The sequence below is a fragment of the Mycobacterium sp. TH-M82 genome, from assembly GCF_057473605.1.
Window position 1 is genome coordinate 1 of record NZ_JBYCKY010000733.1, and the last position, 57,671, is coordinate 57,671.

General features: G+C 65.1%; 49 protein-coding genes (1 of these 49 running past the window's edge). 12 read left to right on the forward strand and 37 right to left on the reverse strand.

The window, feature by feature from the left end; genetic code table 11:
• Positions 1-395 precede the first annotated feature (395 nt).
• The 3 genes from AC2VON_RS21620 (at position 396) to AC2VON_RS21630 (ending at position 3,925) form a co-directional block, all read left to right on the forward strand.
• Positions 396-1,154, forward strand: coding sequence for a YfbU family protein (locus AC2VON_RS21620; protein WP_486954689.1), 759 nt, complete (start codon positions 396-398; stop codon positions 1,152-1,154).
• Between the two features lie 63 nt (positions 1,155-1,217).
• Positions 1,218-2,264: a virulence RhuM family protein gene (locus tag AC2VON_RS21625; RefSeq protein WP_486954690.1), complete on the forward strand. Its 1,047-nt coding sequence runs from the start codon at positions 1,218-1,220 to the stop codon at positions 2,262-2,264.
• 755 nt (positions 2,265-3,019) lie between these two features.
• A complete protein-coding gene (locus AC2VON_RS21630) occupies positions 3,020-3,925 on the forward strand; it encodes a MazG nucleotide pyrophosphohydrolase domain-containing protein (protein WP_486954691.1) in 906 nt (301 codons plus the stop codon).
• A 7-nt stretch (positions 3,926-3,932) separates the two neighbouring features.
• Here AC2VON_RS21630 and AC2VON_RS21635 read toward each other — a convergent pair whose 3' ends face one another.
• Genes AC2VON_RS21635 through AC2VON_RS21645 form a run of 3 tightly spaced genes read right to left on the reverse strand, consistent with a single transcriptional unit; the run spans position 3,933 to position 7,063 of the window.
• Complete coding sequence (locus AC2VON_RS21635) at positions 3,933-4,940, reverse strand: nucleotide kinase domain-containing protein (RefSeq protein WP_486954692.1); 1,008 nt, start codon at positions 4,938-4,940, stop codon at positions 3,933-3,935.
• A gap of 3 nt (positions 4,941-4,943) precedes the next feature.
• Positions 4,944-5,816, reverse strand: coding sequence for a hypothetical protein (locus tag AC2VON_RS21640; protein ID WP_486954693.1), 873 nt, complete (start codon positions 5,814-5,816; stop codon positions 4,944-4,946).
• Complete coding sequence (locus tag AC2VON_RS21645) at positions 5,813-7,063, reverse strand: toll/interleukin-1 receptor domain-containing protein (RefSeq protein WP_486954694.1); 1,251 nt, start codon at positions 7,061-7,063, stop codon at positions 5,813-5,815. The genes AC2VON_RS21640 and AC2VON_RS21645 overlap by 4 nt, the downstream gene beginning before the upstream one ends.
• Before the next feature lie 61 nt (positions 7,064-7,124).
• Between AC2VON_RS21645 and AC2VON_RS21650 the strand changes: the two genes are divergently transcribed.
• Both AC2VON_RS21650 and AC2VON_RS21655 read left to right on the forward strand, forming a co-directional pair.
• Complete coding sequence (locus AC2VON_RS21650) at positions 7,125-7,592, forward strand: TIR domain-containing protein (protein WP_486954695.1); 468 nt, start codon at positions 7,125-7,127, stop codon at positions 7,590-7,592.
• A gap of 6 nt (positions 7,593-7,598) precedes the next feature.
• On the forward strand, positions 7,599-8,213 hold the full coding sequence (locus tag AC2VON_RS21655) for an Nmad2 family putative nucleotide modification protein (protein WP_486954696.1): 615 nt from the start codon (positions 7,599-7,601) through the stop codon (positions 8,211-8,213).
• Positions 8,214-8,256: 43 nt separating this feature from the next.
• Here AC2VON_RS21655 and AC2VON_RS21660 read toward each other — a convergent pair whose 3' ends face one another.
• From AC2VON_RS21660 to AC2VON_RS21680, 5 genes are all read right to left on the reverse strand, one after another.
• Entirely contained in the window at positions 8,257-8,523 is a 267-nt protein-coding gene (locus AC2VON_RS21660) for a hypothetical protein (RefSeq protein WP_486954697.1), read from the reverse strand.
• A 138-nt stretch (positions 8,524-8,661) separates the two neighbouring features.
• A complete protein-coding gene (locus AC2VON_RS21665; protein ID WP_486954698.1) occupies positions 8,662-10,434 on the reverse strand; it encodes a TniQ family protein in 1,773 nt (590 codons plus the stop codon).
• On the reverse strand, positions 10,403-11,446 hold the full coding sequence (locus AC2VON_RS21670; protein WP_486954699.1) for an ATP-binding protein: 1,044 nt from the start codon (positions 11,444-11,446) through the stop codon (positions 10,403-10,405). The genes AC2VON_RS21665 and AC2VON_RS21670 overlap by 32 nt, the downstream gene beginning before the upstream one ends.
• A gap of 20 nt (positions 11,447-11,466) precedes the next feature.
• Positions 11,467-13,371: an integrase gene (locus AC2VON_RS21675; RefSeq protein WP_486954700.1), complete on the reverse strand. Its 1,905-nt coding sequence runs from the start codon at positions 13,369-13,371 to the stop codon at positions 11,467-11,469.
• A gap of 155 nt (positions 13,372-13,526) precedes the next feature.
• Entirely contained in the window at positions 13,527-14,273 is a 747-nt protein-coding gene (locus AC2VON_RS21680; protein ID WP_486954701.1) for a TnsA-like heteromeric transposase endonuclease subunit, read from the reverse strand.
• A 242-nt stretch (positions 14,274-14,515) separates the two neighbouring features.
• Between AC2VON_RS21680 and mobF the strand changes: the two genes are divergently transcribed.
• The gene (mobF, locus tag AC2VON_RS21685) at positions 14,516-20,386 is read left to right on the forward strand and encodes a MobF family relaxase (protein WP_486954702.1); all 5,871 of its coding nucleotides are present in this window, start codon (positions 14,516-14,518) and stop codon (positions 20,384-20,386) included.
• Positions 20,387-20,440: 54 nt separating this feature from the next.
• Positions 20,441-21,832: a type IV secretory system conjugative DNA transfer family protein gene (locus AC2VON_RS21690; RefSeq protein ID WP_486954703.1), complete on the forward strand. Its 1,392-nt coding sequence runs from the start codon at positions 20,441-20,443 to the stop codon at positions 21,830-21,832.
• A gap of 22 nt (positions 21,833-21,854) precedes the next feature.
• On the opposite strand, the gene AC2VON_RS21695 is transcribed toward AC2VON_RS21690, so the two are convergent.
• From AC2VON_RS21695 to AC2VON_RS21740, 10 genes are all read right to left on the reverse strand, one after another.
• Complete coding sequence (locus AC2VON_RS21695; RefSeq protein ID WP_486954704.1) at positions 21,855-22,700, reverse strand: hypothetical protein; 846 nt, start codon at positions 22,698-22,700, stop codon at positions 21,855-21,857.
• The gene (locus AC2VON_RS21700) at positions 22,697-23,686 is read right to left on the reverse strand and encodes a DNA adenine methylase (protein ID WP_486954705.1); all 990 of its coding nucleotides are present in this window, start codon (positions 23,684-23,686) and stop codon (positions 22,697-22,699) included. The genes AC2VON_RS21695 and AC2VON_RS21700 overlap by 4 nt, the downstream gene beginning before the upstream one ends.
• 390 nt (positions 23,687-24,076) lie before the next feature.
• Positions 24,077-25,873 carry an AAA family ATPase gene (locus AC2VON_RS21705; protein ID WP_486954706.1) on the reverse strand — a complete coding sequence of 599 codons (1,797 nt, stop codon included), beginning with the start codon at positions 25,871-25,873 and terminating at the stop codon, positions 24,077-24,079.
• Entirely contained in the window at positions 25,870-27,978 is a 2,109-nt protein-coding gene (locus AC2VON_RS21710; RefSeq protein ID WP_486954707.1) for a hypothetical protein, read from the reverse strand. The genes AC2VON_RS21705 and AC2VON_RS21710 overlap by 4 nt, the downstream gene beginning before the upstream one ends.
• A complete protein-coding gene (locus AC2VON_RS21715) occupies positions 27,975-30,509 on the reverse strand; it encodes an ATP-binding protein (protein ID WP_486954708.1) in 2,535 nt (844 codons plus the stop codon). Before AC2VON_RS21715 ends, AC2VON_RS21710 begins: the two co-directional genes overlap by 4 nt.
• Entirely contained in the window at positions 30,499-30,918 is a 420-nt protein-coding gene (locus AC2VON_RS21720; RefSeq protein ID WP_486954709.1) for a hypothetical protein, read from the reverse strand. Before AC2VON_RS21720 ends, AC2VON_RS21715 begins: the two co-directional genes overlap by 11 nt.
• Positions 30,915-31,202: a hypothetical protein gene (locus tag AC2VON_RS21725; RefSeq protein ID WP_486954710.1), complete on the reverse strand. Its 288-nt coding sequence runs from the start codon at positions 31,200-31,202 to the stop codon at positions 30,915-30,917. Before AC2VON_RS21725 ends, AC2VON_RS21720 begins: the two co-directional genes overlap by 4 nt.
• A gap of 22 nt (positions 31,203-31,224) precedes the next feature.
• On the reverse strand, positions 31,225-32,157 hold the full coding sequence (locus AC2VON_RS21730; protein ID WP_486954711.1) for a conjugal transfer protein: 933 nt from the start codon (positions 32,155-32,157) through the stop codon (positions 31,225-31,227).
• 1 nt (position 32,158) lies between these two features.
• Complete coding sequence (locus tag AC2VON_RS21735) at positions 32,159-33,199, reverse strand: hypothetical protein (protein WP_486954712.1); 1,041 nt, start codon at positions 33,197-33,199, stop codon at positions 32,159-32,161.
• A 3-nt stretch (positions 33,200-33,202) separates the two neighbouring features.
• On the reverse strand, positions 33,203-33,583 hold the full coding sequence (locus tag AC2VON_RS21740) for a hypothetical protein (RefSeq protein WP_486954713.1): 381 nt from the start codon (positions 33,581-33,583) through the stop codon (positions 33,203-33,205).
• Positions 33,584-33,792: 209 nt separating this feature from the next.
• Here AC2VON_RS21740 and AC2VON_RS21745 point away from each other — a divergent pair, with 209 nt between their 5' ends.
• From AC2VON_RS21745 to AC2VON_RS21755, 3 genes are all read left to right on the forward strand, one after another.
• A complete protein-coding gene (locus AC2VON_RS21745; protein ID WP_486954714.1) occupies positions 33,793-34,107 on the forward strand; it encodes a helix-turn-helix domain-containing protein in 315 nt (104 codons plus the stop codon).
• A complete protein-coding gene (locus AC2VON_RS21750; RefSeq protein ID WP_486954715.1) occupies positions 34,107-34,889 on the forward strand; it encodes a hypothetical protein in 783 nt (260 codons plus the stop codon). Before AC2VON_RS21745 ends, AC2VON_RS21750 begins: the two co-directional genes overlap by 1 nt.
• Before the next feature lie 107 nt (positions 34,890-34,996).
• Entirely contained in the window at positions 34,997-35,695 is a 699-nt protein-coding gene (locus tag AC2VON_RS21755; RefSeq protein ID WP_486954749.1) for a chymotrypsin family serine protease, read from the forward strand.
• On the opposite strand, the gene AC2VON_RS21760 is transcribed toward AC2VON_RS21755, so the two are convergent.
• The 6 genes from AC2VON_RS21760 to AC2VON_RS21785 all read right to left on the reverse strand — a co-directional run bounded on the left by AC2VON_RS21760 (position 35,673) and on the right by AC2VON_RS21785 (position 42,722).
• Complete coding sequence (locus AC2VON_RS21760; protein ID WP_486954716.1) at positions 35,673-36,113, reverse strand: NUDIX hydrolase; 441 nt, start codon at positions 36,111-36,113, stop codon at positions 35,673-35,675. The two genes, AC2VON_RS21755 and AC2VON_RS21760, sit on opposite strands and share 23 nt — an antisense overlap.
• A gap of 132 nt (positions 36,114-36,245) precedes the next feature.
• Positions 36,246-36,980 (reverse strand): DUF2637 domain-containing protein, encoded by a 735-nt coding sequence (locus tag AC2VON_RS21765; protein WP_486954717.1) that lies wholly within the window; start codon positions 36,978-36,980, stop codon positions 36,246-36,248.
• Positions 36,981-37,043: 63 nt separating this feature from the next.
• Positions 37,044-38,567 (reverse strand): type VII secretion protein EccE, encoded by a 1,524-nt coding sequence (gene eccE, locus AC2VON_RS21770; RefSeq protein ID WP_486954718.1) that lies wholly within the window; start codon positions 38,565-38,567, stop codon positions 37,044-37,046.
• 20 nt (positions 38,568-38,587) lie between these two features.
• Complete coding sequence (locus tag AC2VON_RS21775; RefSeq protein ID WP_486954719.1) at positions 38,588-40,243, reverse strand: S8 family serine peptidase; 1,656 nt, start codon at positions 40,241-40,243, stop codon at positions 38,588-38,590.
• A gap of 2 nt (positions 40,244-40,245) precedes the next feature.
• A complete protein-coding gene (gene eccD / locus AC2VON_RS21780; RefSeq protein WP_486954720.1) occupies positions 40,246-41,721 on the reverse strand; it encodes a type VII secretion integral membrane protein EccD in 1,476 nt (491 codons plus the stop codon).
• Positions 41,721-42,722: a MinD/ParA family ATP-binding protein gene (locus tag AC2VON_RS21785; RefSeq protein WP_486954721.1), complete on the reverse strand. Its 1,002-nt coding sequence runs from the start codon at positions 42,720-42,722 to the stop codon at positions 41,721-41,723. The genes eccD and AC2VON_RS21785 overlap by 1 nt, the downstream gene beginning before the upstream one ends.
• A 108-nt stretch (positions 42,723-42,830) precedes the next feature.
• Here AC2VON_RS21785 and AC2VON_RS21790 point away from each other — a divergent pair, with 108 nt between their 5' ends.
• Positions 42,831-43,088 carry a hypothetical protein gene (locus AC2VON_RS21790; protein WP_486954722.1) on the forward strand — a complete coding sequence of 86 codons (258 nt, stop codon included), beginning with the start codon at positions 42,831-42,833 and terminating at the stop codon, positions 43,086-43,088.
• Between the two features lie 136 nt (positions 43,089-43,224).
• On the opposite strand, the gene AC2VON_RS21795 is transcribed toward AC2VON_RS21790, so the two are convergent.
• The 13 genes from AC2VON_RS21795 to AC2VON_RS21855 form a co-directional block, all read right to left on the reverse strand.
• Positions 43,225-44,130, reverse strand: coding sequence for an ESX secretion-associated protein EspG (locus tag AC2VON_RS21795; protein ID WP_486954723.1), 906 nt, complete (start codon positions 44,128-44,130; stop codon positions 43,225-43,227).
• Between the two features lie 54 nt (positions 44,131-44,184).
• Positions 44,185-44,448, reverse strand: coding sequence for a hypothetical protein (locus AC2VON_RS21800; protein ID WP_486954724.1), 264 nt, complete (start codon positions 44,446-44,448; stop codon positions 44,185-44,187).
• Between the two features lie 69 nt (positions 44,449-44,517).
• Complete coding sequence (locus AC2VON_RS21805; RefSeq protein ID WP_486954725.1) at positions 44,518-44,820, reverse strand: hypothetical protein; 303 nt, start codon at positions 44,818-44,820, stop codon at positions 44,518-44,520.
• Positions 44,821-44,924: 104 nt separating this feature from the next.
• The gene (locus tag AC2VON_RS21810) at positions 44,925-46,451 is read right to left on the reverse strand and encodes a PPE domain-containing protein (protein ID WP_486954726.1); all 1,527 of its coding nucleotides are present in this window, start codon (positions 46,449-46,451) and stop codon (positions 44,925-44,927) included.
• A gap of 14 nt (positions 46,452-46,465) precedes the next feature.
• The gene (locus AC2VON_RS21815; protein ID WP_486954727.1) at positions 46,466-46,762 is read right to left on the reverse strand and encodes a PE domain-containing protein; all 297 of its coding nucleotides are present in this window, start codon (positions 46,760-46,762) and stop codon (positions 46,466-46,468) included.
• Positions 46,763-46,889: 127 nt separating this feature from the next.
• Positions 46,890-47,558: a helix-turn-helix domain-containing protein gene (locus tag AC2VON_RS21820; protein WP_486954728.1), complete on the reverse strand. Its 669-nt coding sequence runs from the start codon at positions 47,556-47,558 to the stop codon at positions 46,890-46,892.
• On the reverse strand, positions 47,555-51,397 hold the full coding sequence (locus AC2VON_RS21825; protein WP_486954729.1) for an FtsK/SpoIIIE domain-containing protein: 3,843 nt from the start codon (positions 51,395-51,397) through the stop codon (positions 47,555-47,557). The genes AC2VON_RS21820 and AC2VON_RS21825 overlap by 4 nt, the downstream gene beginning before the upstream one ends.
• Entirely contained in the window at positions 51,394-51,921 is a 528-nt protein-coding gene (locus AC2VON_RS21830) for a hypothetical protein (protein WP_486954730.1), read from the reverse strand. Before AC2VON_RS21830 ends, AC2VON_RS21825 begins: the two co-directional genes overlap by 4 nt.
• Before the next feature lie 2 nt (positions 51,922-51,923).
• A complete protein-coding gene (eccB, locus tag AC2VON_RS21835) occupies positions 51,924-53,504 on the reverse strand; it encodes a type VII secretion protein EccB (RefSeq protein ID WP_486954731.1) in 1,581 nt (526 codons plus the stop codon).
• Between the two features lie 69 nt (positions 53,505-53,573).
• Entirely contained in the window at positions 53,574-54,569 is a 996-nt protein-coding gene (locus AC2VON_RS21840) for a hypothetical protein (protein ID WP_486954732.1), read from the reverse strand.
• 1,386 nt (positions 54,570-55,955) lie between these two features.
• Positions 55,956-56,414 (reverse strand): hypothetical protein, encoded by a 459-nt coding sequence (locus tag AC2VON_RS21845; RefSeq protein ID WP_486954733.1) that lies wholly within the window; start codon positions 56,412-56,414, stop codon positions 55,956-55,958.
• A 116-nt stretch (positions 56,415-56,530) separates the two neighbouring features.
• Entirely contained in the window at positions 56,531-56,818 is a 288-nt protein-coding gene (locus AC2VON_RS21850; protein ID WP_486954734.1) for a hypothetical protein, read from the reverse strand.
• Between the two features lie 216 nt (positions 56,819-57,034).
• The gene (locus tag AC2VON_RS21855; RefSeq protein ID WP_486954735.1) at positions 57,035-57,337 is read right to left on the reverse strand and encodes a hypothetical protein; all 303 of its coding nucleotides are present in this window, start codon (positions 57,335-57,337) and stop codon (positions 57,035-57,037) included.
• Positions 57,338-57,633: 296 nt separating this feature from the next.
• On the opposite strand from AC2VON_RS21855, the gene AC2VON_RS21860 reads away from it, so the two are divergent.
• A protein-coding gene (locus AC2VON_RS21860; RefSeq protein WP_486954736.1) for a hypothetical protein crosses the window boundary here: on the forward strand, positions 57,634-57,671 show its 5' portion. It continues 343 nt past the right edge of the window; 38 of the gene's 381 nt are visible here — the first part of the coding sequence; the start codon lies at positions 57,634-57,636; its stop codon lies beyond the right edge, outside the window.

A 57,671-nucleotide genomic window follows, 5' to 3' on the forward strand; every position in this document is an offset into this window, starting at 1 on the left:
CCACAGCGCCAGTCTCAACCCGCCGACATCAGATTCGGAATTCCGACACGCCACCGACACGAACTTCGGAAACCGACACGATTCGCCGGAATCTACAGCCGCCTTGTAGGAAGTCGTTGATGTTGTCGGCGTTGAATACCGCTGAACTGGGGATTGCCACGATGGTGTCGTGCGACGGTTCTCGCCAAGGTGTCGAAATCCTCGGATAGCCGCGGTAGCGGCGCATTACTGCGAGGCGATCAGTTGTCTCTGCGTTGGGCGCACGGCCCGGACTGTCAAGTGTCTTGACCGCCGCTGGAGGGCGCCTCGAATCGCTGATGACTCGCCGCACCACAGCACCTATGCGTATGACGGTGCTACGATATTCGTCATACGCACCTACAAAAGGGGGTGGCATGGCTGTTCTGAACATTCGCGTGGAAGACCGGATCCGCGACCAGCTCAAGGAGATGGCCGACGCCGAAGGAGTCTCGCTCAGCGAGTACGTCCGCGACCTCCTCATGGCGGCAGTCGTGCCCGTATTCGAGCGGGAGGTCGAGCATGGCGACGAGCCGGCGCCGGAGACGATGCGGCTGACCGACCGGCAGATGCTCTCGATGCTCCACCGCATCCTGGCGCGTGTTCTGCCCGAGGGCGCTAACGGCGTGGACGGGGATGGGGATGACCAGCTGGAGCGTGCGCGAATAATCGAGGCAGGCTTCACCGGGGAATACTGGAGAGAAGTCGCCGGGTTCCGCACCGAGTTGTCCAAGCGTGACTGTGATCGCGTACTGGATATCCTCTCGATGTTCCGCGCGATCACCTTCAGCATCCAGCGCCTGGAAAAGCAGGGGGTGACCGTCAGCGACGAGTTGAGCAACCGGCTGGAATTCCGGGGCTTCGACCACAACGATGGGCTCGAAAGCCACATGGCCAGCTACGTCGAATTCCTGGTGGACGAGGATCACTGGACCGAGCTGCAGCCGCAGCTAGACCGCAACGACGGCGGAAACTCCCACCACCGCACACTCGACATCTACCTCCGGATGCTGGCCGCGTACCGCCGCATCATGGACAGCCGTGATCGCGGGTTCGATCCGGACGACTACCTGCTGTCCATGGACGAGTTGGAGCTAATCGCCGGTGCTCGGGTCCACCCCTCACGACGTGGGTAACTCGGCCCGAATCGTCTGAGACCGACACGGCCCGCCCGCTAGGCGCATAACCAGGAGGAATTAGTGACCGACGACGACAACGAACTCATCCCGGCCGATAGAGGCGAGTTCATCGTCTACGCAAGCGACGACGGCCGCTTCCGGGTCGAACTCCATCCGATCGACGGCACAATCTGGTTGACGCAGGCTCAGATGTCGGAGCTGTTCGACAAGAGCCAGGCGACCATCAGCGAGCACATCCGGAATGTCTACGACGACCAAGAGTGCACGTCAGAGGCAACTTATCGGAAATTCCGAAGGGTTCAACGCGAAGGCGGCCGTGAGGTCACGCGGTCGATCGACGCGTACAGCCTCGAACTCATCCTCGCAGTCGGATTCCGTGTCCGCTCCGCCCGGGCATCCCAGTTCCGGCGCTGGGCGAACACCGTGCTGCAGGAGTACCTGATCAAGGGCTTCGCCATCGATGACCGGCGCCTGAAGAACCCATGGGGCGTCGACTACTTCGACGAACTGCTTGAGCGCATCCGCGACATCCGCGCCTCGGAGAAGCGGTTCTACCAAAAGGTCAAGGACATCTTCACCACAGCCGTCGACTACGACAGCAGCTCACCGATCGCCCGAGAGTTCTTCGCCACCGTGCAGAACAAGATCACCTACGCAGTCACAGGGGCCACCGCCGCCGAGCTGGTGGTGGCACGGTCCGACGCGACCAAGGACAACATGGGACTCACGAGCTGGGATGGCCGACGGGTTAAGAAGGCCGACACCAAAGTGGCGAAGAACTACCTCAACCAGGACGAGATCAGCGAGCTCAACCGGCTGTCGACGATGTACCTCGACTTCGCGGAGGACCGCGCCGCGCGCCGGCAGCAGACGACGATGCAGGACTGGGTGAAGTACACCGACCAGTTCCTGACGTTCAGTGAGCGCACCGTTCTCAAGGGCCCTGGCACCGTCAGCCGTGCGACGGCCGAGGCGCATGCCGCGGGTGAGTATGCCAAGTTCGACGCCGCCCGTAGGGAGGCCGAGCGGATCGAGGCCGAGAACGAGCACCTCCGTGAGATTGAGCAGGCGACCCGCCAAGCGATCAATGAACGCCCCGAGGATTGAGGCAGCGGTTGGCGTGAGGAGTCGTCGATTTTGTCGGCGTTGAATACCGCTGAGCTGGGGATAACGGCAGTAAGAAGTCGCCGTCCCTGGCCCCGAACCGCGGCTACGCGGTGAGATTGTCGGCGGGCTTCACGGCCACCGCGGTGCTTCGAGCCTCGGACCGCTCTGCCCCACCGGTCGCCGTCTTGGCTATGCATGTGTCAGCAGCGACGAACAGGATGAGGCGCTTGATTCCCTCGGCTGCCCTGCAGCAATGTTACGACGAGGGGTCGACAGGAACGCTGTAGTACTGCTGTGCCCACTCTTCGAAGGCGCGATTGCCCTCTCTGAGCATGTAGAAGGACCGCAGCGTGCCGTCCTCGTCGAGCCACGGAGGGCGAGGAACGCCGAAGGCCTGCACCAGCGGCGGTGTGGGAAGTTGTCGAAGGTCCGGCTGAGTTCCGGCGGCGTTGGTTTCTCGGCAACGTGCCGGTCGGCGACTGTCGCTATGGTATCGGATTCCTCAGGGCGGCCACGCGGTCCTTAACTGCCCGATCCGGTAATTTGTCGGCAACCGGTCGTACTGGTTGCGACGGAAGTGCGCACGCATGTGAGACAAGATTTGACGCATTTGCCAGCACCGGTGAGCCAACTCTGGCAACAATGCATCGCCTATAGGGAGCGCTTCAACGGATGCAGCAGTGGGAGCGCTTCGTTACCCGTGTCTGCTGGAAGTATTGCTTTCGCACGGCGTGACAATCTGGAGAGGAGAGCTAATGGAGTTGCGCGAGTTTGCCACGAGGGCCAGTGAGACCGATCGTACGGCCGATTCTGATCGCGGACTGCAGATAGTGCTACACGGCCTCGCAGGCGAAGCGGGCTCGGTGGTGAGCGAGGCGAAGAAGTGGTTCCGGGAGGGGCATCCTCCGGCCGGGCTCGCTGGACGGGTCGCGGAAGAACTAGGCGACCTGTTGTGGTACGTAGCCGCCGCCGCGAACAGGCTTTCGCTAGACCTGGACGTGGTTGCCGAGCAGAGCCTGACCAAGGCGGCGCTCAATTTCGCGGCGGAGCTGCCACCGCCGAGTGAGTATGACACGGGCTGGCCGGATTCTCAGCGTCTACCGCGTCGAATGTCAGTGCGCTTTGTTGAAGATAATTCCGGGGCAGTGCCGATCGTTAGGATGGAGCCGCTCGGGGAATTGGCAGAACGCGTCGAAAAAAATCGCCAACGGAAGCAGCTAGGCGACCCATTGGACGATAATCTTGCCGTCGATGATGGCTATCGGTATCACGATGTTATACACCTCGCCCACGCTGCAGTGCTTGGGTGGTCGCCGGTATTGCGAGGGCTCATGGGAGCGAAACGCAAGGCAGGCGACGGCGAAACCGATAGGGTTCAGGACGGGGCCCGTGCGGTGGCGATCGAGGAGGGTCTCGCCGCATTTGTTTTTAATTTCGTCGAACCTGACGATTTCGAGGCGACTGACGATCTCCTGGGCTGGGATCTCATCAAACATGTGCGCAGAACTGTGCGTGGTCTCGAAGTTGAGGATCAACCTCCGGTGGCGTGGAAGCGCACCTACCGCCAGGCCTTCGATGTCTTCAGGTCGCTGCGTGCTTCGGGTGGCGGGGTTGTCGAATTGGATCTCGACGCAAGGGCGCTTAGGCTCGTGGGAAATTGATGGTCTATTAGTAGAGGTAGGTGGGTTCGGGACGCTGGTAGATCTCGGGAATTGCGTCGTTCACACCCCATTTTGGTGGGAACCAAGCAGTAAGTGGATCAGAAATTGGTGTGTACCTCTGCTTTATCCGTGACCCTGGCGCAAATTTGGATAGCTCAGGACTTGCTTGCCGTGTGTACTTGTCGACTTCGCAGAACAGATTCTGGGCGTCTATGAGTTGAAGTGAACGCCCCCACAGATCATGCCACTCGAGGTCGCGCTCATCAAAAGCGTTGGCCTGCTGGTCGGCGACCCAACGGATGATGTCTGACGGTGAATAGTCGCCGGGGTCACTCAGGCACTTACGAATTCCACGCAGCGCACCTGGGCCGGCGACGACGTATTCGTCCTCGGAAAATCCGAGATGTGGCGTGTAGTTGAGATCGATCAAGAACTGATACGCGAGGAATGGCCCAATCGAGTCATAGCTGGTGAGGATGTCGAATGCGACAGACATGGAGGGAGCCGTTGCGATCCGCTCGTGAGCGTGATCTCGGATCATCTGCCTAAGCAGGCTGAGATGTCGACGGAACTTTGAGCCGGTGCTATTCCGAGGTGGCGGCATGATGTAGGCGGCGTTGTAGATAGGTCCCTTGCGTGCGCGATGATCAATCGCGGTGTCGAGTTCCTCGCTGAGCAGAGTGTCCGCGTCGACTTCAGCTACACAGGATTGCAGATGCTGCCAAGTATCAATGCGATTGAAAACCTTGAAAACCAGGACCCGCGCGAAGGTGTCAGCCCAGTTTCTTTCCTTGTCGTAGATGACATCGGTGATGAGAAATTGACTAACCCTGTCGCTGGCGCGGTAAGCATTAGTAAACCGGTGTTGCCGCAGGACAATGTCGGAGGTGAGGGCTGACCCGGTCATGCCTTCGAGTCTCCGGCGGTATACCTTCTGACGCTCCGCCGCGAAACGCCAGTAGATGTCGAAGCCGGGTCCGGGTCGCGGCGGGGTGCGACGGTGGATATGCCGCATAGGTCAGTCTGCCTTCTGAGGACCAGCGCCAGTCTGAGCCGCGAGCCCCAGCACCGCGAGCGAGGCAACTTCGCCAGGCCGATGCGACGCCCAAAGCAATTTGCGGCGCTCAGAGGTCAGTCCGTCCGCACCAACAGTCCACCCCCGGGTGGTTGCGGCTGCGGCCAATTGGTCCAGGGCTTCCTGAACTAGTGCGTCCGTGGCGCCCGCGGGCAGCGCCTCGGGAAACCACTCGAACGAGCCCGCGTCGAGACGTCGTGCGATGGCAGCCGCAGCGCCGCCGAAGCCGCCGGCAAGATAGACGGGTTGATCCGACTCGATCGAGAACAGTACTTCTTCAATCACGCCCGGCATTGCTCCCTTGTAATTTCGGAGCTGGCCACCAATGACGATCCGTCCTGTCGTGGCGCCTGCCATGTATCGGCGTAGGCCGCTGTAGGCAGCAATCCGTTGTTCGTCTGTCAATGGATGCTGCGGCTGCGAACGTTCTTGCCAACGAATCGGGTTACCGTCGCCGTCAAGGGTGATGAGGCGTCCCGCTGTCCCGAGTGAAGCATCGATCTTCTGCAATTCGTGGTTGTCCATCTGAATGTGTTCGGGCAATGCGACGCATAGCGTGAGCGCATGCCGTGTGGTCGCAAACCGCTGGACCTCGTTCATGAGTTGCTGGGTGAATCCAGATGGTTGGAGACGTCCTCCGTACATCACCATGCCGCCGGCAATGAGCACGGCTCGGGTGATCTCTCCGACAGCAAGTTCGAGGTGGCGATCGGTGAGGCCCAGCCGATGGAGGTCGGCGCTGTCGGATACAGAGATGCCGACGGTGATGCCGTCCAGTGCGTCCTTGGGGATGAGGTGGGGGTCCGGGCGCGTCATCGCTGAACCTGTCCTCCACGATTCGCAAATGTCCTTGGCGTCAGAATTTCGAGCGCGCCTTCGATCATTCCGACGGCAAGTAGATCATTGATTGCCGAGATCTCCGGGCTACATAGGGGAGGGTCCGGATGGAGCACGAACAGCTTATCCTCCGGGGTTGGCTGTTTTTCTACGCTGCGCAACCAGTGAGCGAGCGTCGTTGGTTCTGGAGCGTTAGCCGGCAGCCAATCGAATCCATAGCTGCTAAGGCGGGACCGTTGCCGGCGCCAGAGCGCGCGCTTCAGGGCCTCGTCAACTAGCTTCGCGAGCGCTTCTTCGATCGAAGTACGCACGTGGTCGGCGTCGTCAGCGGACTGAATGGCCACTGACGGTACGTGATCCATGAGGAAGCAGCCGCGTTCCTCGCCTTGGTGCAGCGCTTGGAGGACGACGACCGGCATGTCCGCCTGTTTGGCCGCGAGGACTTCCCGCTGGCACCATTCGCGGCTTGCATAGAGGTCGGTGCGGACGACGAGTAATGCGCTTGATTCGGCCGCGCTCGTGAGTTCGGCTTCCCATTGCACACCCGGTTGAAGATCGGCCTCATCGAAAAAGGCCGACATATGTGTCTCGCCGATGATGTGACGTACGCGGCCGACGAGTTCACTGACACGATCTGGTTGCTCTGCCGGCGTGTATCGCTTCGTGTGGCTGATGAAAACCCGCAGGCGGCGATCGCCATCGCCGTCAACGAACCCGGTAACAGAGTGGCAGAGGTCCCGAGTGAGGACCTGGCTGTTGTTGGCGCCAGCCCGATCAAGGGTCTGTTCTGGCCCCAACAATCGCGACAAATGTCCATCGGGAGCCGTCGCGGCCGGATCGACGACAAGACCGAATAGCGCCACGTTCGGATTCTCGCGCCGCGCATTGACCATGTCCTCGAAGTAGCGGAGCCACTCGGAATCATCTTGGAGAGCGCGCGCGAGGTTGACTCCCATCACTGGGACTACCACCGTTACGGCTGCGGGGGCTAGACCGTTTGGCAATTGCTCCACGAATGGCAGAGGCCGGGGCGGCCCCTGACGTCCGTCCCACGCACTACTGCGTGTGTAAACCTCAACGGCACCCCCGACGAGGCCCGAAAACGCGGTCCCGTGGAAATGATCCAAGAGCGCGTCGGCGACCACCTGGCCGGCAATATCGTCCGGGTGCCAGAGGACGAAAATCTCGAGTATCGGAGGCAGCAGCATGACATCACCGCTTCTCATCCGGGCTACTTGTCACCCCCTGTTCGTACCATGATGGAGGCGAACAAGGAGGACGGGACACATGTCGGACATGCACAACGTGTTCATCAGCCACCGGCACGAAGACGACGCGCTGGTGGCTGAACTAAAGACACTTCTGGAGGGCCGAAATGTCGTAATCCGGGACTCATCGGTCACCAGTGATAACCCGAACGACGCGACCAGCGAGGCCTACATCAAGAGCGAGATTTTGGCCCCCAACATCAAGTGGGCGGGCAAGGTCATCGTCATCGTCACGCCGGATACCAAGAACCATCCATGGGTTGATTGGGAAATCGACTATGCGGAGAAGCAGGGCAAGGACATCATTGGCGTCTGGGCGCCCACTTCGCAGGGGTGCGAGGTCCCCGAATCGCTGGAACAGCATGCTGACTCAATGGTCTCCTGGGACGCAGACAAGATCGTGAACGCGCTCAACGGTGAGCGAGTTTGGGAGGAGTCGACTGGTACCCCGCGTCTACCACAGCCAGTCAGCCGGATCGGGTGTTAACCGCAGGTGCGACTCTTCAGCTACAAAGTCGTCTATGACATCGGATTCGCTCCGAACCCGTTCCATGGGGTCTGTACCCTGGCGACGTGTAAGCCGCGGGTTCGTAAGAAGGCGGAGCGCGGCGACTGGGTCGTAGGCGTTGGTTCTAAAGCGCAGGGAACGACGGGGCGGCTGGTCTTTGCCATGGAGGTCGAGGAGAAACTCACCTTCGACAAATACTGGAATGATGCCCGATTCCAACGCAAAAAGGCTGACCGGCGAGGAAGTCTGAAGTACAGATACGGCGACAACGTCTATCATCGCGCCGCCGACGGTCGATGGCTTCAGTCAGACTGCCGGCACAGCCTGGAGTCGGGAGAGGCGAACGAAAGCCACATAATTCGCGACACAAGCGCAGATGCTGTTCTCATTTCGTCACGGTTCACGTACTGGGGTGGACAGGGGCCAGACCTGCCCCGGGAGCTCGTCGACTGGAACGGGACTGATTTGAGTGAGCCAGGACGTGATCACACATACCAGCCCTATACGCCGGAGATGATCGCCGTATTCGTCGCTTGGATTAACGAACTACCCGTCGGATATCAAGCGCCGCCCGCTGACTGGCCAAAAACCAGGAGCTAGACTGCTTGCAGCTGAGTTGAATCGAGGCATTGCCCATCAGGATTCATCCGACTTGTGACAACATGTTCTTCCATACCGCGTGATCAGATCCGAGGGTGTGGTTTGCGCGTGCCGTGATTCGTCCGTCTCGGGATGGGTCTGCGGTTAGCGTTGTTTGGGTGCCGCCAACGACGTGGTTGTGGATATCGATGATGTCGCCCAGTCGGATCCCTCGGGTGCCGTCTTTGCGCAGCCGTTGCGCGGCGAGAATGAGCTTGGACGCGTCCCAGTAGTTGATCTCAGCTTGGATCTCACGGAATTGTGTCGCCAAGGACAGCGAACGTTGTTCTTGCGCCGGGAGTTTCAGCAGTGTTAGCGTCAGCAGGTCTTTAAGTCCGGCGCGACGGTAATCGGAAGAGGCGCTGGCACGGGCGTCGTGGACTTCCGGTGTGCCGTGCCCTTTGCCCCTTCAAGGGGGCTGCCACATCAGAGGACCGTCAGGCCGTAACGAATCCGATGTGGTCATCAGCTCGTAGGCAGCCCGAAATATCTCGCCGTGCTCGTCATCAATGTGCGAGCGCTTTTGCTGCCAGTCTGTTGGCTCCTCTGCCCGAAGCGCGTACGGGAACGGCGCATAGCGGATATCGCCTCCGGTGAAATGTTCCCAGTAGCGGCGAACAGCGTCGCCGAATTCCGCCCGGCTCGTGGTGCGGCTGCTGGCACCCGCTCGTTTCAAGGCTAGTACGAGTCGTCGTGGGTCGTCGGCGATGATGCGGCGTTGCTGGTAGTCGATCGGCGGTGGGTGGTGGCGGAGTTGTTCCTTCAGATTGGTCAGGGCGGCAAGCGCTTCGGGCCAGTGTCCATTGCGGACGACTTGGCGCCAGTATTGTGTGACCGGTGTGGCCATACCCTTCGGCAGGCCCAGGTCCAGGGCGATGATCGTCCACGGGCGGGTGTCGCCGATCTTGGTCAGTGCCATCGCTTGCGCTGCGGCAGCGAGTGTGGTGGTGTCTCCGGCGCCAGCCCACACAGTTCCCGGCCACAGTACCTGTGGGATCCGCGCCGGGTCGAGTTCGGGGAGCTCGTGATGGTGTTCGGGGAGTCGTTGCCAAGTGCGGTCAGTGTTTTCGCGAATTGGGTAGCGGGGATGGCGGTTACCGCAGTCGAACGTGAGCTGGGCAGCCGGGCTCAGCGTGGCGCGGACTGAGTCAAGGCGTATCGCAGCGAGCAGGGGATTGCGTTTCCTACGTAGCAGCACGTTGTCGGGACCGATGGGTGTAGTGGGGCCCGCGGGATTCAGAAGTCCAACAGCGTCGGCCTTGTCCGCGGCGGCCGACGCCGATTCCGAGGACAGGACCTCGCCTGCGTTGCGCAGCGCACGCACCAACGCCGTGCGATCGTAGTCGTCCTCGAAGAGGGTGAAGATCCTGATCGATTCGTCTACGAGCTGGCACAAGGAATCGAAGGCGATCGTCGCAGTGACTTCGATGTCGGTAACGCGTAACCGGCTGGCCGGGTCGTGTGCGTACTGCTGCCACAGCTGGAATGCCAGTCGGTGGGCGCCGACGGCGTCGGCGTCCATCTCGAAGGGTTCGATGGAGCGCAGATCGAAGTTGCAGCGCCGAGTTCGCCTCATGCGACCACTCGGGCGCCTCGGCCGGTTGGGGCACTGATAGATCGGAGTGTCAGGTTCCTGCGACAGCCACGACGATGTCGACCAGGGTTGTTCACTGCAGCGTGGGCAGATGCGCACCAGCAAACACCCATGAATGCCGCAGGTGATGGCGAAAACACTTGACCATTCGCGCTTCCAGTGCGGGTCGGGCTCCGACAGGCACTCAGGGCAGAACGCACTGCCCGCAGGTGTGGGCCGGGTGACCGCGTGGTAGCGGCAGAGGTATTCCACGACCGCACTGTTGGGCAGCATTTCCGCGGCGGCTGAATGTACGTCGGCTTGCGAGCAGCCCAACGTGCCTGCCAGCTGGGCGGCGTGTTGGCGCACCATCCGCGCCAACCGGCCTGGGCGCTCGATACGGTCGGTAATGCCAGCTTCGGCGAGCAACTCTCGTGGCGTGATACCGTACCGGTCGGCCGCTCGGGCCAACCAGGACTCGATAGTTTCGTCCGAGTGGATAGCGCACGCGATGGGCCAGCGATCGATGTCGTAGCCGCCGGGAATCGCCCGCAGCGAGCACCCCGGGTTTGTTGGCTCAGGCGGTTTGGCTGCTGACCTGAGCGGCATTGTCGATGGTGGTGTTCGCGATCAGGTCCTCGGTGATGGTTTCGACACCGGTGGTGATTGCCAGATAGCTGACGCGATCGAGGAGGTTGGTCAGCGAGGCGATTCTTCCTTGTGTTCGGCGGTGGAGCTCCTTGGCGTGATCGACCAGCATGCCGGGTGTGGCGTCCGCGAGTTTGAGGTGGCTTTCCATGACGCGAAGCAAACTGACCCAGCTGCGAAATCCCGCGTCGGTCTTGATCACGAACGGCGCGACCGGGCACCGTGTGGCACGGCGACTGGTTTGCGCGTACGCGGCCTGCTCGCCGATGAGGCCCTCGTCGAAGAACCGCTTCTCGCGCAACTTGACCCCGACGTAGACGAACGTCACCGCCATCTCATTCGCGAGGCCCTTGAGGTGGTTCGATACCTCCGCGCCGTGGCGATGCCGGAAGTCGATGAAGTGGAGATCGTCGATCACGATCAACCTGGTCTCACAACTGGTCACGCAATCGACCGCCAGTGCACCGAGCCGAGATGTGGACGCCCGATCCACGGCGGGATGACCGTAGAACCGCAGAATCTGCTGATTGAGACCCTTCAAGGTGATCCCAGCACTGAGCGGAACGAACGCGACCGGTAGGCGCTGATGGCCGTCGGGTGTGGTCGGCCCTTCGCGTCGATACGCCTTCTGGTGAAAGTCTCGCGCGTAGCGAGTCGCGATGGTCGTCTTGCCGAGGCCAGGCTCGGCATCGATCACGACCGAGCCACGCAACCGGTCCCCGTCACGCCTATTCGATGCCATGACCTGATCGATGACTCCGTAAGCGGTCTTGAGCTGTGCGGTCTTCACCGTCGGAAGGTTGGCGTTCCACACCATCCGCGCCTCGTCGTAGTCCTCCCGTTGATCGTCGGGCAGCGCGTCCATGTCGCGACGACTCAGCACTTCGAAGTCGTCGCGTGGGCCTGCGCACGCGAAGGCATCCCAGCCCTGTTTTCGGGACAGCTGGTAGCGGGCGCTACCGTTCGTCGCCAACCATCGGGCCCACCGGTTTCTCATTCGTGAAAGACCTCGAACGCATCCTCGTCGGGATGCTCGTCGTAATAGCGATCGAACACATCGAGATCGTCCACGACATCGCCCAAAGCTGTTGCTTTCGGCATCCGCGCGACCAGGTCGATGACTGCCGGCAGGGCCGCCTCCTCGCGATCCTCTTCTGGCGAGATCGGCTCTGCGGCCTTGCCTGCCACATCGACCAACCGCTGGCTGGACAAGCGGCGGGCAAGTGCTTTGTCCCGGCGACTGAGAACTTCGTCCCGGCCCCAACTACCGAGCAGATCGTGCACCGCGCTCGACGGATTCACGTGCCGATTGGTGCGGACGCTGACGCGCTTGGCGTAGTCGGCAGCTTCCTGACTGAACGGCGATGTCAAAGCGTGAGCGTGCTCCCACTCCAGCCGCGACCATTCACCGGTGTCGGGGTTGCGGAAGTACGCGAAGCGGACATCGTCAGAGTCGATCGAGATCGGCCACAACCCGGCGTGTGCGCCTTGGTAGGGCGACTTTCGGAGCCGAAACCCGTTGAGCCCTTCGCCGTCGTAGCGCTGCCCGTTGGCCTCGACACCGTAGTTCTGGATGGTCCTCCACTCGACGTCAAGAAACTCATAGACGAGTTCAGCGCGCGCCGGCAGGGACAACGATCCGCTGCGTGCGAGTCCGATCTCGTACATCTCGACCGGGGAGAAGCGTTCTCGCGGCAGGCTGGGGATACACAGGCCGTCGTGCTTGGTGCGGTGATAGACCGAGCCGATCCACTCGCGGATGATCTGTTCGAGTTCGGCGACATAGTAGAAGGCCTTGCCCTCTACGTCGGCGCCGCGAGAGTACACGTCGGGCCCCTTATAGGCCGGCAGGTGTTGCAGCAACGACTCCCGCAACGTGCGAAAGAACCGCTCGACCATCGGCTTGTCGGTGGGCTTTCGGGCGATCGCCGGCTGCACCGAAATCCCCAATCGTGCACACGCGCCGATCACGTGTTCCGACAGGTACTGCTTGCCGTGATCCACCACGATGGTCTCCGGCAAACAGCTCGTGACGGTGACATCGCGGTCGGGTGCGTCCTCCTCCGACAACTCGTACTCAGTCACCACGTTGAGGGGAACTCCGTGAAATGGCCACACCGCCACGTCCCCGGTCGTCGAAGTGCGGGGTGGCGTGACCGCCTGATAGAGCACGTTCGCCACATCGCGCGCCTTCGTCGACAACGGGGTGAGCTGCGCACCCAGGATGCAGCGCGTGTAGACATCCATGGCGATGGTCAACTCCACCGGCACCCACCGCAGCGTCACCGGCTCCATCGCAAACACATCCAGCGGCGTTGTGTCCAGCATCGCGAACTCGCCGGGTCGGGTCGCGCGCAGGCGGCCGTAAACCCCCGGTGGGAGGTTGGCAACGGATCGGCGGTTCTTGGCACTGCCGAAGGCGGACCGCCCCTTCGACAACGCGTCCAAGCGCCGCCGTGCCGTCGACGGCGATGGGACACACACCTCGCCAGCTCCGTACTCCGCGTCCACCCTGCGATTGACAGTGTCGATTACGACGTTCCTCGTCGGTGTGGAAGCTCCGACCAGTTCGTCTAGAACGCGGACGCACATCGCGTCCCATCGGACGTCGACGGTGGAACGGCGCTTCTGCAGCAGTCGGCTATCGGCAATCCCAGCCAAACCCGACATCCGATAACCGGCAACCCAGCGTTCGACGGTGCGATCGGATACCCCAAGTTCCGCGGCCTTCTCGCGGTACGCATCGCCAGCAGACTTCCCACCGACGGAGACGACTGCGATGACGTCACGGATATGGCCTGCCCGCGCCTCCAGTGCATCTCGTTGCCTACTGGTGAGTGACCCGAGGATGACCGGCACGAGCTCCTCGTCGGCGTCCCGAGACTCCACCTCATTCACCGGTCGTCCTTCGGCAAGGAGACGATCGAAGGGAACTCGCGTCGCGGTCCGATCTGAGAAGAGCTCAACCCCGCGACTATCGATGCGATGGACACGCCACAGCGCACCTGCAAACCACAGATCGGCTCCGACCGCCAGATCGAACCGTCCAGAACTCATGCGGCCGCACTACCGACCGTGATCGCCGACGTTCCAGACAGCGGGATACTCAAGTCCGTCGCCCAACGAGACAGCCAAAGCTGCTCCAACAACGCAGTCATCGCCGCCGAACGAGTGACGGCGCTCCCGTCCTGCGACGCCCTGAGAATCTGATCGATAGTCATTCCGTCCGTCGCGACCGCAGACACACGCTCGGACGCGGCACGGTCGACGAACCGAGATCGCTTCGCCAGGCTCAGAAAGCGCACGTTGCTCAGCTCCGTGGGGTCGGTGCCCGACCACACCTCGTACTGCCAACCACGCTCCCGGCACACCCGGTCGGTCCACTTCAAGACTTCGACCACCTTGGGCTTCTCCAGCATCCGATTGGGCTTCACGTCGACCACGGTGAAGGAGCCGTTCCGATGCTGCAGCAAGAGGTCGGGCACGTGACGGCGGAACGCCGATCCGTCGTACCCGCGCATCCAGAAGGGCTGAGCGGCCACCCATGCGACGGACGGACAGAAATCGGCAAGCAGAAGCCGGTCGCGTTCCAGAAGACTCTCGTAGACCAGATGCGCCTGAGTCGTTGAAGACCAGTAGAGGCCCGAATAGTTCCGTTGCCCCGCCCGCGACACCGGGATGCGGACTGGCCGACCGCGCACCACCCGACCGGCATCGACGCGGTCGAAGTCCACCGTGACGGGCTCACCGTCGTCGGCGATGTAGCTGACTTCGGTTGCTGCACCCTTGGCGGATGTCACAACCTGACTGTGCCTGACGCCGACACGTTGATGACTTTCCGACACGCATCCGACAGCTAAATGACAATCCGACAAGTTAGACGGATTCCTACACGCCTACCTACCTCCACCTGCTCACCACCCAAATCCCACACACCTCTTGCATCTAGGTAACGGTTTGATAACGGTCGCCGGGCTAGTGTTGGATTTGACACCTGTCGAGTTCCTAGCGTTCGCGCTAGAGGTTCGGCGGGAGGTGACTGGTGACAGCGACGCTGCACAAGTTGACCGCCGGCGACGGCTACACCTACCTGACCCGCCAGGTCGCCGCCGCCGACAGCACCGAGCGGGGCCGCGCCTCACTGGCCGACTACTACTCGGCCAAGGGCGAATCGCCGGGCCGGTGGGTCGGCTCCGGGCTGGCGTCGTTGGCCGACACCGGCGGGCGGATGATCCCCACCGAGACCGTCGCCAAACTCTGGACGGTCCCCGAATCCTCACCAGTCAGCGAAGCCCAGATGGCCGCATTGTTCGGGGAAGGCCTGCACCCCAACGCCGTTGACATCACCGACTACCAGCTGGCCCGCGGAGCCCACGAACGCGCAGCCATCAGTGCCGCCCGATTGGGCACCCCGTTCGCGATCCGCAGCGGCGAAACGAAGTTCCAGCAGGCATTGGCGGTGGCCTACCGCGAGCACAACACCGACGCCGGAAAGCATTGGGCGGCAGCGATCGAACCGGAGATTCGGGCGACGATCCGCACCGCCGTCGCCCGCGAGCGTTTCGCCGAAGAACACGGTCGGCCGCCCGCCGATGATCGTGAGCTTTCCGGGTATATCGCCCGCAACACCCGCGCCGCCACAACGGCTGTCGCGGGCTATGACGTGACGTTCTCGCCGGTCAAATCCGTCTCGACGCTGTGGGCGGTCGCACCCCTGGAAGTCGCCACCACCATCGAGCAAGCCCACGACTCCGCAGTGGCCGACGCCCTGGCGTTCTTGGAGGAACGTGCGGCGTTCACGCGCACCGGCCATGACGGCATCGCCCAGGTCGACACCACCGGGCTGATCGGGGCCGCGTTCACCCACCGCGACTCGCGTGCCGGGGACCCGGATCTGCACACGCACGTGGCGATTTCCAACAAGGTCGCCCACGTTGACGCCAACGGTGCACAGCGCTGGTTGGCCCTGGATGGACAGCCGTTGCACCGGGTGATGGTTGCTGCCTCCGAGCTCTACAACACCCGCCTGGAAGCCCACCTCGGGCAGCGTCTCGGGCTGCAATTTCATGAGGTCACCCCACCGGGGCGAGGTAAGCGAGCAATCCGGGAAATAGACGGTGTCAGTCCTGAATTGATGAGCCGCTGGTCGTCGCGCCGGGCGGCGATCGAAGCCCGCACCGCTGAGCTGTCGAAGCGGTTTCAGGCCGATCATGGACGCGAGCCGACCAACGTCGAGGCTATCGCGCTGGCTCAGCAGGCCACGCTGGAATCCCGCGAGGCCAAACACGAACCACGGTCGGTGGCCGAGCAGCGCCAGACGTGGCGGGCCGAGGCCATCGAAGTCCTCGGCAGCACCCACCATCTGACCCAGATGCTCGGCGCTGCCCTGGCTGCAACACCCGCAAGGCCCGCGCCTGCGATTGACGCGCAATGGGTTGATGACCGCGCCCGCGATGCGATCACCACGGTCGCACTGTCGCGCTCCACCTGGCAGCGTCATCACGTGCTGGCCGAGGCGCAGCGCATCGTGCGCGCCCACGGAGTCGCCGCCGACGACACCCTGGCTGCACGCATCACTTCCGCGGCTTTGGGTGAGGGGATTTCGCGCCCAATAGCGCGCATCGGTGATGCGGACATGGGCGAACCGGCCGCGCTTCGCCGTCGCGACGGCGCCAGCATTTACAGCCGCGACGGGGTGGCCCTCTACACCTCCAATGAGATCGTCGCCGCCGAGCGCCGACTGCTCGATGCCGCGCACCGCCGCGACGGCCGCACCGTGGACACCGCCGACATCGACCTGGCACTCGAAGACGCCGCCGCCCGCGACAAGACCCTCAACCCGGGGCAGGAGGCCCTGGTGCGCGAGATGGCCACCAACGGGCGCCGCGTCGCGCTCGCGCTGGCCCCGGCCGGCTCCGGCAAGACCACCGCCATGGCGGCCCTGTCGCATGCGTGGCGCAGCTCCGGTGGCAACGTGGTCGGCCTGGCCCCGACCGCCGCCGCCGCCATCAACTTGGGCACCGATCTCGGGGCACCCGCCGACACCCTCGACAAGTACATCCAACTCACGGACAACTGGGCCAGATCCCCAGAGCCCGAATGGTTCACCGGTGTTGATGAATCCAGCCTGGTCATCATCGACGAAGCCGGACTGGCCGGCACCCTGCAACTCGACACCGTTATCGGCCATGCGCTCGCCCGTGGCGCGAGTGTGCGGCTGGTCGGCGATGACGGGCAGATCGCCTCCATTGGCGCCGGCGGCATCCTGCGCGACATCGCTACCGAAACCGAAGCCCTCACCCTCTCCCAGCTGGTGCGGTTCACCACCCCCGACCAGGGAGCCGCCACCCTCGCGTTGCGGGCCGGTGACCCCGCCGGCATCGGCTATTACATCGACCACCACCGCGTGCACGTCGGCGCGGATGCCACCGCCGCCGACATGGCCTTCGCCGCCTGGCACACCGACACCACAGCCGGGCAGCACAGCATCCTGCTCGCCCCGACCAACGACCTCGTGGACTCACTCAACGCCCGTGCGCAGGCCGCCCGCGCCGCCGACGCCCTGGCCGCCGACCCCACCTGGACCCCGGGACGATCCACCCAGCTCGCCGATGGGCTTCCCGGCTACGTCGGCGAGATCATCCGCACCCGCGAAAACGCCCGCAAGCTGCAATTGACCGGGACCGACTACGTCCGCAACGGCTACACGTTCACGATCACCGAAGTCCTCGACGACGGGGGTCTGCGGGCCCGGCACAACGGGACCGGCCGCCACATCACGCTGCCCGCCGGCTACGTGTCCGAGCACGTGACCCTCGGCTACGCCAACACCATCGACGGCGCTCAAGGCCTCACCGCCGGACACAGCTGCCACGTCGTCGGTGCCGAGCACCTGAGCCGCCAGCAGCTCTACGTCGCCATGTCACGCGCCCGCGTCGAAAACCACATCTACCTCTCGACGGCCGAAGCCGATCCACACCGGGTGCTGGCGCCGAAGGCGACCCATCCGGATACCGCGGTGGACGTGCTCACCAAGATCCTGGCCCGCGACGGCGCCCAAATCTCGGCCACCACCGCTAGCCGCCAAGCCGCCGACCCCGCGCTGCGCTTGGGGCCCGCCGCCGCGATGTACGCCGATGCGCTGGCCAGCCTCGCCGAACACGAGCTTGGCCTGGACCGCCTCGACGCCCTGGCGGCCCTGGCCGACCGCACTCACCCCGGCCTGTCGGCTGCCGCCTCCTGGCCGGTCCTGCGCAAACACCTCGCCCTCATCGCCTGCGCCGGCGGCGACCCGGACACCGACCTGGCCGACGCTGTGGCCCGCGGAGGCCTGGACGATGCTGCCGACCCGGCGGCGGTACTCGACTGGCGCATCGACCCCACCGGCGGGCACTCCGCCGGCATCGGACCCTTGCGCTGGCTGCCCGCAATACCCCAGGTCCTCGTCGACGACCCGAACATCGGCGGCTACCTCACCAACCGGGCACAGCTGGTCACCGAACTGGCCGAGGACATCCGCACCCAGGCGCAGGCCTGGACACCTGCCACCGCACCCGCGTGGGCGCTGCCACTGATCCACGCCGACGCCCACGGCCTAGCCGCCGAGATCGCCGTCTTCCGCGCCGCCCACAACGTCACCGCCGAAGACAGTCGGCTCCTGGGGGCTCCGCTGTTCGCTGCGCGGCCGCGCGCCATCCAGCATCTGTTGCTCGATGCGGCGATCGACACCATCGGCACCCACCGGCCCGCGACGTCGCGGTTCGCCGAACTCATCGACGGCATCAACCCGGCCATCCGCACCGACTCCTACTGGCCGACGCTGGCCGACCATCTGGCCACCATCGCCCCGGTCCGCCCCGACCTGGGAGCACTGGTGCGCGAAGCCGCCACCGAACGGCCCCTGCCCGACGAGCTGCCCGCAGCCGCCCTGTGGTGGCGCCTGGCCGGTCGCCTACACCACACCACCACCCTGCACGCCGCCCACTCCAAGATCACCCCGGACTGGCTATCCGACCTAGCCGGTGTATTCGGCACCGCCACAGCCGAACTCATCGCCGCCGATACCGCGTGGCCCGGTTTGGTCGCCACGATCGCTGCCGCCGACCCCGACCGCTGGACCCCGGCCGATCTGCTCACCCTCGCGGCTGAGCACCTCACTGAGGCCGACCCGACCCATACCGAGATCGCACCCCAGCACTACGCCCGGCTGATCACCGCCAGCGTCGACATGATCACCACCGCCGACCACGCCGCTGGCGACCACCGCGGTGCCCCCCTGCCAGAGCACCCACCCCTGACAGACGAAGAACACGAACAGCTGGTGCAGCTGGACCCCGAGCAGCACCACGCGGTCAGCGATCCGCACGTCGAACTCGACGCCCCGTGGCTCGCGTCGCCGCCGGCGGACCTCGAGCGACCGATCGACGGCGACCACTACTACCCCGACCACGACGGCGACGAGCTCGGCGGCCTGGCATTCGAGGACCTGTCGACCACCCGTACCCCGGCACCGCCTCTACCAGCCGCACTACTCGACGTCGCCGCGGTACGCACCGACTACCAACACGCCCTGAACACTCACACCGAACTGGCGAAAGCCGTCGCGATCTTCAACGGCCCCAACATGGTGGCCGCCGCGGACCGGATTCGCGAAATGCGGGCCGCGGCCGAAGCCGACCGCCCCTACCTGTCGGCCGTGCAGGACGTGATGGATGCGTGGGCCGACGCCGAAACCGTCCACGCCGCCGCACAGGCCCAGGTCGATTGGGCGCGAGCCCAGCTTGACCGGCTTCTGGCCGACCCCGACGCCGACCCGCTCGACGTCGCCTCTGCCCGCGCCGACATCGCCGTGCGCCGCATGATGCTGCCGGACCTCTCCCCTGCCGAGCAGTTCTACCCCGCCCTGACCGAAGCCACCGCCGCCCGTGCCGCTGCGGCCGGCGGCGCGGACAAGATCATCACCAGCGCCGACGTCGAACGCGCTATCGCCGCGGCGACCGGCGCCGACTACACCGCCCTGCGTGAGGCCAGCGCCCACGCTGCCAACCTGCGCCACGACCTGGACCGCGCCGAACTCATCACCGCCGCAGCCTTCACCGCCACCGACACCAGCGCCCTGGACTACATCCTGTCCGCCGGACACCTCACCGAACTCGACCACGAACTACGGACGTTGACCGCCGCCGGTGTCACCGACACCCGAAACCCACTGGCCCTCACCACAAGCCACGACGATGATGCGGTGCGGGCTGCGGTGGCCACCGCAGCGGCGCAACCCTTCACCATCAGCATGCTGACCGCACAACCGAGCCCCGTGCTCGACGCCGCGGTGGTCGAGCTCGACCAGGCCGCCGCCGCAGCCGGCCGCCGCACCTACCACGCCACCACCCGACGGCCCGAGCACCCGAGCCTGGCCGAGCTGCACCAGCAGCTCACCGGCGGGCAGTGGCACGCCGACGCCGGGGACATCATCGTCATCGACTCCGCCGCCGACGCCGAACCCGCAATGCTCGCCGACCTCGCCGAACACGCCGCGGCCCACCAGGCCCGGCTGATCCTGCTCGACACCACCACTCCCACCTGGCCGCCCCAGCCCGCCCACCAACTGCTGCAGCTGCTGAACACGGACCTGCCCTGGGCGCAGACCATCACCGACCCAACCGGCCGCATCGACCGCGCCCGCCCCCCTGTCACAGCAGGTGCCCCCGACGTACAACCCGCACTCACCCAGATCAGCCGCTTGGACGCCACCCACCTCACCGACGAACTCCAGGCCGCCCTGGAAAAGCGCGACCAGCTGCGTAAGCAGCACCGAGTCAGCAACGATGTCCACCACGTCGGCGGCCGATTCCCCGGCCGCGACCCTGGTCCCGAGCACGACCTTGCCCCACGACCGGACGGCCCTGATCTGTAGGAAATCGGCTCCTACCGTTGGACCAGGGAGCGGCTTGACCCCGATGATCGGCAGATGATGACCCCCACGACATACACTCCGTACTGCGGTCTGCTCTACGCAGATTCACGCCCCTACATGGCCGAAAGCGCCCCACACCTCGCCATCTCGGCTCCGACTCGCACCGGCAAGACTCGGCGCATCCTTGCGCCCGCCGCGGTGGTGCATCCGGGCCCCGTCGTCTGCGTTTCCTCGAAGGAGGACCTCGCCGAGCTTGTCCTGACCCGCCGCTTTACCGGGCCGACCGCCGTCATAGACCTCCGCCCGCAGAAAACCCTCGTGTGGCCGGCCAACGTAAAACCCATGGTCACCGACCCCACCCGGGCGATCACCACTGCCGACGAAGCGCTCACCGTCGCCGAAACGATGCTGGCCACAAGCGGTGTCGGCTTCGGCGGTGCCTCCAGCGGCCAAACCGTCGCGGCTGGCGGACTCTGGGAAACTAGCGCCTCAGCGCCGCTGGCGTGCCTGCTGTATGCGGCCAGCCCACTCGGCAACGGCGAAGGGATGCCCTGGGTGCTGCGTGCAGCCGGAACTCGCGGGGACAAGCAGGATGACGAGAACCATCCCGGTGAGGTCGACTACCCCTCGTGGAGGACGGCCTACGCGCTTTGCCCGCACGGTGATCTGCGTGAACCGCTGATGGAGCTGATGAGCATGGATGGTCGCTTGCGCGACAGCGTCACCATCACGATCAAGAAGGCCATCACCCCGTGGATCCGCCTCGGCCTCATGGGAAGTGACCCTCAAACCCAGCTGACCGCGATCGACGAACTGAGCATCGACTCGTTCGACGTCACCATGCTTGATGATCCCGAGGCCACACTGTTCGTGATCGCCCCCAACACCGGAACCGTTGCCGGCGCGGCGGTCGCGCTCATCGACTCCATCATCCAGTACTTCCGCAAGAAGACGGCCAACCACCAGCTGACCCACCGTCTGCTGCTCGAACTCGACGAAGTCTGCAACTCCTGTCCGCTTCCGGCGCTGCTGAACTACGTTGGCGAATCAGCCGGCCTTGGCGTCAACATCATGGCCACCGTACAAGCCAGCAGTCACTTCGACGTCGTCTACGGACCCAAATATGCTGACGCCCTGCGCGAAATCTTCCCCGGCACGCTGATCATGTACGGCGCCCACGAGCGCCACTTGCTCGAACAAGCCTCCGACTGGCAGGGCCTGGCCACTCGGCGTACCGAGTCCTACGAATCGAACAACGGTGGGCGCTCCCAATCCAGCCAATTCGGGGCAGCAATCGCCTGGCAAGACTTTCTCCCACGGAGTCGAGAGGAAGCACAACTGCTCCGTCGCGGTACCGCCGGAGAGCGAGTCGCGATACCTGACTGGTCGGATTTCCTCACCATGTGGGACCGCGTCGTCGACCAGCGCGTCCGTCGTCGTGCTTGAATCGACCCAATTCCGGTCCACGTCAGCAGTCGACGAGGCCTCGGAGTCGCGCAGCGGTCTCCAGGTCTGTGCGGAACTGATCGAGCGATGACACCGTGTACAGACCGTCGATTTCCTTGGTGACCCACAGGTTGTGGATCCGCCGCAGGTCGGCTTGGCGAGATTTCCAGCCGATGCCGTCAACGACTGCCATGATGAACTGCGTTGGCTTCCGAACGGCGGCCATCTTCGCGATTTCTTCGTAGGCGGCGGTGAGCTTGCTGCCTGTTGAATCAAATCCTTTGGCGGCCACTACGATTGCCGCGTCGTCGGTGTTGGGAATAACCAGGTCGCCAGGACCTGTCTGCCCGCCGCGCCCGAGGAACCGTGTCCTCAGGGTAAATGGCAGGCCGAGGTCATTGGCGATCTTCTCGATCATGTCTTCGATCGAGCGTCCCGCTTCGCTGGCCCGTGTCGCGGTCACGCGAGTCCCGGCGCGGGCAATGAGCACATCAGCCAACCCGTACTGGGCATTGACTTGCTTGCCCACCATGGCAACAAGATCGAAGCGATCATCGAGAAACGCTACGAGGATGTCGGGGCTCTTACGTGCGAGGGTGACGAATCCCGACGTGTTCAGCCCATCTCGCAGGGCCATCGAGAGTTTTTCCTTACCGAGGCCAACGATCAACCCGAAGACGTAGACCCAGTGCGCGTGCGCGTTGGCCCACTGTGCCAGTGACGATTTGGTCATCGGCGACACTGCGGAGAGGCTGGCAACGGCATCACGGATTTCCTGGGTGCTGGCCGTCGGTTCTGTCGGGTCCACGTGCGGAGTGAGGGTCCTCAAGGCACCGAGGTAGTCGTCGAACGAAACAGGTACGGTCACTGGCTTCGCCCGATAAACAGGTACTCGCTGACATCGCGCCGCGTTGCAGCGGCATGCGTCCCGAAACTGTACTTGTGGTCGATTGCGACCGCTTCCACACAGGGTTTGACTTTGCCCATCAGGTCGATGATGCGCGCGGCGTCCGGGATGGCGTTCGACGAATACGACAGCACAATCGTGCCTGCGTCCTGAAATAGCTCGAAAGTGCGGCTCAATGCATCTTCGATCGTGCGCTTGTAGGCAAACGGGGTGAAGCGTTTTTCCAGCTTTTTGGTCTTGGTGTGCTCCATGATGTTCACTCCACGCCAGTACACGCTCAGCCCCTCCAGGAAGTGGTAGCGCTTGATGTAGTCGTTGTCGTCGCTGGGGGGAGCGTAGGGGGGATCGAGGTAGACCAAATCCGGCGTCGTATCAGGGATGTCGAACACATCGCCGGTCCGGGCTTTGCTGCGCAGGCCGTTGCTGAACACGATTCTGTTGTAGTCGGCCGCCCGCTCGCGGAAATGATCACGCAGGCTCATCTTGAGGTCACGGCGGCCATCGGCATAGCGGGTCGAGTCTGTGAAGGTGAACACCCCGCGAGGCTGTTTGCGCGCGGCAGACAGGACCAAGGCTGCGATCGCGATGTCGCGTCGGTAGCCGACTAGCTGGTCGATGTGAGACCAGGCGGAGTCCAGGAACGCCCGGTCTTCGCCGGTGAAGTAGAGCCCGTCAAATCGAGACTGGATGAAGTCGCGGTCGTCGGCCGGCGGCCCGCAAATCGTGTCGATCAGGTCCGGTTCCAGCTGCACCGTCGAGTTCGCCACCGCCGCGCGGGCAATGACCGTAGGGAAGGTGAGGAAGTCGTTCGAGATGACCTGATACCCCTGAGCCTTGAGGAGATAGGACACCACGCCCGAGCCGCAGAACGCGTCGACAGCTGTCGATCCGCCGATGTCGGCAAAGACCCGCTCCAAGTGCGGCAGCAGCCGGTACTTGGATCCCATGTACCGAATGCGCGGAAAACTCTGCGCCCGGCCCAGAATTGCCGACGACGACGATTCCCTTATCACGCCCACAAGAATCCCACACCGGGTCGTTGCGTGCCCAGCAGCTCCCACGGCGCGGCGGGCGTAGAGTGCCCGCCGTGGCCGTCTTGCAGGTCAACCAGATCCAGGACAAGGTCCAGGGCGGGCTGTGGCGCACTCGTCGATGTCTCCGACGTTCCGCTCGATCAACAGGACACTGCCCGGCGCACCTGGGGCGGGGGGCTGGCGGTGATGGCGACATGGCGCCACGGGTACAGATAAGCCGTCAACACGATCGGTACGCCGAGAGTTGCGCGGTCTGCGGTTGTCCGCAGGGGCTCCCGTTCGTGTCGAGGCTCCCCCGGTTGGTCAGTAACCGGCGTGCCGTGGTGGGTGAATGTCGTTGGCGTTCAGAACATCTGTGATGGCTGTTCTCATGTCGTCAACGGTGATGGTTCGCAGTGATTCGATGTCGCCGGCGTAGAGGTCGATGCTGGGGTCTTCGGCGACTCGGGTCTTCATGTTGCGTGCCGCTTCGGTGATGACGTTGCGGACGTAGCGGCCGTTGCCGGGAATGTCGATGAGGTGGAAGCCATCCATGGCGTCGGTGGCGCAGAGCCATTGGGCGACCTCGTTGAAATACTGTCGGCCTGGCTCGGCGATGGTCACGCGGTAGCGGCCGGCGAAGATGTCGGCGATCTCCAGCAGCTCTGCCGGGGTGCTGGAGTCAAATTCGAGTTTGTGGGGGAAGCGGCTGCGCAGTCCGGGGTTGGCCGAGAGCATGGCACTCATGGCGGTGGCGTATCCGGCCAGGCAGATCAGGGTGCCGTGACGGTGATCTTCGGCGTACTTCATGATGGTGTCGAGGGCACGCCGGCCGAAGTCACGTTCAAGATCGGGCTGATACAGCGTGGGTGCCTCGTCGATGAAAAGGGCACGGCCCCGGGCGCTTTCGAGGATCGTCTTGGTCTTTTCCTCGGTTTCACCGATGTGCGATCCGCACAGATCCTCTCGGGACACTTCGATGAACTCCGGCGAGTCGAGGATGCCCAGGCCGTAATACATTTTGCACATGATCCGGGCGATGGAGGTTTTCGCCGTTCCGGGCGGGCCGACGAGAAGCATGTGCAGTGAGCCGTCTTGGTCGACGTCGACGCCGCGTTGTGCCATCACGTGGTCGTAGCGCTGTTCGTTCTTCAGTTTGGTGACGTGGGCTTTCACCCGCGACAATCCGACGAAGCCCATCAGTTCGTCGTGCGCCTCTTTGAGGACGTCTTGGGCCGCGGTGCGGTCCTGTTCTCGGCGAAGTTGCGCGGCGGTAGGACCGGATTCGGGGTCCCATCTGTTCGTGCGTGCGGCAATCGCATCGCTGGTGGTGACGACCGGTCCGTAGGTCGGGTCATCCAGGGCAGCAGCGGCGCTGGAATCCAGGGTGCCGGCAATGGTGGCGGCACGGAACTGCTCGCGTGCAGTGTTCTCATCACCGAGGGCGCGGTGGCATAGGCCGCGGTGCAAAGCAGCGGCCGTCGTGATGCTCTCGCCGCCCGGGATGTTCTGAGGGGTCAGCGGTTTCAGGATCGACAGGGCGGTGTCGAACTGTCCGAGCCCGGTATGGGCGATACCGGCCAGCAGCGTGTTGGCGGCATCGATCAGTGAGCCTGCCGCGTCGGCGCTGGGCTGCCCGGCGTGCTCGATCACGTCCGGCCAGCGCTGGGCGACGAAATGCAGCGTCGCCGTCACGAATCGCAGGGTCGGCTCCTGGGCGGGCTCGCGGCCGGTATCGACAGCTGCGAGTTCCTTCTCGGCAGCGTCGTAATCGCCGGCGCTGATGAGGGCAGCCACGTACGCCAACGCCAGCCCGGTTGACGTTGTCGGGCACAACACGAGGTAGCCGCCGGGGACCGGGACACTCGGCTGTAGATCGGAGTCGCCCAGGCCAAGGCGGCGGGTTTCACGATGCAAGGTGCTGCTGGTCTGACGTGCGTGCCGCAGTGTCGCCACCGTGGTGTCGCCGGCGGCGATCAAGCCCATCCATGCGTCGCACATGGCCGGGTCGAGGTCGGCGGCCCGCCGGAAAGCTAGGCGGGCCTGCTCGACATTGGGGTGCTGGCCGTTGAGGAGTCCCAGCGCGGCGATGCCGGTGTCGAGGTATTCGCGGGCGTTCACTGATCACCTCTGCCGTTCGATGGTCTGCTCGGATGGGGTACTGCGTCGAATCCTAGGGGCGTTGCCTGATCGGCAGGTTGCACGTCCCGGTCGTTGGTGCCCTGGGCAGGGCGCTGGCCAGCACCGGCGCGCGCTGGTTGGTCACGGTGTTGTCTGGGTGAGCCGGACGGCCGGGGCGCCAGGGTGTCGTGTCCGACGTCGGCGCTGCCTGAAGAGCGCGGAGCCGCTTGTCGCGGCGACGGGGCGCTTGACCTCGGCGATGTGTTGTCGCGTTGGTCGGCCGCGCTCTGCTGCCGCTTCTCGTGGTGTTTACGTACGGCCTTGCTGGCGCTGTGGGCGACGGCGGCGCCGATGACGACCTCGGGAGCGGCGACGACTTCGGCTGCCTCACCGACCGCGCCAGCGGCGCGGGCCGCGGTCCCCGTCCGGGTTGCCACGCCCTGGCCGGCGGCCGCGCTGGTGGACCGCTTGGCGGCCGTGCTCGTTGCCGACGCTGGGGCTGCCGCCGGGCGGGACTGCGGCCGTGGTCTGAAGGTGTCGAACTGGGCCGGTGTGGTGCTCCGGGAGGTCTCGGCAGGGTCGTCGGTGCTGCTGTCGTCGGCGCGACCGCGGCGCCGCCCACGCAGCCTGGACAGCATCGAGTCAGCGTCGTCGGCCCGCTGCCCGCCGCCCTGGCCACCGCCACGCGCGTTGTGGAGCACCCGCCCGCTGGCGGCGTGGATGGTGTGGCCGATGGTGCCGATGCCATCGGTATGGAATTGGCGGTCCATGAACCGGAAGGCGACGATCGCGATGATGGAGACGAGCATGACGATGAGCATGCGCGGCATCACGGTGACAGTGCCGGTGCCGAGCATGGGACTCGTCAGCGTCCAGGCCATCCAGATCACGACAATGCCGAGGAATGTGGTGTAGGCGGCCAGTTCGGCGGCGTGGACCAGCAGTTGCCACGCACTGTGCTTGGCGTAGGCCATCGCCCGCCCCGCCATGCCGGTCATGCCGATCATGAATGAGGGCCCGACGACTGTGCCGAAGAACGCCGCTTGCAGACCTACGAGGAAGATGCTGACCGAGACGTACCAGTTGAACACCGAAAACGTGACCCCGGTCAGCAGAAATGCCAGGGAGGTCCCGGCGTCGTCCCCGCTGAGCTGCTGGGCATGCAGCAGTGCGTCGCCGGCCCCGCAATCGCCCATCGCATGAGCCGGCCCGGGACCTTTGCCTACGCCGGTGCTGATCGCAGCCGAATATGCCTGTGCGCAGCCCGGAACGTCGTCGGTGACGTAGCCGAAATTCATGACCTGCAACGGATGCCGCACGCCCGCGGTGATGAGATCCCCGAGCATCATGTCCACCTGGTCGGCCAAGGGCCGATCCGCCATGTACGGGCCTTGGCGGGTTGCCTGGGCAATGGAAAAGCCGATGGAGCGGCCCCACGCCAACAGCCCATGGTCGCTGTAGAGGTCACCGATCGGGTCGGCGAACACTGTCAATAGCAGGATCGTGAACACCAGCCCGGTGCCGATGATGGCGCGGCCGCGGCCACCGTTTCCGCGCAAGATATGGAAAGCGCCGATCATCACGCACAACGTGATCGTTATCGGCCCCAGGTAGAGCTGGTTAGCTACCGTCGTGACTGCCCCATAGACCGGGCGGGCCACTTGGGCGATAACGACCAGCCATTGCCCAGACAGCGCGAATCGCAGCAACCACAGCGCCGTGCCGGCCAGAAACAGGTAGAACGAGGCGATGGCGGTCAGCCACCAGCTCGCGGGAGCGTGGGTGGCGGCGTTCTGAATTGCCCCTGTGACCCACCGCAGGATCGTTCCGGGTTCAAGGATGGAGACTTCCTCACCCTGGTTGGTCATGGCTTCGGTGGTATCGACCACCGACAGGAAGTAGTTCGCGAGCGGCACGCCGTAGGAGTCGCGCAGCCCAGTCCAGGCCAGGGCGGCACCACCGACTGACGCCGCGGCCGAGGGTGCACTGATCACCGCCCATAGGGCCAGGGCGTGCACGGTGGCGATGATCGTGCCCAGCCGTCGTGCTTGCGGGTGCTCAGCGAGCCAGACCGCAAGTCGGTCAAGCAGGACGTTGCTGCTCATGCCGCATCCTCGATTGGCGGTGTGCTGTCCAGGTCATCGGCGAGCCCGGCTGTAGGAGCACCGAGAAATTTCACCCGCGCGTGCCGGCGGAACTCATCGACCAGGAAACCCTCACCGCGACGATGCGGCTCGACGTAGCCGAAATCGTCGTCATCGCCGGCCAAGCTCTTCTTCGCGGGGCTGGTGTCTTCCAGGTAGGACTCCACAACGTCCGGGTACAGCGCCGGGTCGATGCCCGCCCACTCAAGGGTCTGCTCCGCCAATGTTTCGTCAGTGATGCGGAACAGCCACTTCTGGGTGATGAACTGCGAACCCATCCGTGCCAGGTGGTGATAGTCCTGCGTGACCAGCCATATTCCGGTGGCGTGCTTTCGCCCCTGAGTTGTGATGCGATGCGCCGCCCGCTTGCCCGGCGGGTAGGCCAGCAGCTCGGCACACTCCTCGAAAATCAGCACCCCGTAGCGGTCGCGGCGCTCAAAGAGCTGTTGCTGTTCAAGGTCGACCAGCAGTCCGTAGATCGCCATCCCGGCCAGCTGGCGGGTTTGCAGATCGAGCACCCCGTTGCTGGCGTTGTTGATGTCATCGGCGTCAGGTAGTTGCAGGCCGCGGGTGAGCCAGATCGTCACGTTCGAGTCGGCGGTGGAGTACGGTGCGCGATCCGGCTCGAATAGGGCCTGGGTGTAGAAGCTCGACGCGGCCGACTCCAGGCGAAGCAGCAGTTCATTCTCGTTAGGGTTCGGCTGTGATCGCAGGTACTCCAGAAGCCCGCGCATGTTGCGAATACCGTTGGCTTCACGTCGATCCGGCCGGACCGCCACCTCGAATTGCGCACGTAACACACTGCGGGGCCCGACCCCGATCATCGGCAGAATATGGTCCGCTGCGCGGGCGCCGGCCTCGTCATAGGGGAAGATCACCAGCGGGTCCAGCGACATATTCGACTGTGTCGGATCGATCACCTGCACCCCAGGAAGCGATCGAAACGCCTTCGCCCACTCCCCATGCGTGCCGGGGTCGAATACACGCACTTGCGCGCCCCGCAAGCCCGCTTCGTAGCCAGAGAGCTTGACGCGGTTGGATTTTCCGCCGCCGGGCTCGCCCACCACCGCGGTACCGGTGTTGTGATTGCGCACAGCGGCACCTTCTGGATCGTGCAGGATGATGCGGGGCTGGGCTGTGTTCTGGTTGACCGCCAAGGGGCTTCCTGTGGCGTTGCCGCAGTCGGCGGAGATCAGTGGCATAAACCGAGACCAGCGGTGCGCGGTCGTCGGATTGCGGAACTGATCCAGCGGGCTTTTCGCCTCACTGCCCGGGTTGAACGCCTTCCAGAGCAGCCGGTGCGATCCGCGCCGGCGACTGAACGCGATAGCAGCTGAGTCGAGTTCCTGGCGGATCTGCTTGACCGCGTCCTCGATCACAGCGATCTTCGGTGCTGCCACAGCGATGACGGAGACGCTGTCCAGTTCGCGTTCGGTCGGGTTGGCGCTGAGTTCGTTGGAATAGTCCAGGGTGTCGTCGAGCTTGACCGCCAGGTTCTCCGCATCAGCATCGTCGCGCTTTCCCGCCCGCTGATCCTGCTGGTCTTTGATGTTCTTGGCGTTGCGCCGGTTGGTGGCCAGCGCCTGCTTGGGAGCAACGACGTCGAAGTGCTGCACCCAGTCGACGACGGCAGTTGTGTCGATCTGGTCGAGAGCGTGAAGATATGCCGCTCGTGGAAAGCGCACGCCGAGCCGGGGGAACTGGTCGACGGGCAGCATCGCCTGGTAGCTGACCGGTCCAGTTGGTTGCCCCTCGGTGGTGAGTTCCTGGACTCGTACCACCGAATGGCGGTTGGGCCACCAGCGGTGCAGGCGTTCACTGTTGGCGCTTTCGTCGAACCAAAACCGGCTGAACATCTCCCCCGAGAGCGTCCGGGGCCCGACGCTGGCGTGCGGTAGCGGTGCGGCGAAGGTTCCCCGTAATGCGTTGTGCCGGTGATGCCACAGGATCTGAGCCGGTGAGGCCGGGGTCAAATGAAAATCGTCGGGCATCGCCGAGACGATCTCTGCGGCCAGCTCCGCGTAGGCAGTCACCGACGCCTCCGAGCCGGTGTCGCGACCGATCACCCAACTTCCGAACTTCTCCGCCTGGCCGGCCACCGTGCGTCCTGCTCGCCCAGCATCCACAGGGATGGTCAGCCAGTACAGCCGCTGGCGAGGCCCTTTGGCCGGCGCCGTTTGCAACGGGTTGGCGATCACCGGCTCCCAAGCGCGACAATGCGATACCCATGCCGGATTGTCGTGGCTGCGGCCAACGATGTTGCCCAGGATTCGGTCCTGGTCCTCAACGGCAACCAGGCCGAACAACTGGGAGCCCGAGGGCAGGTTGCGTCCGAGATTGCGGGTCAGCCGGGCAGCCCGTTCATGCGTGGACAACGCACGCATGGTGACCGGCAGGCCGTGGGCCAGGTAGTCGGCGTAGACACCACCACGGGTGAAGCGAAGGTTGCCGATCACCTCCAGCGGCGGGTCCAGCGAGGTATCAACGCGCACTGTAACTCCGGGATGAGTTGGGGTGCTCCGACCCGGCGCCGCGACGACGCCGAGCCGGAGCGGGGACAGAAGTCGCAAGAGGCCGCGGGACGATCGCATTGACCAAGAACTGGATACGAGTCCCGAGGGTGGGGCGAGCGCTGGGGATAACGACGCGCAGGATCAGCACCAGGATCACGGTCACCACCGGCGCGCCAACCACCACGGTCAGGATGTGTGGGGACTGCACGTTGTGGGTGACCCAGACGATCGCTGGTACCAGGATGAGGCCGATCGTCACCAGCTCGGCCGTGCGGTAGGGCCCACCCCAGAGCTGGTTGCCCCGAGACGATTCGCCGGCCCAGATGGGGATGTCCCGGATGCCGGTCCAGATCTTGGCGTTATCGCCCGACGAGGTGCCGGCGCTCATCGGCTGAGAGTGCCGTAAGGTCCGGGGTTGTAGCCGGTCCGGTCATGGAACTCCTTGGTCCCGGCGTCGTGAATGCCGACCGCATTGGCGATCAGCACAGACAGCGCAATTCCCGCGAAGAACGCCGCGATACCGCTGCCGATGCCCATCTTCCAGGCGTTTTTCAGGGCCACGATGATGGCCAATCCCAGCGATCCGAAGCCGCCGAGAGCTGCGATGAGCAGGTAAGCCTGTTGGCCCATGCTCTCCAAACCGCTCGCTGCGGCCAGGATGGACGTGGTCATGCCGAACCTCCTTGGTTGATGGTTACTGCGGGGCAGCGCTGTTTTCGGGTGGTTCAGGGATGGACTCTGCAAGCGCTGGTACGGCGTCGATTCCGGCGACGAACCAGTTCCCGCCAGAGGCCCGCAACGTCAGCGGATAGGACAGGTCGTACTGGACGTATTCAGCTGAGCGAACTGAAGCACCGACGCGCACCGACAACGTCGTGTTGTCGACAGGATTGTCGGGGGGTTGGCTGATCGCTTGCACGGCAGTCACGTACGCGACGAGGTAGGGGTGGCTGACCTTCGTCAGTTGCGAGTCCGTGGTGATGAAGCGTTCCAGGTCCAGGCCGGGACTGGCCGTCAAGAAGGCGCTCATGAATCCGCCCAGCATGCCTGCGATGGGATGGTTGTCCGCGATCGTGACCGGGTAGCGAAGCGCCACCTCGGTCCCGGCCGGTGGCCCGTCGATGCGGGCCAGATTGTCCACAGCGCGCACGGCATCGCCGCCGTACACACCGACCGAGATTTGGTAGTAATTGCGCTGGGGAACCGCTGTGGCATAAACCTGTTCGGTCACCCCGACCAGAACGCCGTAGGTGAGGTAGTCGCCGCGACGTGGTCCGACCCGAAAGGCGTGGGCCATCGGTTCAGACACGATCAGGGCAGGCGTTGCTGGCATCGAGAGCTGGTCGGCGTTCGGAAAGCAGCGCGATAGGTCGGTTCCGTGCGCGGTGGCCGCAGTCAGATAGGTGCTGACGCAGTCGATGGCGAATGCCTTGACCAGGTCAGTCTGATTGACCACATCGCGGGCAATGGCGGCGACCGGCAGCGGGGCCGGCGGAAACAGCCAATGTTTGACCGTGGACAGGCCGCTGATCGAGGACGTCACGACCAGGATCACCAGCAGCATGCGGCCAGCCCCATGCGATCCGGTAGTGATCCGCTTACGCCAAACCTGGTTGAGTTTCACCATGTCAGATCACCGGGTGGCCGATGATGGTGATACCCGAGACTGCGAATGATCCGTCGCTGGGGTCCGGCCGGGCGGAGGTGTCCCCAGGCAGCAGCGGGGTGTTGGAGGGCAGCCCGTGAGGCTGGTTGCTGCCGCCGAGGATTCCGTTCAGGACGCCGCCTCCCGCCGGTGGTGCGGCCGGTGTGCTGGTGGTCGGTGCGGTCTTGGGTGGAATGTTGAGTTCCTGAATGTTCACCGTGATCTCCGATGCCAACGGATGGGGTACGGCTTCGCAGGCTTCGCCGTGACGCTCATGGGTGTTCTGGGACTTGGTGGTGGCGGCACGGTCGTTGAAGATCCATTGCAGACGGCTCACGACACGGTGGCGAAACCACGCGTCGCCCTCGTCGCCGTCACCGGACTTGTTGACCGCTCCCGGCACGATGCACACCGCGGTGATGATGTGGGGCTGGTCGAGGTAGATATGCAGAACCTCCCCGGCCACCTGACTGGCACAGATCCACGGGACCGTCGCCTTCGAGTCCGACAGCAGCGCAGCCGGGGTCGATCCCGGCAGGGAATCGCAGTCCGAGGTCGCGGTGAACCGCAGCGGCTCATCAACCGAGGCCGGCGGTTTCGCCGGCGCCGGAGGTGGCGGTGCAGGCTTGGCGATCGGGGTGGGTGCCGGCGGCGGGGCTGGGTCACTGCGTGAGGACACCGACGCCCCCACCACCGTGGCCAGGGTCGCCACGAGGGCCAGCCCACCGAACGCCGCAGCGACCATCGGATTGAACCGGCGCTGCGCCTTCACCGCATCGGAATCCTCATCGACACTCCCGGCGCCCTCAGCGCCGCCGCTCGGGGGCTCGACGGGCTGAGCGTCGTCGCCGCAGTCAACAACGGCCGGATTCATCTCCGAGGGCGCGTCGCCGTCTAGTTCGGTTGCCTCGGTGTGTGTGTCGAACCCAGGCTCGGGCTCGGGCTCGGGGCCGGCGGGATTGGTCGCGGCTGAGCGCACGCGCTCCACCCAGGCCGCATCGGAAGGAGACAGATATCCGCTCATCAGTTACCCGTGCCCGCGGCCCTGGTGGCGGCAGTTCAACGCCCGGGAAAACGGTGCGTCGGCGCGCCGTTCGGCGACAACAGCGCGCCGGTACGCCGCGTCCAGCTCCTGGGGCACCCGGCGGTCACCAGCTTCACCAGCACGCACATAGCCGCTGGGAATGTCGAACGGAACCAGCACCGTCTGCTCGGCCAGTGTCCCGTCAACGACCTGCGGGTGGTTGCAGGTGTGCCGAGTTGATCGCTGGATGACCTTCACCACCACCCACAACGCAGCGCCGACAATGATCAGGGGCAAGCAGCGGGCGATGAAGTCAATGATCATCGCGACGACCAAACACATTGCCGTGCAGCTGATCCCGGCAACGATGAGCAGAGTCTTCATGTTGCCGCCTCCCTCCGTGAAATGGGGTCTTCCTGGCGAACGCAACGATAGTCAACTGAACCCGATTACGTCGACATCTATAGACGACTTTAGTTGATTTCGATTAACTTGAGCTTGTGGAAGCAACACGACGAGGACCCGCCGAACCCCCCGCAGCAGGGCCAGCCCGCTTAGACCACTTCGTTCGGGAGCGACTGGCCCAAATGCGGATGAGTCACTACGAGCTCGCCCGCCGCGGCGGACCCAACCGAACCACCCTGCACAAAGCCATCAACGGCAGCGGCCGCCTGCGCGACTCAACCCTGGCCCGCATCGACCTGGCACTGGGCTGGGCCAGCGGCTCAGCCGCCGCCGTGCTGGCCGGCGGACAGCCGCGAACCCAGATGGTGACCGGCCCCGGCGACGAGCACGCCGTCACCGTCCTACAGGCCGCGACCACCATGGTCGTGCAGGCATCCGAACTGCTCGGCAGCGTGCGCGGCCTGCTCGACGAACTCGTCGACCACAGCACGGGGAACCACTAGTGCTCCCCGCAGCGATCAACACCTTCGCCGAAGAACGGCGAGCATGGATCGCAGCCCACACCGGAACCCTCCTGTTCCAGAAGCGCCGCGCCGAAATCCTCGGCAAGGCAATCCGGGCCCGCGACAGGTCGCGGATCGGAGTCCGGCCCAACCCACACGACGACGACGTAACGCCGCCGATTTTCCTGCGGCGCACCTCATCAGCATCAAGCAGCGTCGAAATCGTGATCGTCACCGCGTGCAGCCTCGCCGCCCCGCTCGGTTGGCTCGCCGGCTGGCTGCTCTACCGCAAGATCACCACACTCATCCCCGAGCGCCTGCTGGGCTATCCGATCGCCGGGCTCATCGGCATCGGCCTGGCCTGCGGCCTGCCACTGCCGATGCTCTACGACCCCACCCCCAGCATCTGGTCGGTCATCGTGATCCCCTGGATATGGGCGCAAATTCCAGCCGCGTTCCTCGCCGCCGGCACCTACGGCGTCCTGGAGGGCTGGCTCGTCGTCGAAGGCAGCAGCCACTGGTGGCCACTGCGCCCCGTCGCCGACGAGGTCGACGACGAATTCTTCCTGGCCGGCCGCGAAGTCGCCATGCCCACACTGCTGGACCCACCCAAGCACCACACCCAGCAGCCCATCGCCATCCCCCGCGTAGGAGCAGTCACCATCCAATGGGCACCCCTGCTCACCGCCGCCATCCCCGCCGGTCTCGCAACAACCTGGTACTGCTGGCGAGTCACCACCGCACTGCTGCACCTGCCCACCAGCCTGCTCTACGCCCCATGACCGCACCCTCGGGCCTCAGATGCGCCGCATCTCATCGTGCACCGACGTCGGCACGCATTGCCAACGTCACCGTTCAACGCCGGCATTTCAGGGAGGTCCGTGTCGTGATGCGCGCAGCCCGGCGGGTGCTCATCACCGCTCTGGCACTAAATCTGTGCACCGGCATTGTGGCCACCCCGACCGCCTCAGCACGCGGCACCCTGGTCGTCGGCATGCCCATACACATCGCCCGCCACAAGTGCACTCTCGGGTTCTTCGGCCTCAACAGTCGAGACGACCGCCTCGCGGTCACTTCCGGGCACTGCTCCGACCAGGTCCCCGACCAGTACGTCTACACCGACCGCGGCGTACGCATCGGCAAGGTGGTCGCATGGAAGCGCGACGTCGAAGACTCAGACGGCAGGATCATCGGAGCACGCGGATACACCGTGATTGCCCTCTACAAGACGTTCTCCCTGGAGCCCTACTTCACGGCCACAAGCCGCTACCTCGAAGAAGGCGACTACGTCACGAAATACGGTGAACGGACAGGAAAAACCAGCGGCCGCATCACCCAGGTCAACATCGTCGAAGGGCACCCCGCCCTGAGTCTGGTCCACTCGAACATGGTCCAACTGCCCGGAGACTCCGGATGCCCCTGGATCACCAAGGGACGGACCCTCGTCGCAATGGGCTCCAGCGGAAATCAGGAGCGAGCGGGCGGAGATGCTGGCAGTCAGGCGCAGCCCATCGGCGCGGTGATCGACATGATCCGCGACAACCCGACCGTGTGGGGCGACGACTTCAAGGTCTGGACCCAAGATTGACGGTGACACCATCGTGGGTGCGCGAGTGCACAGCACCGTCGAGAGCGTCGCGCACTCGAACGGCGAACGTCGGCACCATCACCGCGGCGGCATCCTCGGGTGCCATCCAACGAACCTCACGCGCCTCGACGGTCGGCCGATGTGTCCCGTTCAACGGAGTGCATCGGTAGACCAGCGCCACAACGCCTTTCGACAGATTCTTGTACACGCCGGTGAGCCCGACGACTTCCACATTCACGCCAGTCTCTTCGAGGATCTCGCGCCGAACACCTTCTTCGAGGGTTTCGCCGAGCTCGAGAACTCCGCCCGGCGGTTCCCAGTGACCGTTGTCGGCGCGTTTGATGACCAGCACCTGGCCGCTGGCATCGACGACGATCCCGGCCACGCTGACCGAGTGCCGGGGCAACGGTGCGTTCACCGGTCAGCGGGCGCCGGTGTCGAACCGGCCGAGTCGCCAGGGTTCAATTTCCTTCTCCCTCTGGGTCGCGTTCCGATTCGCCGTCAGTAGAGACGCACACCAACGTCATGGGCGGGCGCACGGGCGCACGGCCTAACGGGCCTCGGCCATCTGCGCGGCCCCAAGAATGCGGCGCACCGTACTGTGATGGAGGTCCGTCCGGGAGGCGATTTCGTTGACCTTCACGCCGTCCTCCCCCATCGCCAGCACCTGCTTGACCGTTTCGGGCGACTGACGGATCCGACGAGCACGCAATACGTCTTCGGCGAGGCGTTCGTAGCCCGCATCGTCAGCTTCCGTGAGCTCGCAAACTCCTGCGAACTCAAGTTCGCGATCGCGCCGATCGGTCCTTGGCGCACTCTCCGAGGTAGCGGCCTCTTGCGTCGGCACCAGCTCGGTCTCGGTGGCCAGGTCGACCGGATCGGGGTGTGACAACGTGACGAGAGCCAACGTCGCCTGTGCGATCGTCACGTCGATGATCATGGGCCATATCCACGCCAACTGTGCCGGAATTCCGTTGCGCACCGCGAGGTCGCGCAATGCCTCAAAAGACAGAACAAACGCGCCGGCGGCCAGGAAGACCGTCATCGCCACGGTGCACCAGAACGTCACCGCGGATCGGCGCAGACTGCGCACCAGCAGCGACAGGCCCTCAATGGACAGCATCAGCACCACTGGAGGTGCCACGGCCACAGCGATGGCCATCTGCCGGGGAACCATCAGGTCGGTGGACACCCACGAATGCGCCCCGTTCCCCGCGATCGAGGCCAGGCTTGCCAGAGTCAGTACGAACCAAAAAAAGCGACGCGGACGGCCCTGTTGCAACATGCCGTTAATCGTTCACGGGCACAGTGCTATTCGTCCAACACCAACCCCGAATTGGCTGCCATTTCAGTTGAGGAAGGGCTGTTCGTTTCGGAATGCAACCGCCGTGAGGTCAACACTGAACCGCTGAGTGGCGACCCGGATATTGTTTCCGGTCTGCTCGATCGTCACGTCCGGCTCGTACGCCGGCGGCGCATCAACAGCCACCGAGATCCACGCCCCGGGATAGGGGTTTCTACGGCCAGTATGAACAACCATGGTCGGCGGTCGCGGCGGCTGCGCATCAAGTGTCCGCGTCGTCCAGATTCGCGAGGACTGCGAGGTCATCTGCCAACGGCCCCGGGCATCGTAGACAGCCACCACCTCCCCAGTGGCCGCAGCACGGCGGATGAACTGGCGCACCACCGAGTCGGACTGCGCCCGAAGCGCCACACGGGTCGGCTGCGCGGGATCAGACAGCGGCATCAGCACCATGGAGTCACGGATTCCACCGATCAGCACACCCGACGACCCGATACCCACCGCGCCATCAAGTTCCGAGTCCGCCGGCACGCTCGGCAGACCGGCCAGCCCGTCAGCCCCGGGCATGGTCGCCGCCAGGGCGTCCCACTGCCGGCCGGTGAAGCGGTTCAATGGCGGGGCAGTGTTGGCCTTGATCGGGTTCGTTGTCGTGTACCGCACCGTGGCGCTGGCCCGCACCCCGGAGTCGGTGCGGCGCAACGCCACCACCACGGCGGTGTGGTCGGCCTCGTAAGCCCACAGATTGGCCAGCCCCTTCGCCGTGAGGTCCTTAGCGCTGAGGAAATAGCCTGTGGTGTAGCCGTAACCCGGCTGGTGCAAGGCGGTCCAGCCGACGTTGTAGGTTGCCGCTACGGCCGCCGAACCACCGACCGTGTCCCCCACCGCATCCCGGATGTGGCTGGCGGTGAGCAACTCTGCCCGGCACCCCGCTTCGCGCAGCGCCTTCACAATCCGTGCGGTCGCAGCGGCCGCCGCCGCCACACTGTTGCGACGCCACAGCAAACCGCTGGTGGTATCCCCCGCATGGGTATCCAGTCGCACCACCAAGGTGGTGCTGCGTTGACCGACAGCGGCGCGACCGCGCAGGAACGCTGAATAGGCCTCGCTGTAGCTGTCTGTGGCCGTGCGCCGGCCCTGGGAGTGAATATCAACGTCCACACCCAAGTCCGCCCGCTGCAAGACCGAGGCAACGACGCTGATAGGCAACGTGTTCGGCGTCTCCACATCATCGACCTTGAGCAGCGTCGGCAGGTAGGGCTTGCCCCACACGCTGACCATCGTGACCACCGTATGCCCGTCGATCAACACGCCCAGCGTCGTGCCGTCGACATCGACATCAGAGAACTCCGCAGCCGCCAGACTGCGTTTGCGGTGCCGCAACCACCGTGCCAATCGGACAAGCCACTGCCACACCGGCGCACCACAGACCGCCAGAAGGCAGCCCAGCAGGGCCACGCCGACGCCGGTGCCGATGCACCATCTCAGATCAAGACCGGTTGCCGCCATCCCAAGCAGCACCACCACCGCGACGACCTCAGCGGCCACCACAGCGCCCAGACTGGTTCTCACCGATACTCGTGGCTCCCGCATCACAACCGTCCTCGACGTCGCTTGACTGTCATCGCCCAACTGGTCAACCCGATCAGCACCACCGCCAGTGCCGCGGCCACCGCAGCCCCGACCCGGGGCCGCGCATCCGGTGCCGGCGGCGCAGGCTCGACATGCAACGGTTTGTGCGCCGCCGGCGGCAGCAGCTCACCGGGTTCGACATCCCATGTCAGCGCGGCCACTGGATCCACCACCCCGTAGCCGATGACCGTGTCCCGGCCCGATGGCGGTGGGTGCGCAGTCGCCTGAAGTCGGTGGATCACTTGGTGGGCCGACAGATTCGGAAATTTGGCGCGCACTAGGGCGGCGGTGCCCGAGACATAGGCCGCAGCGAACGACGACCCCGCGATGGGGCGAACCTTGTCCTGGTCGATCGAGGCGTTGATGAGTTCCCCGCTGGTGGACAATCCCACAATCTCGGTGCCTGGGGCGGCCAGGCCGACCCAGGGGCCGTGCAGCGACGCGCTCTGGCCCGTCAACGGCACACCGAAGGAATCGGTGGCTGATACCGCCAGCACGTAGTCGGTGAACCAGGCCGGTGTCGCAATCGTCTTGACCGAGTCCCAGCCCAGCGGATCCGGTCCCCCGACGAAGGGGTCGGGATTTTGGCCCGTACAGCCCTCACTCCCGGCGTTGCCGGCCGCGGTGATGATCACCGCGTCGCGCTCGACGGCGGCGTAGCGCACCGCCTCGCCTAGGGCGGTCTGGTCCAGCGGCTTGCCGACCGGCACACACGACATGACGGAGATGTTGATGACCTTCGCGCCGAGATTGGCCATGTGAACCACTGAGCGGGCCAGTGTGTTGATGTCCCCGGCGCGGCGGATCTCCTGCGGGTTCTCCCCGGCCAGCGGTTCGGCGAAGCCGAAGGTCTGCGCAGACTGCCGGATGGAGATCAGCGTGGCGTCCGGGGCGATCCCGACCAGGGCGTCCAAGCCCTCCTGGACCGGCGGTGCCAGAGGCTTGTCGATCACCGGCGCCTGCGGTGCCGGTCCCCACGCCGGTGCATTGGCAGCTGCCGATTCGAGCCGCTGGGGCGGTACCGGAGCGGGGGCGGTCGACGACGACGTTGTGGTCGGCGCGGGCGGCGGCGTGACCGAGGGTTCCGGGCCCGCAGGCCCGGCCGCGGCCGGCGGCGAGGACTCCGGTGCCGGCGGTTCGGGCGGCGGGAGTGCCCCGGCGGGTTTGGGCGGCAGCGGGGCACCCGCCGGGGACGCGCCGATCAGCGAGGCCACGACGGTGCCGTGTCCGTCGCAGTCCGACAAGCCGTCACCGCCGCGGCCCATCACGTAGTCGCCGCCGGGCATCAGATGCGGCAGGCGTGGTTGAGCAGCGACCCCGGTGTCGATGATGCCGACCACCACACCCACCCCGGTGGATTCCTTCCACGCGGCCGGCATATCCATCATCTGCGATCCAGCCGGCATTTCACGGAAATCAGAGCCCGGTAGGGCCAGCGTTTGCACGCAGTCGCTGACCTGCCGCATCGGGCGATCCGGAGCGGGCTCAGGATCGCCCGGCGGCGGACCCTCAGCCACCACCGGAGGCTCGATCGCCCACGCCGCCGCAGCAGGCATGCTGACCACCAGGGCCACCGCTGCCAACAGGGCCGTCAGTCGTGTCGTCGTGGCGGACATGGTCAGCCGACCAGGTTCCGCATCACCGACACCAGGCCCAGCAGCCACACCGCCCACGGCACCACAAAGATCAACAGCACATACTCGACGAGCTCGACCGCACGCCGGATCGGGGCGCTGACCCTGGCGTCGGCGACCACCAGGACCGCCAGCAGGCCGGCCACCGCCATCGCACACGTCAGCCCAACGCAGACCATCGACATACTCAATGACGGCGGAGTGCTGGCAGCCGCGTAACGGCCGATGATCGCCGCAATCCCGGCCACCGACGACACCGCCAGCGCCACCGACTGCCACCGGTCCACAAACGAGCGGCCCCGCAGCAGCAGCACCACGCAGATCGCCACCGCGAACAGCAAGTAGCGCCAGCTGCGGGGCTGGCCGGGAACTACCGCATACCGTGCGGCCACCACCGTGACCAGACCACAGCCGAGCAGCAGCCCGGTCACGATGGCGTTGCCGCGCCGGGTCCACGTAGCGATCTGCTCAGGTGATCCCGCACCATCGCCGAACACCGGCGAGACCGTATCGGCCGGCGTCCCGGGCAGGTTCTCAAAGACCCCGGAACCGGTCACAGACGGAAACCACGGACCGGGAACACCAGATCCGATGACCCCGATATTCGTGGCGAACGTGACCAAGCCCAGCACGACCAGCAACGCCACTACCGCGACCCGCTCAGCTGGCACCTGCCACCCCGAGGACGCCACAACCATGGTCACGGCGCCGAAAATCCCCACGGTCAACAGCGCCGACGCCGCCGCGAGGTGCCGGTCGGTCAGCATCACCAGCAGCACGATCCAGCCCAACGCCGCCGACACTGCCACCACCGCATGCCAGCCGCTCGGGGCACCTGGTACCGACAGGGCACTCGCGGCCGCCAGCGGAATCATCGCTGTCCACGCCAGCGGATCGGCCACGGCCTGCCGGCCCGGCTCGGCGGCCTTGCTCGCCATCCAGGCCGCGATCACCACCGCGGCGGCGATGCCCCACGACGTCGCCGCGGGCACCCAGCCACCGGACTGCCACCACAGCTGGGTCAAGATCAGTTCCGCCCATGCGGTCAGCCCCGCACCCAATCCCACCGCGACCCTACGGGCCACGGTCGCGTCCACGCGCTTGAACTCCCGCTGCGCTTGACGTGCGATCGCCGTCGAGACGTACTCGATAACCGGCTCGAACTGCTCGGTGGCCTCCAACGGCAGCAGCCACAAGGCATCGCCGTCGACAACCCCGGCCTCATCCAGGGACTTTTCCGGGTCCAGCGGACGAGCGTCGGCGCGGCACAGCCGGTAACCGCCCTCAGCGGAAAGGACTTCCCTGCCCTTCTGGCGCAGCCGGATGTTGATGCGTGGGATCAGGTCTTCAATCACTGCGATCAGTGCGGCCCCCGAGGGCAGAACGTAGTCGATCTCGGTGTCATCGGAGACGAACAGGACCACCCGCGTCAGCGAAACCGGACCAGCACTGCTCGCCATCAGGACGCATCCGCAGTCGTCGGGAACGAAATCGCCAGTGCGGCCGTCGCCTCCAGGACGCGCCGCTTCATCAACGGTGCCATCTCGCTGGGGTCGATCACCCCGGCCTTGGCCACATGCCGGTCATAGGGCATCACGATGATGCGGTCCTCGGAGATCCAACGCCCGAACCGCTCAACAAGTGTGGTCACCAGATGCTGGGTGGCCTTGCGATCAGATCGCCGGTCCTGGGTGCGAATGTGGTTGATCACCAAGACCATTCGATCCAGCAAGTGCCGATACTTCGGTTGGCCGGCCAACCAGTCCATTTGCTTCGCCGCACCCTCTGCCCCATCGGGGATGGCTGAGGTCACCATCACCAGGGCGTCGGCGTTGTCGAGGACGCCGGCCATGATCGGGCTTTGGATGTCCACGCCGCAGTCGGTGAGCTGAATGTTGTAGAAGTCATCCAGCCGGTGCCGCGTGCTGTTGTACAGCTCCGCGGACACGCTGGCCTGAGTGCCGGCCGACCGGTGCGCACCCGAGGCCACGACGTCCAGGCCTGCGTCATTGTGACCGACCCGAGCCCTCATGTCGGAGTAGCGGACCAGGTCGTCAGCGGCGACGATGTCGCTGTACGACGATGAGGCCGAGGGGTCGATTCTCGCGGCCAGGTTCGCGCCCTGGCCCGGGTCGGCGTCGATCGCCACGACCTGCTCACGGGGCCGCAACGCGGCGAAGCATGACCCGATGGCCACCGTCGTCGTCGTTTTGCCCACGCCGCCCTTGCCGCCGAGCACCATCACGGCAAATGTGCCCAGCAGCGGTGCCGCAACCTGCTGCTGCATCTGACGAACCAGTTGCTCATCGGGCGACTCACCCAGGTTCGCCGCCCCAAATGTCGCTCGGTACAGCCACTTTCGCCAACCCCGCGAGGACGGGATTTTCTTCTGCTCAACAAACTCCGAGGCGCGAACGTGCTCGCCGAGCAGCCCGGACCCATCCGCCATCGCAAAGCTCATGCCGGAGCTGTGCGCTCCCACCGACCTCTCGGGGGCCGCCGGCTGCGGCCAGCCGTACGGGGCTGACTCGGCAGGCGGATACTGCTGCGACTGCGGGTACGCGCCGTTGTGCTGCGGATAGGCCCCGGTGTGGTGGCCCGGGTGCTGCTGCTGATGCTGTCCGGCCGGCGGCTGCTGGGGCTGCTGTGGTGGGGCCGGATTTGCGGGACTGTCGCGGCGCACACCAGCGCCCGGTATCTGGATCACCTGCGTCTCGTCTGGGCCCGCTTCCGGGTTGAGCGAAACGAACTGCTGCTGCCAGTTCTGCTGCTGATTGGCCTGGTCGGCGGCGGGCTGCGCTGGCGTCGCGCCCATCTGCTGCTCTAACCATTCTCGATCGCTCATGGCGTCCCTTCGCAGTGCGGCGGTACCGCCTTGCCGCCGTCATTTCGTTGACGCTGCGAGATTAACAACCAGGAGTTTGTTACGTCTACAACGCGAGCCATCTTCGCGTGTAGATTCTTTACGAGACCCTTCGGTGGTGCACCCACTGGGTGCCGCTGGGCAGTGATTCCAGCAATTCCGTCAGGGCAGCACCAATTCGCTGCTCAGTACCAGCGGTCAACATCGTCCACAACCGGCCGTCAGGACCACTGCTGCTCGACACCAAAACCCGCCCCACTGCGGTATCGGCAATCATCACCGCCAACCGCGCCACACTCGGCCCTTCGATGCGGTGCTCCAGCGCGGCAATGCTCGCCCGCGTGGTACTCACATCCCCGACCGCCTCCACAACCCGCGCCTGCTCAGGACTCAACCCCGCATCAACAAGCATCGCAACAACATTCGTGTCGGGATTGGACTGCCAATGCGACACGATCGAATCCAACACGTCCGACTCAATGCTGGCGCCCGCAAACTGCGCCGGCACAGCCGAACCCAGCAGATCGTGAACGGCCGCCGTCACAGACCTGTCGGACCCCAGCGGCGAAACCACAATCTCATCAAGGTCTTCTGGCGTGGGCCCGTCCACGCCGGCGCCCGGCTGCCACATCCGGGCGGCACTGACCCAGCGCCCCTCGCGCCGGCACAGGACCGCCACCCGCTGCGGCGGCTGGCGGTTGTTCCACTCCGTCAGTGCCCCATAGGCTTCAATCGGATCGTCGGGAACGTGCAACATCGGCGGCGGCACCGCGGCCCGCCCACTGGCCTGCACCCCGGCGTTGATCGTCAGGTCGAGCTCAATATCTGGCCGCCCCAGCGTCATCACCCAATCGGCAACATCGGGGTCGAGCACACCACCGTGACACACCCCCGCTGATTCCAGCTCCGCCATCCCCGGATGAGTGCTCAGGCCCTCCAGGCCGCCGATCGGCCGCACCTTCAACGTCGCTGGAAGCCTGGTGACGCGCGCGAGCGCGGCTGTCAACCAGAGCCCTTCGGACGTGGTTGACAGCCGCGCTCCAACGGCAACAGCCATTGTCTACAGCCCGCGGAAACCGGCTGCGGCGCCCAGGTCGCTGATCTCGGCGTGGCTCGAAGCCCCCGCAATCGCCGTGCCGTGACGGTTGATCGTGTCGAAGACCTGCTGGAACGCCATCGCGATCTGCGCATGGCACTCCTGAGCGGCATTCGACCCGTGCTGGGTCCAGATCTCGGCGACCGAGTGGATGGAGCGGTTGGCCTGCTGCTGCAGGTCCGCCATGTGAGTCACCAGGCTCGCCTGGCGGGTGGCGTGCTCAGCCATCGCCGCGTGGTCGTATCGCATCATGTCGATGTACTCCTAACGTGTTGAGGGTCTTGGGGTTTCGGGCTGCTACGTCGTGCTGATGTTGCTCAGGTGCGCGGCGTTGTCGTCGTTCATCTGCGCGTACTGGTGCGCGGAATTGCGGATCTGGTCGATGCACGACTGGAAGCGGACCGCGACCTGCCGGCCCGTGGAATTGATGTCCTCAGTGGTGCGCAGCGAGGCGATCGACGCCGCCCCCTGGAACCCGCTGGACCCCAGGTCCTGGTTCATCGTCGAGTACTGACCCAGCGACGTCAGAACGTCGTTGCGGATGGACTCCAGCTGGGCCGCGGCGGCCAACATCTGCTGGGTATCGGTATTGAGTGCCATGATTGGTACGCTCCTTGTAGTCTGTGTGTTGCCCGCCTGGTCAGCGTCTCGGCAACACGAGGATTTGGTAATTCGTCAGCACAGCCTCGGTCCCCTCGAAGGCGCTACACCTCCTGACCGTGCACGTAGACGATTCCGGTGTCGGTGTACACCGGCACCCCCTCGCCGACGCCACTGTCGACGAGCACGTTCTTGTCCGGGTCGGCCAGGTCTCGCGTCGCACGCTTCTGGCGCCCTGCGCCCATCGCGGCGGGCATCCCGTACATGCCCGAGCCACCCAGCCCCGCCCCGGGAGCGCCGACACCAGCTCGCACCCCTGCCGGGGCTTGGCCGGCCTGGGCACCGTTGGAGCTCCACCACGCCGCCGGGACCCCGGCAGTGCCAGCCATACCGCCACCGGCTGACGGCTTGGTGAGCGCTGCACTGACCGCCGATCCGCCGCTGGCGAACCCGCCGCTCCCGCTGCTCAACCCCGACAGCGGGGTGGCCAGACTGCTGACCGGCATGGACAACCCAGTTGGTCCACCGCTACCCAGCCCCGACATCGCCGGCGACATCATGCTCGACATCTGCCCAGCCAGCGACGAGGGAAGCTGCCCGGCCTGTGACAGGACCTGCCCCATGCTCTGTGCGGCCATCGAGGGCGCGGACATCACCGAGCCCATCATCTCCTGGGCAGACCCCATGACCTGCGATGCATCACCCGGGCCCTGCCCCATCTGGGGCATGGCCGACCCCGGCGCCGAAGACGACCCTGACACGCCCGACTGGCCGCCCTGGGCGCCGGATTGTCCGGCCTGCGCACCCGCCTGCCCGGCCTGTGAAGCCAGCCCACCGGTCGGGGCGCCCAAGGCAGCGGTAGTACCGCCCGTAGACGCCGTACCGCTGCTACTGCCCGCAGAACTTCCCACCCCTTGGCCGGCCCCAGTTGCCAGGCCTGCGCTTTGAACCCCGGCGGTCAGACCAGCCGTCGCGGCGCCCATCGCACCGGCGGCGCCACCCATACCAGCCTGCATGGCCCCGCCCACCGCCAAAGATGCGCCTTGCAGTCCCAGGGACATACCCATCGCGGCTGCGCCGGCCGCCGCCGCCATCGCGGGGTTGGCCATCCCAGGCATGATCGGCAGCGGCACCGACAGGGCAGACAGCAAACCGGTGATCGCAGACAGGTAGCCCATCATCGACCCGGCGTTCTGCGCCCAGAACTCACCGTATTCGGCATCCGTCTCGGCAATCGCGGGCGTGTTCTGACCCAAGATGTTCGATGCGTGCAAGGCCGCTACGCGTACCCGGTTGGCAACAACGGTCGGTACCGGGATCGTGGCCGCGACCGCCGTCCCGTAAGCCTCGATGCCAGCCAGCACCGTCGTCGCCCCCGCTTGCGCGTGGGCGCCGGCCGCACCCAACCATGCGGCCTGCGGCAGCGCCGCCGCCATCATCGCCGTACCGCCCGTCCCCACAAACGACGGCGCGACCGCAGCAGCGGTCGCCGACATTTGCGTGGCCGCCTGCACATGGGTCATAGCAGCCGTCTCCAGCGCGGCCACCTGCGCTGTATGCGCGGTCGGCCCGGCCCCGGCCATCGTCAACCGGAAGGCATTGACCTCCGGCGGTATGCCCCAGTACACCATCGGCGGAATCGGCCCTACAGAGCCAGCTGAGCCGCGGCGGCGGCGTCGGTCGCTGCGTACATCGCCGCCGACGTCGCCGAGGAACCCGCCAGCATCCCGCGCTGCGCCACACCGACGCCGGTAGCTGCCAGATACTGGGCCGCGTGCGCAGCGATAGCACTAGTGAACAGCATCGAAACCTCTTCGCCGCCCATCGGCGGGGCCACGGCCATGACCGGCGCTGTTCCAGCCAGCATCGCCCCGGTCGCCGCTGCTCCAGCCGCTTCACTGGCCCCCTGGGCCGCCACCAACGGTGCTTCAACGAATAGCATTAGTCCCCAACCTTTCCTAGGCGTTGCGCCGAGCGTATGCGCCACAGGATTCGGTGGGCAACCACCACGCGCAATATCGCAGCAATTTCAACGCTTTTCAACACGACGCGTTGCGTATGTGTGCATTTCACATTCCGTGCCCGCCACGCAGCGCCAGTAATGCTGCGGCCAGCGCGTTTTCCCCGATTGACCGCCAGCGCTGCGCCTGACGGTCGGACTCATCGGCGGCCACCTGCGCTTCGGCAGCAATCGCCCGCAAACGCTCAGCGACGATCTGCGCGGCTTGCGCCGACCCGCACAGCGTGGGCTCCCCACCATTGAGCACCGCGTCACAGCTGCCGGCCTCCCAGCCCAGCGCGGCCCCGATCGCATCCCGCGTCGATTGCCTACTCGGCACCTCACCGTGGTTGATCAGCCGCGACACCTGCGGCCGCGACACCCCCGAGATCAACGCCAGCTCCTGCTTGCTCAGGCCCACGTCCTGGCGGGCCCGTTCGATGCGCTGGGCCAACACCATCCCCGCCTGAGCAGAGATGACCAGCGGCACCGCTGCCTCGATCGGCTCCCCACCGGCCAAGATGGCATCGCAGCTGCCCGGCCCCCAGCCCAGCGCGGCCCCGATCGCATCCCGCGTCGATTGCCTACTTGGCACCTCACCGTGGTTGATCAGCCGCGACAACACCGGCCGCGACACCTGAGCGACCGCGCTCAAGGCCTGATGCGTCAGACCCTTCGACCGTCGCGCCTGATTGACCCGGGCGGCAAGCCGCTTACCCTGCGACTCGGTGTAGGTCAACGATCCGGCCCTGACATTGCAATCTGCACCGGAGCAGTGACCTTATCCGTCACGTAGACACCCCGGCCCGGCGGCATCTTTGTCGCCTTTTGGGAACCGATGATTGCGCCTTCGGATTTGTCGCCGCTCATAACGACCCCAGGTGATTTCATTCGCAGCAGTCGATCGACCAGCGGTGAGCCCGCGGCTCGCGCCCACGTACCGATCCGGCGCCCGACCACTAGGTGCAAGCCGACCTCCAGGCCGCGACTCACGTACTGCATCAACGGCTCCAGCGGATACGCGCCCGCCATGTAGTTGCCGCTCGCCCACTCCTGCAGCGTCTCCTCGCGATCGACGATGACGAAGATCTGCCGCCCTGGCCAGCGCAGGCCGGCGGCGATCTGCGCCTGCGTCAACTCCCCCTCAGGCAGCCGCTGCGCCAGCACCGACCCCAGGTAGGCACCGAGACTTCGAATCTGATCCTCTCGGTGCACGTAACCCGGATGCGGCTTGCCCACCGGCGGCGGCTCCACCGGCACGTCCGGCGTCTCCACCCCGAACGACCGCAGCATCGCCGCATCGTCCTTAGGTGCAGCAGGCTGGTCAATGTAGACGCCCAGGTGCGGGCCTTCGACAACCTGCGCCAACCCGGTGTGCGGGTCCACCACGAAGATCTCGGCTTCTTCTGGTGAGTAGGCGGCCATGATCGCCCTGGCGATGCTGGCCAGTCCGGTCGACACGCCGCATTCGCGATCGCCGGCCAGCAGCAGGTGCGGCGACGAGCCGAACTCGGCCAGCGCCGGCCGCAACCCGATCTCGGAGATACCGAACGGCACCGCATTGCGGCCGACCTCACCGCGAGCATTCGCCTGCGCCAGAACGTCTTTCAGCGTGATCCGCTCGGGCAGGATCTTGAGCTTGGCCGCGTCCACGCCGGCCACCTTGTTGATCCAGTCCGCGGCCTCACTAAGTCGCACCACCCGGTCGTCCACGCTGATCTGCGGTAGCCCCGTCTGGAAGTGATAGCCGGCCATCGACGTACCCCGCCCGCGAATCAGGATCTTTTTCGTGTGCTCACTTTCGCCCAGCTCCATCTCCCCACCATCGGCCGCACCGATCGTGGCGTCATCGTCAGCGACCTCCCGCTCCCCGAAAGGCACCTTCACCGCGATATCGCGCGAGTTCGTGGTCAACTCGTCACCGGTGAGATTCAGCCGCAGTTCCACGTTGCTGGTCATCAACTCGCGCATTCCCGACCGCAGCTTCCCTGAAATCCAGCCATGCGCGGACACGATGACGTGCACACCGTAGTTCGGGCCCTTCGCCATGATCCTCACCAGTCGATCAACCGGCGTGCTCAGTCCCTGGTCGTCGTAGGCCGCCACGAAGTTCGCCCAACCGTCCAAGACCAGGAAGACATCCCCATAGGGGTCATCTGGTATCGGGCCGGTCGCGCCGCCGAATTTGCGCTCCCGCAGCTGCTCCATACCGATACCGAGCTCACGGAAGGACAGTTCACGGTCCTCTATTAAGGTCTCCAGCTCGGCGAGCGTGCGGGTCACCCGCTCGGTTTCGTTGCCGCGGGCGAACGACCCGACGTGCGGTAGCGCTTCAACCTCGTTGATATCCGCGCCGCTGAAGCTGATCACGTAGAACTGGATGCGCTGCGGGGTGTACATCAGCGCCGCACCGGCGATCATCGTGGTGACCGCCACCGTCTTACCGGCATCACCGACCCCGATGACCCCGCAGTTCCCGGAGAGCATGTTCACCGTGTACACCGGCTGGCGGTGATGAAATGGCCTGTCCTCCACACCAATTGGAAACACCAGGCCGCGATTCTGGCCGTAATCGACATACCACGGCTTGCCCCGCAGGCGACGCACCAGCTCATCGACCGGCAGCGGCGTCAGCGGCGGCAGCCACATCCGCCGGCCCCGACGCGCCCCGGCCTGGGTCAACAGGGATTGCGTGGCGACCTGAATATCGCGCATCGCCCGGCCATCATCGCCGATCAGGACCTGCGGCCGGTCGTCAACCTTCTCCTGCCGTGTCGGCCGCGACACCGCCGCCATCCCGGTCACCAAGAACTCCCGCGGCTGCACATACCCCGACTGAGCCCGCACCGCCGACGCCACGACCTGCCGGGGCCGAACATAGGTTCCAGATACGTACGCGGTCCGGAATCGGGTCAGCTCCTTGCGGCCCTGCACGTTCAAGTACCCCGCGCCGGCGGGCTTGTCCGGCAGATACGCCGCCTCTTCGGTGCCCAGCACCAGCCGCGACTCCTGGCCGTCGAGCACCCGCAGCGCCCCCCGGATCGGGACGTTGGCCATGATGCCCTGACCCATCTCATTGCCCAGACGCTGCGATCCCATCAACATCTTCACCGCCAGCGCCCGGCCCTGCCGGCCGATCTCATCGAAGACATCCTTGGCCGCCGGCGACTCCTTGAACATCTGAGTGAACTCGTCGACAACGACCAGCAGCGTCGGCATCGGCGGCAGTGCCTCACCGCGGTGGATCCGCAGATACTCATACTCCGCGGCGTTGCCGACCTTCGCACGATTGAGCATCCGCTTGCGAATCTCCAGCTCCCCGTAAAGAACATCGGACATCCGCTCCAACCACAGGACATCGTCCTTGAGGTTGTTCATCGCCGCCACCGTGTGCGGCAGATGTTCAATCGCCTGCGCGGTCGTGGCGCCCTTGAAGTCGAAGAAGGCGATGTTCAGCGATTCCGGCGAGTGCGTCAGGCACGCCGACAGCAAAAGGGTGCACCAAAACTCGGATTTGCCAGACCCGGTGGTTCCCACCAGCACCATGTGGTGGCCCATCCCACCCTCGTGCGGCTCCTTGAAGTCGATGAAGACCTCGTTGCCCAGCTCATCACGTCCATAAGGGATTCGAAGCCACCGGTCCCCCCACGGATTCTCCTCAAACGGTGGCCCTGAGCGCGTCGGCGCCCACAGCCGCTCGACATCGAGGTTCGCGAAGTCGCTGATCCCCAGCATCTCGTCGAGCTTGACCGCACCGCCGTCATCGACCACGACCGTCGCGGTCGCAGCATCCGGACGCCACCCGGCCATCCGCCGAGCGATCGTGCGTGCGGTGCGGACGTTCATCTGGTCCGGAACCGCAAACGGGCCGCCCGCGTCACGCATCATCTTTGAACTCACCCGGTAGGTGGAACGAAACTCCAGGCCCGTGGTGCCGCGTTCGGCCGCCAGCCGCATGAACGTCACGCCAGCGACGCCGTCGAGCCGGGTCAGGGTCTGCCAATAGGTCTCGTCCAGCCGCTTCTGATCGTTGATCACCAGCCAGTGCGGCATCTGCGTCGACTGCTTGGCGAACCCGCCGCGGTCGTGCAACTCGTCGCCCATCACCGTGTTGAACGTCTCTGCCGAGGTCCACACCATCCGCTGAGCGCCGGCGGTATCCAGCAGTGTCGAATGCTGGGTGTGCGGCAGCCACTTCACCCAGTCCCACCGCTCAATATCATCGGTGACAATCATCAACTTCAGATCGTTCGGTGAATGAAACACCGTGGCCTGGCAGATGATCGAGCGTGCCAGCGCATACACCGACTCCACCTCGCCGCCATCCTCAGCGACCAACGCCAATCCCGGAGTCGCACGCAGTGACACCGGCTTAGCGATGCCATCGATCCCATTCTGCCGCTCCAGGAAGGCACTCAACGCCTGAAAAGTGACCGGCTCGTAGTCCTCGGGCCTGCCCAGAGTCGGCAGATTGTCGAAGGCCCGCGACAGCGCCGAACGGCCTGTGCCGAACCTAACGAATCCGAACTGCGGATCCAGGGACAGCGTCGCTGTCTGAGTAGCGATGGCCTGTGTCACCGTGTCCCCTCCCGCTTCATCGTCGGCAATGCCCGGCTGCGTTCCCACATGCGATCCGACCCGACCGCACCCAGCAGCATCGCCTGCTCAGGATGCAGGTAGGCGAACTGGCTGAACTGCGCCCGGGCTGATGCGTGAACCTCGTCGCGCAGCTCGTCGAGGTCGCGCACGTACTCCCGCCGCGCCACCTCCATCTGCGCAGGAGTCAGCTGCTTATTGTCCCCACCGCCACCGAAACGGTTGCCGCTGAACATCATTGCCATCGAACCGATCATCATGATCGGGAAGAACAGCGAAACGCCCATCATGGGTCCCGATCGCAGCTGCGCCTGGGAGAAGATCAGCACCATCATGCCGATCAAGGCCGCACCCGCGATCACCGGGAACGCTATCTGCATCTTCGTCCGCGGAATCGGCCGCGGAGCCGTCAAAGGCTCCAACGTCGCCGGCGTCATGATGCGGCCGCCGCTCACGACCCCCGGCGGCATCTTGCGTCGACCCGGCTCGAACCGTCGCGTCGCCATAGCTAGCCTCCCTGCTTCTGCAACGGCCGCGCAGACCCGGCCACCGTCGTCCCGTCATGCACCGTCAACGCCGCCGCCCGAGACAACTCCGGTCCGGCCGGCCATACCTGCAACATCGGCCAGGGCGCAGGCCGCACATCATCAAGCACCAACCCCAGGGCCTTGAGCGCCTCTTTGTCGAACGGCACCCCGTAGCGCGAGCCCGAATCGGTGACCAGCCACATCGTCTCGCGGCGAGACGAATCCGGTGCTGCACCGGTCGTCGTCACAAACGTTGATGCCCCCGACCCCACAAGGACCTCGTCGGCCTGCACACCACCGCGGCCGCCGCCGACCAGCGAGACGATCTTGCTGCGCTCTGCGGCGGTGACCGGCAGGCTGCGCCCCCGCACCACGTAGTGGCTGGCCTGGCGGTCGTGGACCTTCCACTCCCACGCCAGACACGTCACCGGGTGCACACCGGCATCAACGACACGGACCCGCGTCGTCGGGTACGCGTCGACATCCAGCACGTGCACCCGCGGTACTGCGGCCAGTCGATCCGGGGACACCTGCGCCATCGTGCTCAACCCGAAGGAATCGTGCTGGCGCAGCATCGCCGCCACCACTCGCGATATCGGCTGCACACCATCGGTGGCCACCACATAGAAGCGATCCTCGCCGCTGGCCTCGTCCCGACTCGACACCACCGAACCCACCACCACCCCCGGTGCCCACTGCCCAGACGCCGGTGAGCCGGCACCCGGCACCGTAGGCACCACCAGCGGCGGACCTACCGGCATGGCGTCGTACAGCGCCTGCGACATCCGCACCGGCACTGCACCCGCCTCGATCCCCAACCCCTCGGTGATCACCCGGTCGGAGATATCCACCGGCATCCGCACACCGCCATGAACCAGGAAGACCTTCTCGCCGTACGACATCAGCAGAGCCTCGTCATCACCGAGCCGGTCGGCCCCGTCACCGAGCGTCAGGCGTCCGTCGATGCCGGTCACCGTCGGCCGGCCCGCCTTCGTCGCCGACGCCGTGTCACACACCGCCCACCGCGACACCTCCTGCGCAACCACCTGGGGGGTAGCGACCGGCGCCCCCTCAATCCCCACAGTCGGCCCCTTCGGCCACTTGGCGATCTCGTCAGCGTTGACATGTGTCGGCATATCAGCCGACCCCGCGATCAGCCGCGCAGATACCAGATTCAGCGCCGGGTACAACCGACCATCCACCACCGCATACAGCGCCGACGATTTCCGCTCGGCGACAATGTTGGTCGAATCATCAATCAGCCCCTGCGGCTTAAACCAACCCGCAGCCAGCGCCCCAACACACAGCACTGCCGCGATACCGCTCGACACCATCAACAGCACCCGCTGCAAACGGACCGGGTCGATCTCCATGCGCACCGAACGCCGCAGCAGCGCAAAACCGAGTCGGCGCCGCAGAAAATAATGGCCACTGACCTGCGTCCGAGACGCTAAATTTAGGCCCGCACCACCACGCCCCCGCCGTGCACGCCGCGAATCAGTAGCCGCCCCATCTGTGCCAGAATCCATATCCCTCGCCACACCCCGGGACGCTACCGCCATTCACTACGCGACCGCTACCAGCCCGTCCAAAATTAACGTCAACTCCCCGGGTCAACCGCGGTGACACAGTCATGACAGATGTGACTCGACCAACCGCAGCGGGTCGCTCAACACAGCCCGGACATCAACACCAGCAGCTGCCGCCGCGTACGCCATGTCAGCCAACGGCAGCACCGGCGGATCCAAATACCAGGACAGCACCAGCTCCATCGTCCTGGCCAACCGCCACGGTTTCTCATAGATAGCCTGGGGCCGGATACCAGCGTCCGGCAGAGGGTCGCCCATTGGTCGGGAGAAGTCCGGCTCCAGGTACACCCCTCGGCATCTGTCCGAGAATGCTCCCCACTCGGCCTGCGTTGGTGTGCGCTGCTCATCCATCAACGCACGCCACACGACCCGCAGCTCATCCGGGCAATCAACGCCAGCGGCAGCCAGCCCGTGCATAGCGGCCTGGCCCAGCGGAACCGCAACCCGCTCACGCATCCACCGCTCCGCAGCAGGACCCAGTAGTGGCATCAGACGCTCGTGCAGATCCCGGTACTCCAGCTCCAACCGGTGCTGATGATCGGCATCCAACACCGGTGGGCTCAACAAACTCGCATTATCGGGGCGCTGCGCTATCCGATACTCAATGTCATTGTCCCGCAATGCATCAACATCATCCATCGTGGTGGCGGCGGCAACCAACTGCCACCCCTCCGGACGTAACCGCCCGTACTCCACCAGAATCCGCGCCGGATCAGCCCAGCCAAACCAGCGATTCCGAAACGCCTCATTCACCAGCGGATCAGAACCAATCACCCGCGCGGTCCGCGGCACATACACACCAGCCGGCACATAACCGAATCCGGAATTCGACACGACCACCATGTCGGCCGCACCATCAGCCGATCGGAATACCCCAGCACACCAGTCAATCGTCGGGTAGTCCGCCGCCGTGCAATCAGCCACCAGCCGGGCCGCCAGCTTGAGCGCGGCAGTCATATCCGGCGACTCCGGCCCGTCACCGGCCTGCGCCGCCCGGATGTTCCGTGCCACGACATGCGGCGCCGGCGCCAGAGGCACCGCCGAACCAACACCCGCACCACCACCGCCAGACCCCGACCCAGCGGAACCAGGGGGACCACCCTGCGGGACAGTCACACTCGCGCCGGCAGCCGCCCCCGCTCCGGCCGCCGCAGGAGCACCCATCCCCGGCGACGGCAACAACATCCCAGGGGATCCAGATGCAGGCGACCCGACAGCCCCGCCGGCTGCGGCCGGCACTCCCCCGCTCACGCCCGACGCGGCCGGAGCCACACTGCCAGATGACGCACCTGCCGCCCCAGCACTGGTCGAGGCATTGGCACCGCTGGCCGCCGAACCCGGCAGACCAGGTGGCGGACCCAGCGGACCCGCTGAGGAAACAGCTCCTGATCCGGCCGCCACACCCCGACTAAACGCCGAAGGATCTACCGCACCACCTGACAACCCACTCGGCATCCCCGTGATGCCGGTCGCACCCGAATTGCTGCCCAGCCCAGACAATCCGGAAGGGTTACCCGCACCCGACAAGCCCCCCGCACCGGAGCCCAAGCCGGACAGGGGGCTGCCGCTGCTCAAACCGCTACCACCGCCTGGCATGCCACCACCAAGCCCACCAGGGACTCCGCCACCCGACATACCAGTACCAGCGAGTGGGGCTGCCTGGCCGGGCGCCGCTGCAGCCGGCTTATCGGAGACCTCACGATGCCGCTGAGGTCCGCCCAATACCCCTGAATTCGCACCGTCAGCACTAGATTCACCGCTGTCGCTGCTGCCTGTATCGCCACGGTGCTGCGGGGCGTTCCCAAAGCCATCCGGCTTGTCACCATTTACTGGAGTCTTGTTGTCGGAGCTGGGACCATTACGCCGCTGAATCCCATTGCCGACCGGGTGAACGATCGAACCGCCGCCAGCTGGAGACAGCGGTACGCCCAGCGCGGCCGCATGGGGTGCCATTTCACTGTGCGCGTTGCCAGCGATCTCCCCGACCCGAGCAGTGAACTCCCCATACATTGCCTCCGCTTCCGCTCGGGCCTCAGCTATCAGCGGTGGGTGTTGCGCCTTCGGGACTCCGGCGATCCGACTGTGCGCCGCTTGATCGAGCGCGTCGAGGCTCCTGTTCAAGTCACTCGCTAGGGCAGCGCAGCGTTGGCCGGCCTTAGCCGCAGCTTCGTGAATAAACGTCAGATTTTGGTGTTTCAACCCCAGCTGCTGGTGAGCCTCCGACATTGCCTCAGCCGCATGGCCCTTCATCGTCTGCGCCACGATGCTTGCCGCCCGGCGATAGTCCATCGACCCGTTCTCGGCAGCAGCCGCCATAGCTTTCGACTCCGCCGCAAACGCCTCTGCCGGCCCCTCTATCTCCGACCACATCCAGGGCGAAATAATGAGATTCGTGTAGGGCCGGGTCGGCGGCACAAACATGGACTAGCGCTCACAAGCCGCATTGGCGGCAGCCGCAGCCGCAACTCCGCGGTCGGCGGCGTCGTTCGCCATCTCCGCTGGTTGACGCTGGCCGTCTAGCGCGATCACATCAATGGTCGCCGCAATGTAGTCGCGAATAGGATCCCGCACTTCGGCCGGCGTCGCAGCTGCGACATGTTGGCGGAGGTACTCGATCTGCGTGAGGACCCCTGCCTGTGCTTGAGCCAACGCGCCGATGACCCCTGGGTCATCCCAACTCCACGCCCCCTCTGTCTTTTCGATGAACGGCTGCCGAACTGTGACCATGGCTTTCGAGGCTGCCTTCCAGGCCGTGCACGCGTCCTTCAGTGCAGCGGCCGCCTCGGGCGAACCCGCCTCCGAGGCCGTACTTGGCGTCGCGACGATGCTTGGTGCAGACGACGTGCCTGGCGGCTGCTGGCGCGCTAGAGCGACGCCGGACATTATCGTGGCCACCGCTGCTAGTACGAGCGCCACGATTGGGACCACCCTGCGGCGCGGCCGTGGCTGATCTGTCGCGTACCAGTAGGCTGGCGCGGGTGGTGCTGATGCAGGCTGTGTCATATCCGGACAGTCCCTAGGCTCGCCTCATTCTCCTCGTCAGCAGCTTGGAGCCTGACAAAGCTGTCGGCGGACTGCGCGCCCGTTCCCGCGCACTTTTGGGTCACGAGTCCTGCCGACTCCGTCTGCATACCGCGCAGGGCCGCCAGCATCCCCGCCGCGGCGACGTCGAACGGTGATGCGCTGCCACACGCCGGTGCAGCGACAGAGGAGGTCGCCGAGGCCGCAGAATGGGCAGCAACCGCCGCAGTCACTTCCTGGGCTCCTGGCGTGATCTCCAGTGTCATGTCTATAACGGTAGGGCGTGCAGGCGACAAACCGCTACTGCTAGCTCCATCTTCCTGCGAGTAGTAGGCCCGTGGACTCTCCTCCCGTGTGCCCGTGTGCCCGTGTGCCCGTGTGCGCGTGGACCGAAGGTTTGCCGCCGCCTCGCAGACAGACGAGTGGAGGGCTCTTCCGTGTGCGCCTACTCAAGCCGCAAGGCGGGAAGTAGCCTCTCGGCGTCAGCGGTTTTCGATCGCTCCGCGGATGTCGCTCAGGTCGTACGAAATGGAATGCAAGATGTGAAGCTGCGCCTTTGCCTGCATAGCGCGAACCCGATCCCAGTTTGCCTCGGTCCCGGCCTCGGCCCCCAGCGCCCGCTGTAGCTCCTCATCGCTGGACTTCAACGCCGCGACGGCTAGCTTGAACTGCCGCATTCCGGCGGTTTCAGTAATCATGTAACGACCGTAGAGCGCCAGGCCGACGGGGCAGGCCTGCAACACGTCATCGCGGCGCGTTTCCGGCGCACCCTGGACGTCGTGCACTTGTGCATATCACCGTCCGACTACCGTCACAGTTCTGGCCAGCCAACGCCCGGCCGCTACCCAGCCCTAGGCCATTCCTCGTCTCGGTTCACGCCCATGACGCTGTGCAACGTTGTCAACTACGCCCGGTGCAGCCGTCTTACCTGCGGCATTCTGGTTGAGCGGGCGGGCGTCTACCGCCATGCGCCAGGTAGATACATTGGGTATCTGCGACGTTTTCAAGTTGCATTTTGGTGGGATTCTAGTAGTGTCCAGCCTATAGTTAAGTCCGTGAAGGACGTGAGGATGTGATTGCAGTGCCTCTCGTTGATGATGCCGTCTTGCACCACACCGA

What these genes read in the sequence shown, in the direction of transcription:
- AC2VON_RS21710 (WP_486954707.1), bottom strand. Translation starts at nt 27,978, where the DNA reads ATGAGCAGCAACGTCCTGCTTGACCGACTTGCGGTCTGGCTCGCTGAG.
- AC2VON_RS21845 (WP_486954733.1), bottom strand. Translation starts at nt 56,414, where the DNA reads ATGTCCGGCGTCGCTCTAGCGCGCCAGCAGCCGCCAGGCACGTCGTCT.
- AC2VON_RS21785 (WP_486954721.1), bottom strand. Translation starts at nt 42,722, where the DNA reads ATGAGCTTTGCGATGGCGGATGGGTCCGGGCTGCTCGGCGAGCACGTT.
- AC2VON_RS21850 (WP_486954734.1), bottom strand. Translation starts at nt 56,818, where the DNA reads ATGACACTGGAGATCACGCCAGGAGCCCAGGAAGTGACTGCGGCGGTT.
- AC2VON_RS21645 (WP_486954694.1), bottom strand. Translation starts at nt 7,063, where the DNA reads ATGAGAAGCGGTGATGTCATGCTGCTGCCTCCGATACTCGAGATTTTC.
- AC2VON_RS21620 (WP_486954689.1), top strand. Translation starts at nt 396, where the DNA reads ATGGCTGTTCTGAACATTCGCGTGGAAGACCGGATCCGCGACCAGCTC.
- AC2VON_RS21720 (WP_486954709.1), bottom strand. Translation starts at nt 30,918, where the DNA reads ATGAGCGCCGGCACCTCGTCGGGCGATAACGCCAAGATCTGGACCGGC.
- AC2VON_RS21815 (WP_486954727.1), bottom strand. Translation starts at nt 46,762, where the DNA reads ATGCTATTCGTTGAAGCACCGTTGGTGGCGGCCCAGGGGGCCAGTGAA.
- AC2VON_RS21755 (WP_486954749.1), top strand. Translation starts at nt 34,997, where the DNA reads ATGCGCGCAGCCCGGCGGGTGCTCATCACCGCTCTGGCACTAAATCTG.
- AC2VON_RS21830 (WP_486954730.1), bottom strand. Translation starts at nt 51,921, where the DNA reads ATGGCGACGCGACGGTTCGAGCCGGGTCGACGCAAGATGCCGCCGGGG.
- AC2VON_RS21810 (WP_486954726.1), bottom strand. Translation starts at nt 46,451, where the DNA reads ATGGTGTACTGGGGCATACCGCCGGAGGTCAATGCCTTCCGGTTGACG.
- AC2VON_RS21640 (WP_486954693.1), bottom strand. Translation starts at nt 5,816, where the DNA reads ATGACGCGCCCGGACCCCCACCTCATCCCCAAGGACGCACTGGACGGC.
- AC2VON_RS21650 (WP_486954695.1), top strand. Translation starts at nt 7,125, where the DNA reads ATGTCGGACATGCACAACGTGTTCATCAGCCACCGGCACGAAGACGAC.
- AC2VON_RS21700 (WP_486954705.1), bottom strand. Translation starts at nt 23,686, where the DNA reads ATGGGATCCAAGTACCGGCTGCTGCCGCACTTGGAGCGGGTCTTTGCC.
- AC2VON_RS21740 (WP_486954713.1), bottom strand. Translation starts at nt 33,583, where the DNA reads ATGAAGACTCTGCTCATCGTTGCCGGGATCAGCTGCACGGCAATGTGT.
- AC2VON_RS21735 (WP_486954712.1), bottom strand. Translation starts at nt 33,199, where the DNA reads ATGAGCGGATATCTGTCTCCTTCCGATGCGGCCTGGGTGGAGCGCGTG.
- AC2VON_RS21635 (WP_486954692.1), bottom strand. Translation starts at nt 4,940, where the DNA reads ATGCGGCATATCCACCGTCGCACCCCGCCGCGACCCGGACCCGGCTTC.
- eccB (WP_486954731.1), bottom strand. Translation starts at nt 53,504, where the DNA reads ATGGCGGTAGCGTCCCGGGGTGTGGCGAGGGATATGGATTCTGGCACA.
- AC2VON_RS21630 (WP_486954691.1), top strand. Translation starts at nt 3,020, where the DNA reads ATGGAGTTGCGCGAGTTTGCCACGAGGGCCAGTGAGACCGATCGTACG.
- eccD (WP_486954720.1), bottom strand. Translation starts at nt 41,721, where the DNA reads ATGGCGAGCAGTGCTGGTCCGGTTTCGCTGACGCGGGTGGTCCTGTTC.
- AC2VON_RS21665 (WP_486954698.1), bottom strand. Translation starts at nt 10,434, where the DNA reads ATGCCGCTCAGGTCAGCAGCCAAACCGCCTGAGCCAACAAACCCGGGG.
- AC2VON_RS21745 (WP_486954714.1), top strand. Translation starts at nt 33,793, where the DNA reads ATGAGTCACTACGAGCTCGCCCGCCGCGGCGGACCCAACCGAACCACC.
- AC2VON_RS21730 (WP_486954711.1), bottom strand. Translation starts at nt 32,157, where the DNA reads ATGGTGAAACTCAACCAGGTTTGGCGTAAGCGGATCACTACCGGATCG.
- AC2VON_RS21725 (WP_486954710.1), bottom strand. Translation starts at nt 31,202, where the DNA reads ATGACCACGTCCATCCTGGCCGCAGCGAGCGGTTTGGAGAGCATGGGC.
- AC2VON_RS21690 (WP_486954703.1), top strand. Translation starts at nt 20,441, where the DNA reads ATGATGACCCCCACGACATACACTCCGTACTGCGGTCTGCTCTACGCA.
- AC2VON_RS21800 (WP_486954724.1), bottom strand. Translation starts at nt 44,448, where the DNA reads ATGGCTGAGCACGCCACCCGCCAGGCGAGCCTGGTGACTCACATGGCG.
- AC2VON_RS21765 (WP_486954717.1), bottom strand. Translation starts at nt 36,980, where the DNA reads ATGTTGCAACAGGGCCGTCCGCGTCGCTTTTTTTGGTTCGTACTGACT.
- AC2VON_RS21775 (WP_486954719.1), bottom strand. Translation starts at nt 40,243, where the DNA reads ATGTCCGCCACGACGACACGACTGACGGCCCTGTTGGCAGCGGTGGCC.
- AC2VON_RS21805 (WP_486954725.1), bottom strand. Translation starts at nt 44,820, where the DNA reads ATGGCACTCAATACCGATACCCAGCAGATGTTGGCCGCCGCGGCCCAG.